We start from the raw sequence: 56,957 nt of genomic DNA, 5'->3' as shown, positions 1-56,957 counted from the left end.
GAGCCGTGTCGGAGACTGTCTTTACGATGAAGCCTGGGCGCATGCGTGGCGCGTCAACGTTCAGTCGCCGGCGGTCGACGACGGACAGGGCCTGACGCTGCGATATTTCCGCGTCGGGCAGAGCCGCGTCGGCGAGCGCCTGGTCGGCTTCGGCTCGCTCGACCTCGAGTGCATCATCCGCCGCGCCGCCCCGGCGCACAGCATCGTCATCTTCGCATACGACATCGCGCCTGACCCGATGGTCTGGTTCGACTTCACCGCACTATAGGAGGTTTTCCATGCATCGGATCGACGGCCCCGGCCACGTCCTCAATCACTTTTCCAGCGGCAATCCGGCGATCGGCCAGCAGGCGACGATGGTCACGGCCGAATGGAGCGACGACGTGCAGGAGAATCTCTGCCGTCTGATCGAAGAAGCAGGCATAGCGCTCGTCAAAGGTGACGGGATGCAGCTCTATGCTGCAGTCCTCGCGATCGCCGCGGGCGCCGCCGGCGCCGGGGGCGGCGCGGTGCCCACGACGCGCCAGGTCAACACCGCGGGTCTCGCCACCGGCGGCGGCGATCTCGCCGCCGATCGCACCATCACCGTGCCGAAGGCGAGCGCGGCCGACGTCGCCACCGGCACCGACGACACGAAGGCGGTGACCGCGCTCGCGCTGCAGGGCGGCATCGGCGGGGCGCTGCTCGCGGGCACCGGCTACAAGACGATCCTCGGGCTCGTCTTCGTGTGGGGCACCTATACGGTCAGCGCCAACAGCTCGGTCAACATCACCTTCCCGACGACCTTCCCGACGATGTGCACCCACTGTGACGTGACCGGCGGCCGCCTCGACTACGGCGCCCAGGACAACAACCCGTTCGTCAGCGGCAAGTCGGCGAGCGGCGCCACCGTCTTCAACGCGGGCGATACCGGCACGTCGGGCACCTATTTCGCCATCGGTTTCTAAAGGAGCGCGCGACATGGACCAATATTTCAGCCCCTCGACCGGCGGCTTCTACAACGAGACGATCCACGGCCCGCGCCAGATCGCCGAGCCGCTCAGCGAAAAGCAGATCAAGGCGGGCCGCACCCCGCGCTACGTCGCGAACTCTGAAACCAAGATCCCGCTCGATGCGGTCGCGGTTAGCCAGGCCGAGTGGGCGCGGCTGATGGAGGCGCAGGAAAAGGGACAGCAGATCGTCGTCGAGGCCGGCCGCGCCAAGGCGGTCGATCCCGATCCGCTCGCCCCGGCCGATCAGCTCGCGATCATCCGCACCCGCCGCAACCGCCTCCTCGCCGCGACCGACGTCATGCTCGCCGTGCCCGATTATCCGATCTCGGCCGAGCAGCGCGAGGAGCTCATCGCCTGGCGCGCCGCGCTGCGCGATCTCACCGCGACGATCGACCAGGCCGCGCCGCTCGACAGCGTCGAATGGCCGGCGCGGCCGAGCTGGCTGGGCGAGCGGGGCGAATTGCTGTGAGCCGCCGCAAGCAAGCCGCGCTGCCGGTCCCGGCTACCGACGAGGAGGCGATCGCGCTGCTCGCCAAATATGGCGAGGTCGAGCGCCTCCTCCGCGCCGACGCCGATCTGGCCGATCATTATATCGCCAAGATCAAGGCCGAGCACGACACGGCCGTCGCCGAGCACGCCCCCGCGCAGCGCGAGCGTTTCGCCGCGCTCAAGGCATGGTGGGAAGCCGGCGGCGCCCAGCGTCTCGCCGGCAAGAAACGATCGGCCGACCTCGCCGGCGCCAAGATCGGCATTCGTCTCGGCAATAAGTCGGTGCGCATCGCGAAGGGCAAGAAGCTCGACGACATCATCGCTTGGATTTCGTCGCTCCGCTGGTCGGGCAAGTCCCTGTTCCTGCGGCGCGGCAAGGTGACCCTCGACAAGGAAGCGATCATCACCGCCTGGCCGAAGGACGAGAGCGTCCGACGGACCTTCGAACGCGCCGGCGTCACCGTCGCCCAGGACGATGAATTCTTCATCGACGTCGGCCCGGCCGAGACCGCGAAGGAGGCCCGCTCTGATGGCTGAAATCGCTAGTCGGTTGCAGGGCTGGGCCGCGAAGGCGCGCGTGCGGGGTCGGGACAAAATCGAGCTCGACGTTTCAACGGTCGACGCGATCGTCGAGGCGCTTGGCGATGCAGCTAACCTGTCGGCTCAGAATGAACGCCTGGTCTCGACGATCGAGATTCACCACCGCAACTTTGATGAACTGCACGAACGCGCCGCGGCCGAAACGGGGACGTTCGCCGCATGGGTCGCCGGCATGACGCACTCCGATCCCACCAAACGTTAGAATCGCTCTTCCCCGAAAGGGGGAGGCAACGGGCGTTGGAGCGCCCGTCACCGCAGGGACTGGACCCCGCACCTCGCGATGCCGCGGCATCGCTCCGTTCCCCCACCGGCTGGCCGGCGGGGCTGCGAATAGGTAGCGAACGTGAAGAATGAATTGACGCATCTGGAGCCTGTCGCTCCGACCCTGCCCGTCGCGCCGTATGTAGGCGGAAAGCGCGCGCTAGCTCGAACCTTGGTGGAGCGCATCGATGCGATACCCCATTCGGTCTATGCCGAGCCCTTTGTCGGCATGGGGGGCATCTTCTTTCGTCGGGCGAAACGACCAAAAAAGGAGGTCATCAACGATATCTCTACCGACGTCGTGAACCTCTTTCGCCTTTTGCAGCGCCATTACCAACAACTGCTCGACGTCCTGAAATGGCAGATATGTAGTCGAGCGGAGTTTGATCGATTGGTGGCGCTGGATGCAGGCCTACTGACCGATCTCGAACGGGCGGTGCGCTTTCTCTATCTTCAGCGGGCAAGTTTTGGTGCGGTCGGCAGGCGCTATGGCGTGACGACAACTCAATCAGCCAGGTTTGATCTTACCAAGCTCGTTCCGATGCTGGAGGATGTGCATGAGCGACTCTGCGGGGTCGATATTGAACGACTGCCATATGAGGAATTGATTGGCCGCTATGACACACGCGGCACCCTCTTTTACCTCGACCCGCCTTATTTCGGCACCGAAGATTATTATGGCAAAGGCATATTTTCGCGGGTCGATTTCACCCGTCTGAGAGACCTCTTAGAGGCGATTGAGGGGCGCTTCATCCTGTCGATCAACGACCGCCCCGAGATCCGCGAGCTATTCGCCAGCAGCGAGATTGAGGAGATCAGTCTCAATTATCGGGTGAGCGGCAAGGTGACACCGGCGCGCGAGCTGATCATCACTGGCGGCAAGGGCGCGGTGTCGTGATAGTCTCGCGCCATGATCGAGTCGCCCGCCTTCGACGAAGAGATGCTTCTGCCGGCCGAGCGCGAGGCCGATCGCTTCCTGCGATCGATGCCGGAAGGCTGCACCCTCGAAACGACGACCCGGCTCACCGAAGCAGGGTGGGAGGCTACGGCTTGCCTCGAGCATGCCGACGACTCGCCGAAGCCCTGCTATGTCGGTCAGGGATCGACCGAGACGGCTGCCCTCATTCAAGCGCTGGACTATGCCCGGCGCTATTGGGCCGACCGTCAGGGAACGAGCGCCATCTATGCGAACGATGAGGCCTTCGCCCTCTTCCTCTCGGGCTCGGCGCGCGCTACGGGCTCGTCATGAACGGCGGTGCTAGTGCTCCAGAACCTCTTGTCCGAGACTCCAGATGCTTTCGGCGCGCTACAGGCGGCTACCCACCCCCAGCCCCTCCCTAGAAGGGAGGGGAGAGGTATGGCCGCAATCGGTCGAAAGCAAGCATCCCCCCTTCCCGGACCCCGCCGTTCGTCGATTGCCACTGGAAAGTTGCATTTGAAACATTAGCGTCCCCGCACCAGAAAATGGCCGGGGGAGGACCAAGCATGACCGCAGCCGAAGCGACGCCCGAAATCGATATCGATACCGTCGAACGCGCCGACCGCGCCTTTCTCGGCCATCCCAAGGGGCTCGGCTATCTCGCCTTCGTCGAGGGGTGCGAGCGTTTTTCCTATTATTCGATGCAGACCCTGCTCGTGCTCTACATGGTCAATTATCTGCTGCTGCCCCAGCATGCGGGCGGGGTGATCGGGCTCGACTGGGTCAAGAATTTCTACGGCCTCGACGGCCAGCCGCTCGCCTCGCGCATCTTCGGCGATTACACCGCGTTCGTCTATCTGACCCCGATCCTCGGCGGGCTGATCGCCGACCGCTGGCTCGGGCGCCGCGCGACGCTGATCGCAGGTGGGCTCGTCATGGCGCTCGGCCATTTCCTGATGGCGTTCGAGGGCAGCTTCCTTTTCGCGCTGCTCGCGCTGATCGTCGGCGTCGGGCTGTTCAAGGGCAATATCGCGAGCCAGGTCGGCGAGCTCTACAAGCCCGACGATATCCGCCGCGCGATGGCGTTCCAGCTCTTCTATATCGCGATCAACGTCAGCGTGATCATCGCGCCGTTGATCTCCAGCACGCTCGGCGAGAAGGTGAGCTGGCACTGGGGTTTCGGCACCGCCGGGATCGTGATGGTGATCGGCCTCATCCTCTACATCATGGCGGGACCGTGGCTGCCCAAGGATAACCGGCCGTCGAAGGCGGCGGCCGATGCAAAGCCGAGCGCACCGCTCAGCCGGCAGGACTGGCTTCGTGTCGCCGCGGTGATACTGCTCGTTCCCGCGATGGCGATCTCGCTCCTCACCAACCAGCAGATTTTCAACGCCTATCTCGTCTGGGCCGACCAGCATTTCCAGCTCAGCTTCTTCGGGACAACGATTCCGACGGGCTGGATGATCTCGATCGACGCGGCGATGAGCTTTTCGATGCTCGTCGCGGTCACTGCCTTCTACGCCTGGTACGGACGCAAATGGCGCGAGCCCGACGAGCTCGGCAAGATGATCATCGGAAGCGTTTTTTCGATCGTCGGCGGGCTCTGTCTCGTCATGGCGGCGGCAACGCAGGGCGACGGCAAGATCGGTCTGTTCTGGCCGCTGATGTTCCATCTCTTCAACAGCATCGGCTTCTCGCATACCCTGCCGGTCAGCCTCGCCCTGTTCAGCCGCCTCGCACCCGCGCGGCTCAACGCGACGATCATCGGTATCTATTATCTCGCCTTCTTCGCGGCGAACTACATCGTCGGCACGGTCGGCGGCTGGTATTCGTCGATGCCGACGACGAGCTTCTGGCTGTTCCATGTCGGCACCGCCGTCGTCGGCCTCGTGGCCTTCCTGCTGTTCAAGCTGTTCCTCGCGAAGCGGCTGATGGGGGCCGGCGCGCCCGGCTGAGTCAGAACAGCCGCGATCCGTTCGGCACCGCGCGGTCGGGCGCGAACAGGATCACCGCGCCCGCTTCATCGGCGAACCCCAGCGTCAGCACCTCCGACATATATTTTCCGATCTGGCGCGGTGGGAAATTGACGACGGCGGCGACCTGACGCCCCGGCAGATCGTCGATCGCATAGTGGTCGACGATCTGCGCGCTGCTTTTCCTCACTCCGATCGCCGGGCCGAAATCGATCTTCAGCTTGAACGCGGGCTTGCGCGCCTCGGGGAAAGGCTCGGCCTCGACGATCGTGCCGATGCGGATATCGACGCGAAGGAAGTCGTCGAAGGCGATGGCGTCTGCGGCCGGGTTCGCGGGGTCGTGGGCGACGTGCACATTTGCTCCTTTCAACTGGGGGAGAGCAGCTCGTCCACAGGCTGGAAATTCTTGCCACCTTCCCGCCGCTCATCTAGCCTGACAAGGCGTTCGGGGGGAGCGATATAAGATGAGCCGCTATCATTGTTTGTCCGGCGTCGTCGCCGCGCTCCTTCTGTCAACGCCCGCGACGTCGCAGACCGCGGCCGCTCCGACCGCGACGGCGAAAGCCGACTATGAGAGGGCCCTAGCCGCCGCCAGCAAAGGCGACAGGGCGAACGCCATCTTGCTTTTCGATCATGCCTGCACGGGCAATGTGATGGAAGCCTGCAACCTGCTGGGCGAAGCCTATTCCTCCGGCACCGCGGTACCGAAGGACGAAGCGCGGGCAGTGACTTTTCTGGCGAAATCCTGTCAGGCAAAAAACGGCCCGGGCTGCTGGCTGCTTGGTCAGGCCTATTACGAGGGCCGAGGCACCGCAAAGGACGTCGTCCGTGGCATCCATACCATCGGCGATGCGTGCGATTTCGGGAGTGGGCCGGCTTGCGTCACGATTGGCGGTTTTTTCGCGACCGGCCGTCATCTGCCCAAGGATCCCGTGAAGGCCGCGGCCTATTACAAGAATGCCTGCGACGCCGGCAATGCCTTGGGCTGCCAAAATCTGGCGGCGGCCTATTACAATGGCGACGGTGTGCCCAAGGATCCGAAGCGCTTCGTTAGCATCCATTCTGCGAGTTGCGATCGGGGCAACGCGGAGAGCTGCGAGGACGCGGGCATGGCCTATCAGAATGGCACGGGCATCCCCCAAGACCCGCGACGCGCTCTCGAATATTTCAAGCGCGCCTGCGACGGTGGAAGGCAAACGCGCTGCCCCCCGCGATAGCCCGATGATTCAGGCCGGGCCGCCCACCTTCCCCCGGGGAGAGGCGCGGATCGAACGCGATTCGGCGCCTACTCCATTTCCAAAATCACCGCGTCGACCGCCAGGCTGTCGCCCTGCGCGGCGTTGACCGTCTTCACCGTCCCCGATTTTTCGGCGCGGAGGATGTTTTCCATCTTCATGGCTTCGACCGTCGCAAGCGGCTGCCCCGCCTCGACCGCATCGCCCTCGCCCACGTGCAGCGCGACGAGCAGGCCGGGCATCGGGCAGATGAGGAATTTCGAGAGATCGGGCGGGATCTTCTCGATCATGTGCGCGGTCAGCGGCGCGACGTGCCACGGCAGGACGCGCACGTCGTGGATGCGCCCGCGCGCCGTCATGCGCCATCCCGTGCGCGTTTTGGCGACTTTTACGGCCAGTTCGCTGTCGTCGATCTCCGCGACGACGAGCTTGTCGCCCGGCGTATATTCGAGCGCGATGTCGACCTTCTCGCCGTCGACCTTGATATGCTTGTGCCCGAGCTTCACCTTGTGGCTCGCACCGCCGATCGTCACCTGCCATTTGGCGGGCGGGTCGAGCCGGTCGCCGAGCTGGCCGTCGGTGCGCCGCGCGCGGTCGGCCTCGGCGCTCGCCATGAAGCCCGCGATGGCCGCCAGCGCGCGCGTCACCGCCTCGTCGGCCGGCGCGCCGTGGAAGCCCTCGGGATATTCCTCGGCGATGAAGCCCGTCGTCAGCTCGCCCGAGCGGAAGCGCGGATGCTGCATGATCGCCGAGACGAAATCGATATTATGGCCGAGCCCCTCGAGCTCGAAGCGGTCGAGCGCCGCGACCTGCAGGTCCGCCGCCTCGTCGCGCGTCTTGCCCCAGGTGATCAGCTTGGCGATCATCGGGTCGTAGAAGATCGACACCTCGCCGCCGTCATAGACGCCGTCGTCGACGCGCACGCCATCGACCCCGCGCCGTCCGTTCTCCGCGCCGTCGTCGGTCCAGCCCGGCACCGGCGGCTTGTAGCGCGTCAGCCGCCCGGTCGAGGGCAGGAAGCCGCGATAGGGGTCCTCGGCATAGACGCGGTTCTCGATCGACCAGCCGTCGATCTTGACGTCGTCCTGCGTCAATTCGAGCTTCTCGCCCGCCGCGACGCGGATCATCTGCTCGACCAGATCGATGCCGGTGATCGCCTCGGTCACCGGATGCTCGACCTGAAGCCGCGTGTTCATTTCGAGGAAATAGAAGCTCTCGCCCGTCGGGTCGGCGCCGCTGACGATCAGTTCGACCGTGCCCGCGCTGTAATAGCCGACCGCCTTCGACAGCGCGACGCACTGTTCGCCCATCGCTTTCCGCATCTTTTCGGTGACGAAAGGCGACGGCGCTTCCTCGACCACCTTCTGGTGGCGGCGCTGGATCGAGCATTCGCGTTCGTTGAGGTAGAGCGTGTTGCCGTGCTGGTCGCCGAGAATCTGGATCTCGATATGGCGCGGGTTGAGGATGAATTTCTCGATGAACACGCGGTCGTCGCCGAAGCTGTTCAGCCCCTCGCGCTTGACGCTCTCGAAGCCTTCGCGGACGTCCTTCTCGTCATAAGCGAGGCGCATCCCCTTGCCGCCGCCGCCGGCGCTGGCCTTCATCATCACCGGATAGCCGATCTCGTTCGAAATCTCGACGGCATGCTCGGTGTCGCGGATCTCGCCGACGAAGCCGGGGACGACGTTGACGCCCGCTTCCTTGGCGAGCTTCTTCGACTCGATCTTGTCGCCCATCGCGGCGATCGCGTTCACCGGCGGGCCGATGAAGGCGATGTTTTCCTTGGCCAGCGCCTCGGCGAAGCTGGTGCGCTCCGACAGAAAGCCATAGCCCGGATGCACCGCCTCGGCGCCCGTTTGCTTGCACGCTTCGATGATCCTGTCGGCGATCAGATAGGATTCGGACGCGGGCGACGGGCCGATGTGCACCGCCTCGTCGGCCATCCGCACGAACGGCGCGCGCGCGTCGGCGTCCGAATAGACGGCGACGGTCGCAATGCCCATGCGGCGCGCGGTCTTGATGACGCGGCAAGCGATTTCGCCGCGGTTGGCGATCAGGATTTTCTTGAACACTCTTTACTCCCCTCCCGCTTGCGGGAGGGGCCGGGGGAGGGCCTGTCCCGTTTGCGAAATTCGATATGGTTTCAGAGGGAACAGGCCCTCCCCTAACCCCTCCCGCAAGCGGGAGGGGAAACTTTCACTCCGCCGCCTCCATCCGCATCGGCTCTTCGCTCACCATCGGCCGCAGCCCCAGCTTCGCGAACAGCGCCGCGTCGGCACTGTCGCCGCGGTTGCCGGTGGTGAGCAGCTTGTCGCCGGTGAAGATGCTGTTCGCGCCCGCCATAAAGCAGAGCGCCTGCGTCGCCTCGGACATGCTCTCGCGCCCCGCCGACAGGCGGACCATCGATTTCGGCATGGTGATGCGGGCGACCGCGACGGTGCGGACGAATTCGATGTCGTCGATCTCCGCAAGGGACGTGTCCGCCAGCATGTCGCCGAGCACCGTGCCCTTGATCGGGATCAGCGCGTTGACCGGCACGCTTTCGGGATGGCGTTCGAGCGTCGCGAGCGCGTGGATGAAGCCGACGCGGTCGGACCGCGTCTCGCCCATGCCGACGATGCCGCCCGAGCAGACGTTGATTCCCGCCGCGCGCACTTCCTCCAGCGTGTCGAGCCGGTCCTGGAAGGTGCGCGTCGAGATGATATTCTCGTAATTCTCCGGGCTCGTGTCGATATTATGATTATAATAGTCGAGCCCCGCGACCGCGAGCGTCTGCGCCTGCTCCTTGGTGAGCATCCCCAGCGTCATGCAGGTTTCCATGCCCATCTGCCGCACGCCCTCGATCATCTCGACGATCGCGGGCATGTCGCGGTCCTTGGGGTTGCGCCATGCCGCGCCCATGCAGAAGCGCTGCGAGCCCGCATCCTTCGCCTCGGCCGCGGCCTGCAGCACCGCGCGCACGTCCATCAGCTTGGTCGCCTTGAGCCCCGTGTCGGCATGCGCCGACTGCGAGCAATAGCCGCAATCCTCGGCGCAGCCGCCGGTCTTGATGCTGAGCAAGGTGCAAAGCTGCACCTCGCCGCGCGCGTGATGGCGGCGGTGGACGCCCTGCGCCTCCCACATCAGCTCGTCGAACGGCAGGTCGAACAGCTCGGCGATTTCCTCGCGGGTCCAGTCGTTGCGGGTCTCGGTCATGCGATGGCCTCCAATGCCTGCGCCAGGTCGGCGATGATGTCGTCGATATGCTCGATCCCCACCGACACGCGCACCACGTCGGGGCCCGCGCCGGTTTCGACGAGCTCGGCCTCAGACAATTGGCTGTGCGTGGTCGAGGCGGGATGGATGATGAGCGAGCGCGTGTCGCCGAGATTGGCGAGATGGCTGAACATCTTGACCGACGACACCAGCGCGACGCCGGCGTCATAGCCGCCCTTGAGCCCGAAGGTGAACACCGCCCCGCCCTTGCCGCCGAGATAGCGTTTCGCGAGCGGATGATAGGGATCGTCCTCCAGTCCGGCATAGGACACCCAATCAATCTTCGGATGCGCGCGCAGCCACTTGGCGAGCGCCAGCGCGTTGCTGCAATGCCGCTCCATCCGCAGCGCCAGCGTTTCCATGCCGGTGAGCGCCAGGAAGGCGTTCATCGGCGCGAGCGCCGGCCCCAGGTCGCGCAGCCCCAGCGTCCGCGCGGCGAGGATGAAGGCGAGCGGCCCGAAGGCCTCGGTGAACTTGATCCCGTGATAGGAGGCGTTGGGCTCGCTGAGCGTCGGATATTTGCCGCCCTTCGCCCAGTCGAACGACCCCGCATCGACGATCACGCCGCCGATCGCATTGCCATGGCCGTTGAGGAATTTGGTCGTCGAATGGACGACGATGTCGGCGCCATGCTCGATCGGGCGGCACAGCATCGGGGTCGCCATCGTGTTGTCGACGATCAGCGGCACCCCGGCATCGTGCGCGACCTTCGCGATCGCCTCGATATCCTGCACGACGCCGCCGGGGTTGGCGAGGCTTTCGATGAAGACCGCGCGCGTCCGCTCGTTGATCGCCGCGGCGACGTTGCCGGCATCGTCGGCGTCGACGAAATGCGTCGTCCACGCCATCTTGCGAAAGCTCTGGCCGAGCTGATTCTGCGACCCGCCATAGAGCTTGCGCGCCGCGACGATCTCGCAGCCCGGCTCCATCAGCGTGTGGAACGCCAGGAATTGCGCGGCGTGGCCCGATGCCACCGCGAGCGCCGCCTGCCCGCCTTCGAGCGCCGCGATCTTGCCCTCGAGCGCGCCGTTGGTCGGGTTCATGATCCGGGTGTAGATGTTCCCGAACTCTTCCAGATTGAACAGGCGCGAGGCATGCTCGACGCTGTCGAAGACATAGGAGGAGGTCTGATAGATCGGCGTGATCCGCGCCTTGGTCGTCGGGTCGGGCGCGGTCCCGGCGTGGACGGTCAGCGTTTCGGGTTTGTGTCCGGTCATGCGGCATCCTCCAGCGGCGGCATATTGTGGCCGAGCAGGCGCAGCACGTCGGCGGCGCATTCGACCACGTTGGAGCCGGGGCCATAGATGCCCTGCACCCCGGCGTCGCGCAGATAATCATAGTCCTGCGGCGGAATGACGCCGCCCGCGATGACCTTGATGTCGCCGCGCCCGGCTTCCTTCAGCCCCTTGATCAGTTCGGGGATCAGCGTCTTGTGCCCGGCGGCGAGGCTCGACGCGCCGACCGCGTCGACGCCGCTGTCGAGCGCGAGCACCACCGTCTCCTCCGGCGTCTGGAACAAGGGTCCCGACACCACGTCGAAGCCCATGTCGCTGAATGCCGAGGCGATGACGTTGGCGCCGCGGTCGTGGCCGTCCTGCCCCATCTTGGCGATCAGCAGCTTCGGCGCGCGGCCCAGCCGGCGCTCGACCGCCTTCACCCCGTCGACGACCTGCGCCCAGCGGCTGTCGTCCTGATAGGGCGCGGCATAGACGCCCTTCACCGGGGTCGGCACCGTCGCATAGCGGTCGAAGGCTTCCTCCATCGCCGAGGAAATCTCGCCGAGCGTCGCGCGCGCGCGCGCCGCCTCGACCGCATGCGCGAGCAGATTGGCTTCGATCGATTGCGGCGACGCGGCGGCCTTGCGCAGCGCGTCGAGCGCCGCGCGGCACGCCGCCTCGTCGCGGCTCGCTTTGATCCGATTGATCCGCGCGATCTGGCCTTCGCGCACCTTCGCGTTATCGACCTCGAGCGTTTCGAGCAGGTCCTCGTCCTTCAGACGGTATTTGTTGACCCCGACGATCACGTCGTCGCCGCGGTCGACCCGCGCCTGCCGCGCCGCGGCGGCCTCCTCGATCATCGCCTTGGGCCAGCCCGCCGCGACCGCCTTCGCCATGCCGCCCTCGGCCTCGACGCGGTCGATGATCGCCTGCGCCGCGTCGACCAGTTCCTGCGTCAGCGCCTCGACATAATAGCTGCCGCCCAGCGGATCGACGACATTGGTCATGCCGGTCTCTTCCTGGATGATGATCTGGGTGTTGCGCGCGATGCGCGCCGAGAAGTCGGTCGGCAGCGCGATTGCCTCGTCGAGCGCGTTGGTGTGAAGGCTCTGCGTCCCGCCGAGCATCGCCGCCATCGCTTCGATCGTCGTCCGGACGACATTGTTGTATGGGTCCTGCTCGGTCAGCGACACGCCGCTGGTCTGGCAATGGGTGCGCAGCATCTTCGAGCGTTCGGACTGCGCGCCGAGCTTCGTCATCGCACGGTGCCAAAGAACGCGCGCCGCGCGCAGCTTCGCCGCCTCCATGAAGAAATTCATGCCGATCGCGAAAAAGAAGGACAGCCGCCCGGCGAACTTGTCGATGTCGAGGCCCGAGGCGACGCCATATTTCACATATTCGATGCCGTCGGCGATGGTGAAGGCCAGCTCCTGCACCTGCGTCGCCCCCGCCTCCTGCATATGATAGCCGGAGATCGAGATGCTGTTGAACTTCGGCATCTCGCGCGACGTGTAGCCGAAGATGTCGCTGATGATCCGCATCGAGGGCTCGGGCGGGTAGATGTATGTGTTGCGGACCATGAACTCCTTCAAAATGTCGTTCTGGATGGTCCCGTCGAGCAGCGACCGCGCCACCCCCTGCTCCTCGCCCGCGACGATGAAGAAGGCGAGGATCGGAATCACCGCGCCGTTCATCGTCATGCTGACCGACATCTGGTCGAGCGGAATGCCGTCGAACAATATCTTCATGTCCTCGACGCTGTCGATCGCCACGCCCGCCTTGCCGACGTCGCCGACGACGCGCGGGTGGTCGCTGTCGTAGCCGCGGTGGGTCGCGAGGTCGAAGGCGACGCTGAGGCCCTTCTGCCCCGCGGCGAGGTTGCGGCGATAGAAGGCGTTCGATTCCTCGGCGGTCGAGAAGCCCGCATATTGCCGGATCGTCCACGGGCGTCCGGTGTACATCGACGCGCGCACGCCGCGGGTGAAGGGCGCGAAGCCGGGGAGGCCGGGGTCGACCGCCACGTCCTCGGCGGTGTAGAGCGGCTTGACCGCGATCCCCTCGGGCGTGTGCCAGGTCAGATCCTTGCCCTTCACCTCCTTGTCGGCGGCGGCGGACCATTGGTCGAGGGTGGGTTTGTCGGTCATATACAATCCTTACTCCCCTCTCCCCTTGCGGGAGAGGGTTGCGAAAACTTGGCAGCTTGCTGCCTAGTTGAAGCTGGGTGAGGGGTTGCGGTTCGCAGAACCGCGCGAGCTTCGCTCGCCACCCCTCATCCAAGTCCGGCTAGTTCGCTTCGCTCACAAGCCTCCCTATCCTTCTCCCGCAAGGGGAGAAGGTTCTTAGTGCGCGCCCTTCGGCGTCTCCATGATCTCGGTCAGCACCCCGCCCATGTCGCGCGGATGGACGAAGAAGATCAGCGTCCCGTGCGCCCCGATCCGCGGCTCCCCGAGCACGCGCTTGCCCAGCGCCTCGAACGCGGCCTTGGCGGCATGAATATCGGGAACTTCGTAACACATGTGATGCTGCCCGCCCGCCGGGTTCTTCTCGAGGAAACCCGCGATCGAGGTGTTGCCAGGCAGCGGCTCGACCAGTTCGATCTGCGTGCCATTGAGCGCCCCGTCGGCGCCCGGCGTGTCGACGAAGCACACTTTGACGCCCTGATCGGGCAGATCGAACGGCTCGTGGATCGTCGTCGCACCCATCACGTCGCGATAGAAGACGATGCTGTCGGCGATCGACGGCGTCGCGACACCGATGTGGTTGAGGCGGCCCAATTTAGTCATATGTCATACTCTTCCTGGAAATGCCGTACCTAGTGTAAACAACAGATCCGTTCTCAGCTTCGCAGAACTGTACGAATGCCCGCGTCCGTTTTGGGTTTTCTGGCAATTCCCATGCGCCGCATCCCACGCCTCTATTTTTCAACTCAAAGCCTGAGGCCCTCATCTCCTTGGCCATCAGCGCCCTATCGTGCGAAAGAAAATCGAGCCGGTCACCAAATGCTTCGAGAAGTTCGGGGTTTTGCGTATCGCTAGCGATAAGCTGCGAAATGGGAACCGTCTCCTTCTGGCCGCATCCAGCCAAAGCGGAAAGCGCGAGGAGCAGCAACCCTGCCATACTATAGCGGGATATTATCATGCTTCTTCCAAGGATTTTCGAGCTGCTTGTTCCGCAGCTTCCGCAGCCCCAGCGCAATCCGTTTCCGCGTATTGTGCGGGTGGATGACCTCGTCGATATAGCCGCGCGACGCCGCGACGAAGGGGTTGGCGAAGCGGTCCTCATATTCCTTCGTGCGCTGCGCGATCTTTTCGGGGTCGCCGATGTCGGCGCGGAAGATGATCTCAACCGCGCCCTTGGCGCCCATCACCGCGATCTCGGCGGTCGGCCAGGCATAGTTCAGGTCGCCGCGCAGATGCTTCGACGCCATCACGTCGTAGGCGCCGCCATAGGCCTTGCGCGTGATGACCGTGATCTTGGGCACCGTCGCCTCGGCATAGGCGAAGAGCAGCTTCGCGCCATGCTTGATGATGCCGTTATATTCCTGCGCGGTGCCGGGCAGGAAGCCGGGGACGTCGACGAAGGTGACAATCGGAATCTCGAACGCGTCGCAGAAGCGGACGAAGCGCGCCGCCTTCTTCGACGAATTGATGTCGAGCACCCCTGCGAGCACCAGCGGCTGGTTCGCGACGATACCGATCGTCCGCCCCTCAATGCGCCCGAAACCGCAGATGATGTTGCCCGCGTGCGCCGGCTGCACCTCGAAGAAATCGCCTTCGTCGACCGTCTTGCGGATCAGCTCGTGCATGTCATAGGGCTGGTTCGCCGACGGCGGGATCAGCGTATCGAGGCTTTCCTCGGCGCGGTCATAGGGATCGCTCGTCGGGCGCACCGGCACGCCGCTGCGGTTGTTTTCGGGCAGATAGTCGAAGAAGTCGCGTGCCGCGAGCAGCGCTTCGATGTCATTCTCGAACGCGAGATCGGCGACCGAGCTTTTGGTCGTGTGCGTGATCGCGCCGCCGAGTTCCTCCTGCGTCACCACCTCGTTGGTGACGGTTTTGACCACGTCAGGCCCGGTGACGAACATGTAGCTCGAATCCTTCACCATGAAGATGAAGTCGGTCATCGCGGGCGAGTAAACCGCGCCGCCGGCGCAGGGTCCCATGATCAGGCTGATCTGCGGCACCACGCCCGAGGCGAGCACGTTGCGCTGAAACACATCGGCATAGCCACCGAGCGACGCGACGCCCTCCTGGATACGCGCGCCACCGCTGTCGTTGAGGCCGATGACCGGCGCGCCGACGAGCAGCGCCTTGTCCATGACCTTGCAGATCTTCTCGGCATGGCGCTTCGACAGCGAGCCGCCGAAAACGGTGAAATCCTGGCTGAAGACATAGACGAGACGGCCGTTGATCGTGCCAGACCCGGTGACGACGCCGTCACCGGGCACCTTCTGATCCTCCATCCCGAAATCGACGCAATCATGCTCGACATAGGTGTCGAGCTCCTCGAACGAGCCTTCGTCGAGCAGCACCTCGAGCCGCTCGCGCGCGCTGAGCTTGCCCTTGGCGTGCTGCGCGTCGATGCGCTTTTGTCCGCCCCCCAGCGCGGCGGCGGCGCGGCGGCGTTCCATTTCGGCGATATTGGCGGACATGCGGCTCTCCGGTTGATCTTGAAATTGCCGTCTGCCCTCGCATCGGCAATCATGCAAATGTGAATTTGCAAAATTGCAAACTATGAATTTGCAAAGTAAGAGCCCTTCTATCCGTTCGCCCTGAGCTTGTCGAAGGGCCGTTCTTCCTTGCTCGAAGACAAGGACGGTGCTTCGACAAGCTCAGCACGAGCGGAATATGAGAGGGCGCTTGTGACCCGCCAACGCATCTTCGCCGGTAGCCGCCTCCGCCAGCTCCGCCACGACCGCAGCCTCAAGCAGGCCGAGTTCGCGGCGACGATCGGCATCTCCACCTCCTACCTCAGCCAGATCGAGCATGACGACCGCCCGCTGACCCCGGCGCTGCTCGACCGGCTGCAACGGCTCTTCCCGCTCGAATGGGAAGAGGTCGCCGCCGACGCGGGCGACCGGCGCGCCGGTGCGCTGCGCGAGGCGGCGGCCGATCCTCTGTTCGCCGCCGCCCCGATCGCGCCCGAGCAGCTCGAACGCGCCGCGCTCCAGCAGCCGCAGCTCGCCGACCAGTTCGTCGCGCTCCACGCCGCCTATCGCCGCGCCGGCCAGCGGCTCCAGATCATCGACGAGGCGCTGACCGGCGGCACCGCCGAGGGAAGCCGCCTGCCGTGGGAGGAGGTGCGCGACTGGTTCCACGACGCGGGCAATTACGTCGACAGTATCGACCGCGCGGCGGAAGAGCTGGCGAAAGGCCTGCGCGGCAGCGCCCCCTCCCCCGCCGTCGAGGCGATCGAGCGGCGGCTGCGCGAGGCGCTCGGCATCTCGATCGTCTATCAGCAGTCGCAGACCTTGCGCGATTTCGACGCGACGATGCGCCATCTGGTGATCGACCCGTCGCAGCCGCCCGAAAGCCGCCGATTCCAGCTCGCGCACCAGCTTGCCGCGCTGGCATTGGCAAACGAGATCGCGGCGGTGGTCGAGGCCTCGCCGCTCCGCACCGCCGCGGCGCGCCAGCTTCTCCACGTCGGGCTCGCCAACTATGCCGCTGGCGCGGTGCTGATGCCCTACGCGCCCTTCCGCGCCAGCGCGCGCGCGGTGCGCCACGACATCGACCGGCTGCGCCTCGACTATGGGGTCAGCTTCGAACAGGCGTGCCATCGCCTCTCGACGCTCCAGCGTCCCGGAGCGCGCGGCATCCCGATGTTCTTCTGCCGCGTCGACATGGCGGGCAACATCACCAAGCGCCACAGCGCGACGCGGCTGCAATTCGCGCGCTTCGGCGGCGCCTGTCCGCTGTGGATCGTCCACGAAGCCGCGGCGATCCCCGACCGCATCCTGTTCCAGCTTGCCGAGACCCCCGACGGCCTGCGCTATGTGTCGATGGCGAAAGGGCTGGTGAAGCCGTCGGGAAGCTATGCGCGAAGCCCACGGCGCTACGCCGTCGCGCTGGGATGCGAGGCGCAATATGCGGGCGATTTCGTCTATGCCGACGGGGTCGACATCGACGCCCCGCAAGCGGCGGCGCGCATCGGCCCATCGTGCCGCATCTGCCCGCGCGACGATTGCGACCAGCGCGCCTTTCCGCCGAGCGATCGGCCGATATTGGTGGACCCGGATCGGCGCGATGTGGTGCCGTATCGAATTGGATAAAAAAACCGTCGCCCCCGCGAAGGCGGGGGCGACGAAGGGCTATTTCAGCAACACCAGCTCTTCGGCCATGCTGGGATGCAGCGCGACCGTCGCGTCGAAATCGGCCTTGGTCAGCCCCGCCTTCACCGCAACTGCAGCCGCCTGCAAGATTTCGGGCGCATCGGGGCCGATCATGTGAAGGCCGACGACCTGGTCGGTCGCCTCGTTGACCACCATCTTGTAGAGCGCGCGCTCGTTGCGGCCCGCGAGGACATTCTTCATCGCGCGGAAATCGCTCGTGTAGACGCGGATCGTCCCCAGCTTGTTGCGCGCCTCGGCCTCGGTCATCCCGACCGCGCCAATCGGCGGATGGCTGAACACCGCGCTCGGCACGTTGACATAATCGACGACAGTCGGCTTGCCGCCGAACACCGAGTCCGCGAACGCCTGCCCCTCACGGATCGCGACGGGGGTGAGCTGGATGCGATTGGTGACGTCGCCGACCGCGTAGATGCTCAGCACCGACGACTGGTTGGTCTCGTCGACCTTCACCGCGCCGTGCGCGTCGAGCTCCACCCCGACCTCCTCGAGCCCCAGCCCCCCGGTGTTGGGCACCCGGCCGGTCGCCACCAGCACCGCGTCGGCGGGGATCGGCTCGCAATTGCCCAAGTGGACGAGCAGCGAGCCGTCGTCCTGCTTCTCGATCGACTGGAAGGGCGCGTTGAAGCGGAATTCGATGCCCTTGGTCATCGAAATCTGGAGCAGCCGGTCGCGGATCTGCTCGTCATAGCCGCGCAATATCGCGTCGCCGCGGTTGACGATCGTGACCTTGCTGCCGAATTCGTTGAAAATGCCGGCGAATTCGTTGGCGATATAGCCGCCGCCCGCGATGACAACGCGCTTCGGCAGCGCGTCGAGGTGGAAAACCTCGTTCGAGGTGATCGCATGCTCGCTGCCCGGAAAGTCCGGCACGAAGGGCCAGCCGCCGGTCGCGATCAGGATGCGCTCTGCGGTCAGTTCCTTCCCGTCGGCGAGGCGGACCTTCTGCGGGCCGATCACCGTCGCGCGCGTCTTGAAGACGGTGACCTTGTGATTGTCGAGCGTCTGGCCGTAGAGGCCTTCGAGCCGCGTCACCTCCGCCAGGACATTGTCGCGCAGCCGCGCCCAGTCGAAGCGGCAGTCGGGCACGTCCCAGCCGAACTGGCGGGCATCGTGCAGATCCTCGGCGAAATGCGCGCCATAGACGAGAAGTTTCTTGGGAACGCAGCCGCGGATGACGCAGGTGCCGCCGACCCGATGCTCCTCCGCCACCGCGACGCGCGCGCCGTGCGAGGCGGCGACGCGGCTGGCGCGCACGCCGCCCGAGCCGGCGCCGATGACGAACAGATCATAGTCGAACTTGGACATGAGAGACCCCTGCAGCATGGCGGGCTGTCGTTCGCAGCCGCGGCCTATGTGGTTACGCGGGGACGCGATGCCAATCGATTTTTGCGGTCAGAGCGAATGGAGGAGCCTCAATCCCCCAGCGCCGCCGCCATCAGCGCCTGCGTCGCGGCGTCGAACTCCACCGTTCCTTCGGCGAGGCCCTTCGCCATTTCCTTGCCCAGTTCGACCCCGAACTGATCGAACGGATTGATCCCGAGGAGCACGGCGTTGGCGAAGACGCGATGCTCGTAGAAGGCGATCAGCGCGCCGAGGCTGCGCGGGTTGACCTGGTCGAGCAGGATCGTCGTCGAGGGACGATTGCCCGGATAATGGCGCGCGCCGTCCTCGCTCGCCCGTCCCGCCATCAGCGCCGCGCCCTGCGCGATGCAATTGGCGACCAGTGTTTCGTGATGCGCGTCGTCGAGCAGATGGTCGGGCTCGCGCGCGACGACAAACTCGACCGGGGTCAGGTGGGTGCCCTGATGGAGAAGCTGGAATACCGCGTGCTGCGCGTCGGTGCCGACCCCGCCCCAGGTGATCGGCGCGCTCTCGCGGCCGAGCGGGGCACCGTCCAGCGTCACCGACTTGCCGTTCGATTCCATTTCGAGCTGCTGGAGATAATCGGGGAGCAGCCGCAGCCGCTCATCATAGGCGAAGACCGCGCGCGTCTGGCAATCGAGCCGGTTCGCGTAAAGCTGATCAACGAAGGCCGCGAGCAGGCCGATATTGTCGGCGCCTTCGGCGAGTCGGAAATGGCGGTCCATCTCGGCCGCGCCCTCCAGCAGGTCGGCGAAGGCGTCCCAGCCGAGCGCGAGCGCGGCGGGAAAGCCGATCGACGACCAGAGCGAATAGCGCCCGCCGACGGTCTCGCTGAACGGCAGGATACGCGTCTCGTCGATCCCCCATTCGATCGCGCGCTCGGGCATCGCGGTCAACGCGATGAAGCGGCCGAGCGCATCCTCGACACCGCCCTCTTCGAGCCATTGCAGCGCCGAGGCGGCGTTGAGCAGGGTCTCGGTCGTCGTGAAGGTCTTCGACGCGACAGCGACGAGCGTATGCTCGGGGCTGAACCTGGCGAAGGCCTCGCTCAGCGCCGCGCCGTCGACGTTCGACACCACCGCGACGTCATAGCGGCTGCCGTGGCGGCCGAGCGCGTCGACGAGCAGGTCGGGGCCGAGCGCCGACCCGCCGATGCCGATATGGAGCAGGTGGCGGATCTCTCCGAACGCACCCGCCTCGATCGCGTCGACGAGCATCCGCATCCGCTGGTGCAGCATCTGCGCGCGGTGCACCGGGTCCGGCGCGCCCTCGCCGCGCTCGGCGCTATGCTCGGCGGCGCGGTCTTCGGTCGGGTTGGCGATGCCGCCCGAAAAGAGCGTCTTGCGCCGGCCCGCGAAATCCTGTGCCTGGGCGAGGTCGGAGAGGATGGCGATCGCCGCCTCGTCGAGGTGGGTCTTGGCGAAATCGAAGCGGATATCGGCGACATTGCGCACCAGCGCCTGAAGCCGGATTTCGGGGTCGGCCGCGACCAGATCGGTGAGGGTTTGCGGTTGCCAGTCGGCAAGCGCCTGCCAGGCATTAGCGGCGGTGGTCATCGGATTTCCTCTGATTTCCGTTCGTGTCGAGCGAAGTCGAGATACCCATCGGGATGGCGCAAGGCCGATGGGTGTCTCGACTTCGCTCGATGCGAACGGGGTTGAAATGCGGGCTCCTCCATAAGCCAGCCGCCAAGCCCATGCCAGCGTCATCCGCCGATATTCGCTTGACGTGCAGACCTATTCGTCGCCAATGCGCGGCATGACCGACGCCAGCGTTACCGCCGATAACTCGCCCGCCACCGACCCCAAAGCGACGCCGCCGATGTCGGCGAAGGAAGAGGCCGTCGACACCGTCCGCTTTCTCGCGCTGCTCGCGGTCGCGGTGCTGATCTTCCGCAGCTTTTTCCTGTCGCCCTTCAACATTCCCTCGGAATCGATGCAGCCGCGGCTGCTGATCGGCGACTATCTGCTCGTCAACAAGATGGCCTATGGCTATTCGAAATACAGCCTGCCGTTCAGCGTGCCGCTGATCCCCGGCCATATCCTTGCGCGCATGCCCGAGCGCGGCGACGTCGTCGTGTTCAAGGCGCCGCCGCAGAACAAGGACGACTGGATCAAGCGCGTGATCGGCCTGCCCGGCGACACCATCCAGGTGCGCGACGGCATCGTCTGGATCAACGGCAAGCCGCTGAAGCGCGAGCCGATGGCCGATTTCGTCATCCCCGTGACCCCCAACATGATCGAGGCGGCGCGCGCGAACAATTCGCTGCCCTGCTACGAGGTGCAGTTCGAGGAGATCGGCGCCAACGGTCAGCGCCAGTGCCGCTACAAAAGGTTCAAGGAAACCATGCCGAACGGCAAGAGCTATGCGGTGCTCGACATCGTCGACTTGCCGGTCGACAACACCACGCCCTACACGGTGCCCGAAGGAAGCGTCTTCCTGATGGGCGACAACCGCGATCGCAGCGCCGACAGCCGCGTGCCGATGGAGGAAGGCGGGCTCGGCGGCGCGGTTCCCCAGAAGAATCTCGTCGGCCATGCCCTCGTCGGCATGTTCTCGACCGACGGGTCGGCGAGCTGGATCAACCCGATCAGCTGGTTCACCGCGGCGCGCTGGGACCGGATTGGGGACGGCTTTTGAGCGGCGGCGCATCCGCCGAGACGATCGCCACCCTTACCGGCGCCACCCCCCGCGACCTCGCCCTCTATCACGAGGCGCTGACCCACGGCAGCAGCGGCGCGGGCGACTATCAGCGGCTCGAATTCCTCGGCGACCGCGTGCTCGGCCTCGTCATCGCGTCCGAGCTCTTCCGCCGCTTCCCCAAGGCGGCAGAGGGCGAGCTGTCGTCGCGCCTCCACGCGCTCGCGTCGGGCGAGGCCTGCGCGCGCATCGCGCAGGGGCTCGACCTCAACGCCCATGTCCGCTTCGGCGCCCAGGCGATCGGCGATGGCGGGCGGCAGAGCGACAATATCGCCGCCGACGTGGTCGAGGCGCTCATCGGCGCGCTGTGGCTCGACCTGGGCGAAGAGGCGGCGCGCGCCTTCATCATCCGCCACTGGGGCGACATGATCGAGGGACAGGCCGCGGCGCCCAAGCACCCGAAGGCGGCGCTTCAGGAATGGGCGCTCGCCCGCAAGCGACGCCCGCCCGAATATCGCCTCGTCCGCCGCGAGGGCCCCGACCATGCGCCGCGCTTCCGCGTCGCGGTGAGCCTCGGCAAGCTCGCCGAGGCCGAGGGCGAAGGCGCCTCGAAACAGGCGGCCGAAAAGGACGCCGCCGCGGCGCTGCTCGCCCGGCTGACGGAGGAAGACACGAAATGACCCAGCGCTGCGGTTTCGTCGCGGTCGTCGGCGCGCCCAACGCGGGCAAGTCGACCCTCGTCAACGCGCTCGTCGGCCAGAAGGTCGCGATCGTCAGCCCCAAGGCGCAGACCACGCGCACGCGGCTGATGGGCGTCGCGATGGCAGGCGACGCGCAGATCATCCTGATCGACACGCCAGGCATCTTCGCGCCGACCCGCCGGCTCGACCGCGCGATGGTGGCGGCCGCCTGGGGCAGCCTCGAGGAGGCCGAGGCGATCCTCGTCATGGTCGACGCCGCCGCCAAGCTGACGGGCCGCGTCGAGCGCGTGCTCGAAGGCGTCGCGAACCGGCCCGAGAAGAAATATCTGATCCTGAACAAGGTCGACCTGACCAAGAAGGACAAGCTCCTGACCATCGCGACCGAGCTCAACGCCAAGGTCGCGTTCGACGAGACCTTCTTCATCGCCGCGAGCAGCGGCGACGGCGTACCCGAACTCAAGGCCCACCTCGCCGCGCTGATGCCCGAGGGGCCGTGGCATTTCCCCGAGGACGAGGTCAGCGACGCGCCCGAGCGCATGCTCGCGGCCGAGATCACCCGCGAACAGCTTTACCGCCAGCTCCACGAGGAGCTGCCCTACCAGTCGACGGTCGAGACCGAGCTGTTCAAGACGCGCCCCGACGGCAGCGCCGAAATCCACCAGCAGATCTTCGTCGCGCGCGACAACCAGCGCGCGATCGTGCTCGGCAAGGGCGGCAGCCGCATCAAGGAAATCGGCGCCCGCGCCCGCGCCGAGCTCGCCGAACTGATGGGCCGAAAGGTCCACCTGTTCCTGTACGTCAAGGTCAAGGAAAATTGGGACGAGGATCGCGGCGTCTATCGCGACATGGGGCTCGACTGGGTCGATTGATCGAAGCCATGACGCGCGACCCCTTCGACAGCCCCGCCGATCGCATTGGCGCTGCCCTACGGCAATGGGGAGTCTATCTTGTCGTTGGAACCGCGCTTTTGCTGTTCGTTCTCGGAGGACTGTTTGCGACGGCAGGCAAGGATCATTTGATCAGCGGAACGGTGGTTCGCATCGAACAGACCGGCACGAAGCAATTGACTGCCCGGGCAATCGTGCGCCTCGATGATGGTCAGGTCACAGTCGACTTGCCGTCGAAGACCAACTGCCGCACCGGCTCGACGATCAAGCTGATACGCCGAGACAATATGGTGGGCAGGAGCTTCCGCGCGGCTCTTGCGGCCTGCGCAAACTAAATCCGCCGGCAGTCGTTCGGCGGCGGGTCGCCGTCGAAGCGGGCGGTGATCCAGCCGATCGTCTCGGCGGCGCTGTCGCGGGCGCTCGTGCCATGGTCGCCGGTCATGTCGATCCAGCGCAGCGGCGTCCCGCGTTTGCAGACCGCTTTCGCGAACTTGCGCGTCACCGCGGGCGCGACGATCGTGTCCTTGCCGCTCTGCGCGATCAGCAGCGGGCCGGGCACGCGCGCCGGATCGACGCTGTTGGTGCGCGCGAAAGCGCCGAAGGGCTCGATCTTCGCGATATCCTTGCTGCGCGTCGCACGGGCGATCGTCAGGATGCCGAGGATCGTGCCGAGCTTGGGCTTCTTGTTGAAGCTGACGCAGTTGTTTTCGGCGAGGCGGTGGATGATGCCCTGATTGGTGCGGTTGGCGACGCCATCGAGCGAGAAGCCGTAGAGCGTCGACCAGCTATGGAGCGCGAAGGAGAGCAGCAGCGCGCGCGCATTCTTGTCGCTGCCTTCGCGTAGATTGGCGGCGAGGTCGGTCGGCGGCGCGGCGGCGGCGGTGCCGACGAGCGTCAGGTCGGGGGCATAGGAGCGCGCGGCTGTCGCGGTCCACAGCGCCGCATGACCGCCCTGCGATTCGCCCCAGACGGCAAAGCGGCTGCCCGCCGCCGCGCCCGGGATCTCGCGCGCCGCGCGCACCGCGTCGAGCACCGATTGCGCGGTGTCCGGCCCGACCAGAAAGGGGTGCATCGTCGGGCTGGCGAGACCGATATAGTCGGGGGCGACCACGACATAGCCCGCGCGAACCGCCTCCATTCCCGCCGTATAATCGAAGAAATGGGGGCTGAGCGACGGCGCGCACTTTTCCGCGACGCCCCAGGCGCCGTGCGTCCAGGCGATCACCCGGCGCGGGCGCGGCGGGATCGCCTCCATCGGCGCCGCGACGATGCCCGTGACCGCGAAGCGCGTGCCGGCGCCATTGGTCGTCCAATATTGCACCCGCCACGCCTGCACGCCCGGCGGCGCGTCGGTCATGGGCGCGGCGGAGATCAGGTAACGCGATGGCTGCGCGGCGGCGGGCAACGCGAATGCGGACAGGATGGCAAGCAGGACGGCGGCAAGCAAGCGGTGCATGGGCATGTCTCCCCGATGCGTCGAGGCTAACATGTTTATATACCAGCGTCATCCCGGCTATCGCCGGGATGACGCCATGCCTGCGCCACTATTCCTTGGGCGCTGCCTTCTTCTTCGCCGGCGCCTTCTTCGCAGCGGCTTTTTTCTTCGGCGCCGCCTTCTTCTTGCCCTTGGCCGGTCCCTTGGCGGCGCGGGCGTCGATCAGCGCGACGGCTTCCTCGGCGGTCAGCGTCGCCGGGTCGGCCGTCTTGGGCAGCGTCGCGTTGGTCGTACCGTCGGTCACGTAAGGACCGAAGCGCCCTTCCATCAGCTTCATCTCGCCGCCGCTCGTGGGGTGCGGACCGAAGGTCTGGAGCGGCTCGACCTTGGCGCGCCCGCGGCCGCCGCCATTGGCGGCGTCGGCGATCCGCGCGACCGCGGCATTCATGCCGATCTCGAAGATTTCGGCGGTGCCGGTCAGCTTCGCATATTTGCCGTCGTGGAGCAGATAGGGGCCATAGCGCCCCAGCCCCGCGACGATCGGCTTGCCGCTTTCGGGATGTGCCCCGACGTCGCGCGGCAGGCTGAGGAGCCGCAACGCGTAATCGAGGTCGAAATCCTCGGCCGGGATGTCCTTGGGGATCGACGAGCGCTTCGCCTCCTTCCCCTCGCCGAGCTGGATATAGGGGCCGAAGCGCCCACTGCGCTTCGTCACCTCAAGCCCGCTTCCGGGGTCGGTGCCGAGCGTCTCGGGGCCGCTGTCGCCGCCATTCTCCGCCCCGCCCGGCTGCGCGAACTTGCGCGTATATTTGCAGTCGGGATAATTGCTGCACGCGATGAACGGCCCGAAACGCCCGCCGCGCAGCGCGAGCCGTCCGGTGCCGCAATTGGGGCAGAGCCGGGGATCGCTGCCGTCGCCCTTGTCGGGGAAGAGATAGGGGCCGAGGAACTCGTCGAGCGCCGCGGTGATCTCCGACGGCTTCTGCTCCATCACTTCGCCGGTGCGCGGCTTGAAGTCGCGCCAGAAGCGGTCGAGCACCGCCTGCCATTGCGCGCGGCCGCCCGACACGTCGTCGAGCTCCTCCTCGAGCTCGGCGGTGAAGTCATAGCCGACGTAGCGGGTGAAGAAGCGTTCGAGGAAGGCGGTGAGCAGCCGCCCGCTCTCCTCCGGAATGAAGCGGTTCTTTTCAACCGTCACATAGGCGCGGTCCTTGAGCACCTGGAGGATCGAGGCATAGGTCGACGGGCGTCCGATGCCGAGTTCCTCCATCTTCTTGACGAGGCTCGCCTCCGAATAGCGCGGCGGCGGCTGTGTCTCGTGCTTCTCGACCTCGACCCCGGTCTTGGCGGGCGCGTCGCCCTTCGCCATCGCGGGGAGCAGGCGCGCGTCGTCATCGTCGCCCCCCTCCCGGGAGGGAGAAGCGCCCTCGTCGCGGCCTTCGTCGTAGAGCGCGAGGAAGCCGGGGAATTTCACCACCTGTCCGGTCGCGCGCAGCATCGTCTTGCCGGTGCCGTCGCTAAGGTCGACGCTGGTGCGTTCGAGCCGCGCCGAGGCCATCTGGCTCGCGAGCGCGCGCTTCCAGACCAGATCGTAGAGGCGGGCATGGTCGCCGCTGCCGGCCTTGTCCTTCGAAAAATCGGTGGGGCGAATCGCCTCGTGCGCTTCCTGCGCATTTTTCGCCTTGGTCTGATATTGGCGCGGCTTGTCGGGGACGTAGCCGCCGTCGTAGCGGTCGGCGATCGCGCGGCGCGCGGCGCTGATCGCGCTGCCGTCCATCTGGACGCCGTCGGTTCGCATATAGGTGATCGCGCCGTCCTCGTAGAGATTTTGCGCGATCCGCATCGTGTGGCTTGCCGAGAAGCCCAATTTGCGCGCCGCCTCCTGCTGCAGGGTCGAGGTCGTGAAGGGCGGCGGCGGGTTGCGGGTCAGCGGCTTAGTCTCGACCGCGTCGACGGTGAAATGGCCCGCCTTCACATCGGCTTCGGCGGCGCGCGCGTCGGCTTCGGTGCCGATCGACAGCCGTTCGATCTTGTCGCCGCGCCAGCGCGCGAGGCGCGCCTTGAAGGGCGTCCCCGCCATCTCGAACAAGCCCGTGACCGACCAATATTGCTGCGCGACGAAGGCTTCGATCTCGCGCTCGCGCTCGACCACCAGGCGCAGCGCGACCGACTGGACGCGGCCCGCCGACTTGGCGCCCGGCAGCTTGCGCCACAGCACCGGCGACAGGGTGAAACCGACCAGATAGTCGAGCGCGCGGCGAGCGCGATACGCATCGATCAGATCGTCGTCGAGCCCGCGCGGATGCGCCATCGCGTCGGTGACCGCCTGCTTGGTGATCGCGTTGAAGGTGACGCGCTCGACCGAGGCCGGCAGCGCCTTCTTGCTGCGCAGCAATTCCTGCACATGCCAGCTGATCGCCTCGCCCTCGCGATCGGGGTCGGTCGCGAGAATCAGGCGGTCGGCCTGCTTCGCGGCGTCCGAAATCTCCTTCAGCCGCTTCGCCTTGTCGGGGTAGAGCTGCCACTGCATCGCGAAGCCGTCGTCGGGGTCGACCGAGCCGTCCTTGGGCGGCAGGTCGCGGACGTGGCCATAGGACGCCAGCACCTTGAAATCGCGACCCAGATACTTCTCGATCGTCTTCGCCTTGGCGGGCGATTCCACAATCACCAATTGCATTGAAAATTCGTTCCCCGATTACTCTCACGTACACGCGCGAGGGTGGCGGGCGCTCCGGCCCTCCGTCAAGCGGATTTAGGGAGCACCCACGCCGGGGTCAACGGAGCGCGCTCAACCTCCCGACCAGCATCTGGTTTGCCAGGCTCGCGGCCTTCGCGGCGCCCTCCTCGTAATTGCCGGGCTTGGCGGTGAAGGCGAACTTGCGCGTCTTGCCGAAGCGCAGCCCGCCGAATCCCATCACCGCGGCTACCCCGCCCGCAACGTTCGCACCCGATTGCAGCACCTTGTCGGTTCCACTCGTCGCATCGCTCTTTTCGATGAACTCGCCCTCGACCGCGACCGGCGCCTTCACCGTGATCACCGACTGCTTGCCGTTCTGCGCGATCAGCGTGACGCGCGAATAATCGGCGCTGACCGACAGCGCGCTGTTCACCTGAAGTCCGCCGAAGCTGAAGGCGCCGGGACGCTTCTGCTGCGAAAAGTCGATCAGATAGACCACGTCGATCACGCCGACCCCTGACGCCTTCGCATAGTTGGTGAAGGCCATGCTCGCCTGCCCCGCCGCCATGTTGATGCCGATGCTGCTCATCCCCGAACCCTGGAAATCACCCGGCACCATCAGCAGCGAAGGCAGCGCGCCCGGCTTGAAATAGGTCGCCTTGCCCTTGCTCCCCTTTTCGAGCGCGATGTTGATGTCGAGCGGCGCTTCCTGCGACTTGGTCTTGGCAAGCGCGGTGTGGCCGAACAGGTCGGCGGCGGGATGCACCGCGTAGCCCCCCGCGCTGAGCTGGTTGACGAAATCGGTGTAGGCGGCGTCGGTGATCGCCTGCATCATCGCGGGCGTGACGCCGACGAGCTCGCTTTTCGCCTTGGTCGTGCCGCCGAACGCGCCCATCAACCCGCCGCTCGCCGCGGTGCGGTCGATCGATTCAAAGATGAAGCCGACATTGAACGCGCCGATGGTGACGGCGGTGACGCCCTTCGCATTCGCCGGCCCCGATATCTTGACCGGTTCCTGGTCCTTGGCAAAGGCGGCGACAGGCTGGATCAGCAGCGCCGCGAACGCGGCCGCCGACAGTAATTTCTTCATGGGTCTTACCTCCGACCCCTCACCCCGCCAGTCGACCCCACCGACCGAAGAGAGAGGCTAATCGAAGCAACCCACGGCCCTCGCATCGGTCAGATGCGCGGGCGAGTCAATCCTTACTGACCGTCCCAGCGAAAGCCCGAGGGCAGGATACATTTGCCCGCGTCATATTGGCCGACGCGGCGGATGACCTCCTGATCCTCGGGCTCGATGCGGCGGCCGCTGATCTGGCTGTCGATCACGCGGCGGACGAGCGCGTCGAGCCTTGTGACGAGGTAGCAGTCGATCGCCGGCGGCGCGTGGGGATTGCCGACGCCGCTGTCGTCGGTCAGGAACAGGTAGCGCGACTGGGTCGCCGCCGCCATCGCGCGCATCGCATATTCGGCTTCGTCGGCGACGCCCGACGCCGCGACCGGGGTGATGTGGATGCGCTTGGCGCGCGCCGCCTCGGCCGCGGCCCAGGTCCGCCCGAACAGGTCGTCATGCGGCGGCGCGTCGGCGACGAGCAGCAGCGACTTGACCGCATCGGGGCGCCAGTCCTGCCCGACCGCGCGGATCAGCGCCTGATCCATCGCCTCGGGATAGTCGCCGCCGCCGTTCGCGTCCTGCCGCGCGAGCGCGCCCTGCGCGCGACCGATGTCGCGGTCGAAGGCGACGGTCCGCGTGACGTAATCGTCGCCGAGGTCACGGTAGAAGACGAAGCCGACACGGATGTCGAGGTCGCGGTGCTTCTCGGTGATCGCGGCGATGATCGAGCGCAGTTCGGCCTGCAGATAGGCGATCTCGTCGCCCATGCTGCCCGTGGTGTCGACGACCAGCATCAGGTCGAGCTTCATCGCGCGCGTCGCCATCTGGTTCGCGGTCAGCCCGACGAGCTGCGCGCCCGGCGCATCGGCGACGAGCACGGGCCGCGCGTCGGCGATCGCGCGCCCGGCCTTGCGCGCCGACACGGTGATCCGCTCGCTCAGCCGGTCGAGGCCGGGAAAGAAGACGACGCTCCCGTCGGTTTGCGTCGCGAGGGTGATGCTGTTGCCGTCGCTGCACGTCACGGTCACGTCGGCGAAGGGGATCGGCTGGCCGTTGCGGTCGTTCACCTTCACGGTCACCACCCGCATCGTGTCGACGCGCGGCAGGGCGCGGATTTTCTGGCCGAGGTCGCTGCGGTTGACATAGGCGGCGTAGAGTTCGGGGTTGAGCAGATCGTCATGCTCGCCCGCGGTCAGGATGCCCGACTGCGGTTGCGGCTGGGGCCGCGGGCGCGGCGGATAGGGTCGCATGGTCGGGCTGGTGCGCCCGGCATCGTCCGCCGACGATCCCGCATCGGCGGAAGGCGGGGCGGCCGGCGTGGCCTCCGCCGAGGATTCGGCGACGCGCGATCCCGTGACCACGACATCCTTCGCGCTCTCGGCAGGCGCGGCGAGAACGGGGGGTGGAGGCGGCGGTGGGGCCGGTGGAGGAGGAGGTGCAGATTCATACACGACATCGCGATCGCGTCCGCCACCCCCGCGCTCCTGTTGCTGCGGACGCGCTTCGGGCCCGAGCCCGGGCAAGGGGTCGGCGGTGCGGCAGAAGCCCTGGTGCGTCCCGGCGGGTTGCGTTTGCGCCATCGCGACGGGGATCGGCGCGGGGGCGGAGGCGAGCAGCGCCGCCATCGTCACGCCCGTCAGAAACCGGCTTCGCATCGAACATCTCCCCGCATGTGATACAATATCATCAGCCTGTCGACCAGCCGCTGAACCGTGGCTGAACCGCGACGAACGCTTCGATTGTCATGGCTGGCGCGCGGCGATCAAGCCAAAGAAACCTTGGCCCCCGCGTGGCGCTCGACGCGGCCCGCCAGTTCGAGCTCGAGCAGGATGAGCTGGATGGTCGCCGACGGCTGCCCCGACTGGCGGACCAGCTCGTCGACCGCGATCGGGGTGGGGCCGAGCAGTTCGGCGACAGCGCGTCGGTCGCCGTCGCCGGCATCGAGCACCGGCGACGCCGCGCCATAGGAGCGCACCGGCTCGCGGACCATACGCCGGTCGATCGGGCCGATCGCCTCCAGAACGTCTTCGACCGTCTGGATCAGCGTCGCGCCCTCGCGGATCAGCAGGTTGCAGCCCTGCGCGCGCGGGTCGATCGGCGACCCCGGCACCGCCATCACCTCGCGCCCATAGTCGCCGGCGCGGCGCGCGGTGATCAGCGAGCCCGACCGCGGCGCCGCCTCGATCACCACCGTTCCCTGCGCGAGCCCGGCGATGATCCGGTTGCGCGTCGGGAAATGCCGCGCGAGCGGCTCGGTTCCCGGCGGCTGTTCGGCGATCAGCAGTTGGTCGGTCGCGATCTTTTCCTGCAGCGCGGCGTTCCCGGTCGGAAAGGCGACGTCGATCCCGCTCGCGATCACCGCCGCGGTGCTCCCGCCGAGCGCGCCGACATGCGCGGCGGTGTCGACCCCGCGCGCGAGGCCGCTGACGACCGTGACGCCGTTCGCCGCCAGGTCCGCGGCGAGCTGCCGCGCGAAGCGGCAGGCTGCGGCCGACGCGTTGCGCGCGCCGACGATCGCGGCGCAGGGGCGGTGCAGCATCGCGGCATCGCCGCGTACGATGAGGACCGGCGGCGCGCCCTCGACCTCGCGCAGCAGCGGTGAATAGTCGGACTCGTCGCAGAAGACATGCCGCGCGCCGAGGTCGGACACGCGCGCGAATTCGCGTTCGGCGACCTCGGCGGAAGCGAGCCGCACCTTGCCCCCGCCGCCGCGCAGCGCGAGGTCGGGCAAGGCGTCGAGCGCCGCCTCGCCCGAACCGAAACGCTGCATCAGTTGGTGCCAGCTCACCGGCCCGACGTGCGGCGTGCGGATCAGGCGCAGCCGCGCCAGCCGCTCGGCAGGCGTCATGCGGCGTCCTTCTTGCGCCCGACGCGCGGTTCGGTCCCGGCGCGCAGGCGGGCGATATTCTCGCGGTGGCGCCACAGCACGACGATGGCGAGCCCCGCCAGCCCGATCGCATAGACCGGATAGCCGAGCGCCAGCGCCGCGATCGGCGCCGAGACCGCGCCCGCCATGCCGCCGAGCGACGAGATGCGTATGAGCGCGACGACGTCGATCCACAGGAGCGCGAAGATGGCGCCGATCGGCCATGCCAGCGCGAGCGACAGGCCGAGCATGGTCGCCACGCCCTTGCCCCCGCGGAACTTGAGCCAGACGGGGTAGCAATGGCCGATCATCGCCGCCGCGCCGGCGATCATCGCGCCCTGATCGCCCAGTTCGGGCAGAAAATGCCGCGCGAGCAGCACCGCGACCGCGCCCTTGGCGCCGTCGAGGACCAGCGTCGCCGCCGCCAGGCTCTTGCGCCCGGTGCGCAGCACGTTGGTCGCGCCGATGTTGCCCGACCCGATCTGCCGCAGGTCGCCTGCCCCGAAGGCGCGCGTCAGCAGGATGCCGAAAGGGATCGAACCGAGCAGGTAGCTCGCGGCGATCAGCAAAAATATCGTCATGAAACCCCCTGCTCCGTTCGGCTGCAATGTGACGATGTTGGGCGATGCAATCAACGGATTCGAGACGGATGATCACCAGAATGGATAAATGGACCAAAAGTCGCCCCCGCGCGAGCGGGGGCCGTTTGCGGTTTATCCGACATCGCTGCGCAAGGCCGAAAGCGGCCCCCGCCTTCGCGGGGGCGACGGGAGTGGATTGAGCGCTGCCCCGCCGCCTGCTAACCGGCGCGGATGACCACGCCCTCCCCCGACGCCCCGATCCTCTTCTTCGACAGCGGCCTCGGCGGACTGACCGTATTGGGGCCGACGCGCGCGCTGCTGCCGACCGCGCCGATCGTTTATGCCGCCGACTATGCCGGCCTGCCCTATGGCAAGAAGAGCGACGAGGAACTCGCCGCGCGCGTCCCGGCGCTGCTCGGGCGGCTGGTCGAGCGCTATCAGCCGCGGCTTGCGGTGATCGCCTGCAACACCGCCTCGACGATCGCGCTTCCGCACGTCCGCGCCGCGCTCGACCTGCCGATCGTCGGCACGGTGCCCGCGATCAAGCCCGCGGCGGAAAGGACGAAAACCGGGGTCATCGGCGTGCTCGGCACCGAAGCGACGGTGCGCCAGCCCTATGTCGACGATCTGAGCGCGCGCTTCGCCGCCGGCAAGACGGTGCTGCGCCATGGCAGCCCCGGCCTCGTCACCGCAGCGGAAGCGAAATTGCACGGCCAGTCCGTCGATCCGGACGCCGTCCGGAACGCCATCGCGGGGCTGCGCGACCAGCCCGGGGGCGACGCGATCGACGTCATCGTCCTCGCCTGCACCCACTTCCCGCTGCTGCAGGAGGAGTTGCAGGCGGTCGTCGGCCCGCACGTCGCGCTGATCGACGGCGCGGCGGGCATCGCGCGGCGCATCGCGCATCTGACCGAAGGCCAGCCCTGGCCCGCCGAGGCGCGGCCCGGCATCGCCGCCTTCACGCACAGCGACGTCCATCCGCTGCCGCCGCTCGCGGCGCTCGCGCCCTATGGCATCGGGCGCATTGAGACAATTTGACCCACCCATTGCGAATCGTTCGCACTGGATTTCGGCGGATTTTGGCGTTATCGCCCCGCCAAACATCGTCGCCGGAGGGGGCGGCGCACGCCGACCAACCCGCGGGGCTGCATAGTGAACTACAACGATATTTTCGCCCGGGCCATCGACCGCCTTCACGAGGAAGGCCGGTATCGCGTCTTCATCGACATCCTGCGCAACAAGGGCGCCTTCCCCAATGCGCGCTGCTTTGCGGGGCATAACGGGCCGAAGCCGATCACCGTCTGGTGCTCGAACGACTATCTGTCGATGGGCCAGCACCCGAAGGTCGTCGCGGCGATGGAAGAGGCGCTGCACGACGTCGGCGCGGGCGCCGGCGGCACGCGCAACATTGCGGGCAACACCCATTATCACATCGATCTTGAGGCCGAGCTTGCCGACCTGCACGGCAAGGAAGGCGCGCTGCTCTTCACCTCGGGCTATATCTCGAACGAGGCGACGCTCGGCACGCTGGGCAAGCTGCTGCCGAACTGCATCATCTATTCGGACGAGCTCAACCACGCCTCGATGATCGCGGGCATCCGCAATTCGGGCTGCGAAAAGCGCGTGTGGCGGCACAATGACCTCGACCATCTCGAGGAACTGCTCGCCGCCGACGATCCCGAGGCCGCGAAGCTGATCGCCTTCGAAAGCGTCTATTCGATGGATGGCGACATCGCGCCGATCCACCCGATCTGCGACCTCGCCGAGAAGTATAACGCGCTGACCTATTGCGACGAGGTTCATGCCGTCGGCATGTACGGCCCGCGCGGCGGCGGCATCACCGACCGCGACGAAGCGGCGCACCGCGTCGACATCATCGAGGGAACGCTGGGCAAGGCGTTCGGCGTGATGGGCGGCTATATCGCCGCGGACAAGAATATCATCGACGTGATCCGCTCCTACGCGCCCGGCTTCATCTTCACCACCAGCCTGTCGCCGGTGCTCGTCGCGGGCGTGCTCGCGAGCGTGCGCCACCTCAAGCAGTCGAGCGTCGAGCGCGACGCGCAGCAGGCTGCCGCCGCCTATCTCAAGCAGAGCTTCCGCGACGCGGGGCTGCCGGTGATGAACTCGACGACGCATATCGTCCCGCTGATGGTCGGCGACCCGGTGCGTGCGAAGAAGATCAGCGACATCCTGCTCGCCGAATATGGCGTCTATGTGCAGCCGATCAATTTCCCGACCGTCCCGCGCGGCACCGAACGCCTGCGCTTCACGCCGGGACCGACGCACGACGAAGCGATGATGCGCGACCTCACCGCGGCGCTGGTCGAGATCTGGGACCGGCTGGAGCTGGAACTTCAGAAAGCGGCGTGAGGGCCGGCGCCTATTCGCCGGTCTCGTTCCACTTCGCCTTGTCCATCGCCGCGAGAATTGTCTCGGGCGCCGCCTTTTCGTCGAGCAGCTTGGTGATTTCCGAAACCGATTCGTCCGTCGTGCCATGGGCGCTGAACAGGACGGGCGCTAGCACCTTGCGCGCGAGCGCGAGGTCGTTTTCCACCACCAGCTGGCGGCCGACACGCAGCCGAATCTCGGGAGCCTGCGGCACGAGCACGATGGCGCGCATGATCGCGGTCACCGCCCCCTTGCTCGGCTTTTCACCGGCGCGCGCGAAACTGTCGTAATACAGCACCAGCGGCAGCGCGAAATTGGGATCGGCATGGTTCGCCTTGATGAACCACGAGCGCGCGTCGGCCCAGTCCTCGGCCTTCTTGCTTTCGGTCGCCCGGCGCGCGATCACGCGCCCCTTGTAAACCATCGCCACCGCCAGATTGGGATCGATCGCGAGCGCGCGGTCGGCCGCCGCCTCGGATTCGGCGTTATTCTTCGCATCGAACTCGATCTCCGCCATCGTCCGCTGGACGAAAGCGTCGTTCGGGTAGCGCGCGGCGACGGGCCGGGCGTCGGCCACGAGTTCGACCGCCATCTTCGGGTCGACGCCGCGCGCCGACCGGATACGATAGGGCATGATCGCCGCCGCGCCGGGGGCGAGCGCGCTCACCTCGATCTTTCCGGTCGACAGCTCGTCGGCGGGGACGGTGAACACCTTCATCCCGCGCGTACGGCGGTAACGTTCCAGATCCTGGTCGAGCTTGCCGAGATCGCCAAAGGCCTCCTCGGCCGCCTTTTCCCAAGGCTTGCCGTTGTTGAGAAGGCTGACATAGCGGACGAGCTGGCCCGGCCGGTCGCCGCCGAGCAGCAGATAGTGCGTCAGCAGCCAGCCCGAAGCATAGAGTTGGCCGACATCGTAACGCGACAGCTTGTTCATGTCGGAGGCGAGCAGTTCGGAGGCCCGCATCCGGCTGAACGCCGTCAGCGCATAGGAGCGGTCGTTGTTGGGTAGACCCACGGTGACGCTGCCGTCGTTGTTGAGACGCGTGACCATGAAGAATTCGGCCATGCCTTCGGACAGCCAGCGCGGATAGAATTCGGTGCTGCTGCTCAGCAGCATATGGTGCGCATATTCGTGGAACATGATCGTCTGCGCCGACAGGTCGCTATCGACCATCTTTTCGGGCATGAAGGCGCGCGAGCCCTCGAACGAAGGGACATAGAAGCCCGCGACATCCTTTGCCCCCGGCCCCGCGAGTTTCCGGAGTTCGCTGAGTCCGGGAAGGAGATAGACGGTGACGCGATTGTGGTTCGCGCCCTCGATCTCCTTCTGCCCCGTGATCAGGCGCAGCGCGCTGTCATAGCGTTCGAGCCGCTGCGAATAGGTGCGAATCTGGCTTTCGCCGATATCGCCATAGACCAGAAAATGGGCGCTGCTCGCCTGATGCCATTCGGCGCGCGCGGGCGTGGCGGCCAGGCAGAGGACGGAAAGCAGGAACAGAAAGATATGGTGATAACGCGGCATGATTCCCCCCGGTAATCGATGGAGGTGATCCTAGCGTCCACCGGGTCGATTTCCACCCCCCAGATTGCACGCCTCGCCGCGCAGTCATCCTCGCGAGGGTTCGCGCATCATCCCCCAGAAATGCGGGCCGCCGCCCGCGACGTCCCATTCCATGGCGATGGAAAAGCCGAGCCGTTCGTAGAGCGGCACGTTGCCCGCCGTCGCGGTTTCCAGCCAGCACGGCAATCCTTCGGCATCGGCTATCGCTGTCTGCGCGCGGATGATCCGCCCGCCGTGTCCCTTGCCCTGATGCCCGGGGCGCACGCCGACATAGTGGAGATACCAGAAACGCCCCTTCGGTCGGTGCGCGTCGATACTCGCCTGCACCTTCAATCCACGCGGCAAGGCGGTGCCGAAGGTCGCAACGAGCGGGATGACGGTGCGCAGGAATTCGAGACCGCCGCTATGCGCCCGCCCCGGTGCGCGCCACAGCGCCGCCGCCTCGTCATCAGCGGCGCGCAGCGCGGTGCCGGCGCGGGCATCGGCGGGAACGAGCACGCGGAACAGGCCGCGCAGCGCCCTGGCGCGATGCTCAGGGTCGGGAAGAATCCACGACAGCGCCGGGTCGGTCTGGAACGCCTGCGCCAGCGTTTCGATCAGCGCCGGATGGTCCGGCCGCGCGGCCGCAACGATCTCTGTCATTCCCCCTTCCCCCAAGACGCCGCCGTCAATCGCGGCAATAACCCTCGCCTTCCTTGACGATCAGGCATTCCTTCTTGCCGGCGAGATATTTGAGCCCGGTATCCTCGCCATTGCCGCGATGGAGCGACAAGCGCTCGCCGCTGCGTTCGAACTGGATCCCATGCTCGCTGTCGCGCCCGACATAGGTGCCCTTGGTGTCGAGATCGGACTGCATCTCCAGCGAATAGCGCTCGGGTTCGGTCGGGGTGATGGTGACATACATGCCCTCGACCCCGGTCCATTTGCCCGCCCAACTCGCGAAGCGGTGCGGCGCGGTCGCCGGATCAGCCTCGGGGTCGGCCGCCGTCTCGTCGGGCACCGATTCGACCGGCACTTCGGTCGTCGTGGTCGTGGTTTCGGACGGCGCGGGGGCTTCCGCCTTCTCGCAGCCGGCCAGCAGCACCAGCGCCGTCGAGGCCGCAAGGATCATGCTCGTTTTCATCATGCGTCTCCTTCCATCGTCCAGAACGCGTGCGCCGGGATAAGTTTCCCTATCCCGCCAGTATCTCCGCATAATGCCGCGGATCGACATTGCCCCCCGAAAGCGTGACGAGCGTCGCGCGGCCCGGCGCCACCTTGCCCGCGAGCAGCGCCGCGAGCGCCGCAGCGCCGCCGGGCTCGACGACGAGGTGCAGTTTCTCGAACGCGACGCGCATCGCGTGGCGCACCTCGTCGCGCGTCACCGCGACCCCGCGCACCCCGCGCGCCTGCAGCACCGCGAAGTTGATCGGCCAGGTCTGCGGCGTCTGCAGCGCGTCGCATTCGGTCGGATAGGCGAGATCCTCGACCGTCAGGATCGTCCCGGCTTCGAGGCTGCGGGTGACATCGTCCCACCCCTCGGGCTCGATCGCGACGACTTCGGCATCGGGGCACGCGAGCGCGAGCCCTGCCGACAGGCCGCCGCCGCCGCAACAGGCGACGACTGTGTCGGGTCCGTCGACCCCGCGCGCCTCCATCTGCGCGCGCGCCTCGATCCCCGCCGTCCCCTGCCCCTCGATGATCCAGGGATCGCCATAGGCGTGCACGAGGGTGCCGCCGCGCTCTTCGAGCAGCTTCGCTGCGACCGCGTCGCGCGATTCATTGACGCGGTCGTAAAGCACGACCTCGGCCCCGAGCGCGCGGGTCGCGTCGAGCTTCATCCGCGGCGCGTTGCTCGGCATCACGATCGTCGCCCTGATCCCGAGCCGCCTTGCCGCCCAGGCGACGCCCTGCGCATGGTTGCCGCTCGACACGCCGATGACGCCCGCAGCCGCCTGTTCGGGCGTCAGGTCGGTCAGCCGGTGCCACGCGCCGCGGATCTTGAACGCGCCGACCGGCTGCAGGCACTCGGCCTTGCACCAGATGGTGGTGCCGTCGATCTCGAGCGGCAGCAGCGGCGTCGGCGGGAGCAATGCAGCGACTTTCGCCGCGGCGCGTTCGACCCCCGCGAGGGTCGGCGCGCGCGCCGGATCGCGCAGGGGATCGGGGCTTTGCTGTGTCATGGCTTCGTCCTATAGGGCGGCGCATACAAGGCAAGCCGCATAGGTTCGCGGACAGGAGATTTTCACGATGAGCAAGGTTCTGGTGATCGGCGCAGGCGGCGTCGGTTCGGTCGCGGTGCACAAGATGGCGATGAACCCCGACATCTTTCCCGACATCACGCTCGCGAGCCGCCGCAAGTTCAAGTGCGACGCGATCGCCGAATCGGTGAAGGAACGTACCGGCGTCACGATCCAGACCGCCGAGGTCGACGCCGACCATATCGACGCGACCGCGGCGCTGATCCGCTCGATCGGCGCGACGCATGTCGTCAACCTTGCGCTGCCCTATCAGGACCTGACGATCATGGAGGCGTGCCTGTCGACCGGCGCGCATTATATCGACACCGCGAATTACGAGCCGCGCGACGAGGCGAAGTTCGAATATCACTGGCAGTGGGCCTATCACGATCGCTTCAAGGAGGCGGGGTTGATGGCGCTGCTCGGATCGGGCTTTGACCCCGGCGTGACGAGCGTGTTCGCGACCTGGCTGAAGAAGCATCATTTCGATCGCATCGACACGCTCGACATTCTCGACTGCAACGGCGGCGATCACGGCCAGCATTTCGCGACCAACTTCAACCCCGAAATCAACATCCGCGAGGTCACCGCGGTCGCGCGTCACTGGGAGAATGGCGACTGGGTCGAGACCCCCGCCATGTCGGTGAAGCAGAGCTTCGACTTCGAGGAGGTCGGCCCGAAGAACATGTACCTCATGTATCATGAGGAGATCGAAAGCCTGAAGACGCACCTGCCCGAGATCAAGCGCATCCGGTTCTGGATGACCTTCGGCGACGCCTATATCCAGCACCTCACCGTGCTCCAGAACGTCGGCATGACGCGGATCGACCCCGTCATCTACGAAGGCCGCGAGATCATCCCGCTCCAGTTCCTGAAGGCCGTGCTCCCCGAACCGTCGAGCCTCGGCGAGACGACCAAGGGCAAGACCAACATCGGCGTCATCGCCACCGGCCTCGGCAAGGACGGCAAGGAAAAGACGCTCTATCTCTACAATATCTGCGATCACGAGGACGCCTATGCCGAGACCGGCAACCAGGCCGTCAGCTATACGACCGGCGTCCCCGCGATGATCGGCACCGCGATGATGGTGACCGGCGCCTGGAACGGCAAGGGCGTGTTCAACATCGAGCAGATGGACCCCGACCCCTTCATGGACATGCTGATGAGGCATGGCCTGCCGTGGCAGGTGAAGGAGCTCGACGCACCGCTGGATTTCTAAGTCAAACTGTGCGTGGTGTGTGTTCCGGCGAAAGCCGGAACCCGGGGATGGGAGGCGCAAGCCTTGCGTTCTGACGCGCTGGACTCCGGCTTTCGCCGGAGAACATGGATGGCGAGGGACTATCGATGACCGCCTATCTCCTGCCGATCGGCCTGCTTTTCGTCTCGAACATCTTCATGACCTTCGCCTGGTACGGCCATCTCGGCGATCTCTCGCGGCCGATGTGGCTGGCGATCGTCATGGCGTGGGGCATCGCCTTCTTCGAATATTGCCTCGCGGTGCCCGCGAACCGCATCGGCCACGCCGTCTATTCGACCGCCGAATTGAAGACGATGCAGGAAGTGATTACCTTGCTCGTTTTCGCGGGCTTCGCGGTCTTCTGGCTCGGCGAAAAGCTGACGGTGAATCATCTGATCGGCTTCGCCTTGATCGCGGCGGGCGCCTTCTTCATCTTCAAGGGGCCGATCGCGGCCTGACAGGATTACGAGATCATGGAAACCAGAGCCGGCGACCCCGGAGCCTTCGCCCGCTTCGACCTGAGCCGCGTCCCCTCCCCCGCCTTCGTCGTCGACGCGGCCAAGGTCCGCGCTAACCTGTCGGTGCTGCGCGGAATCGGCGATGCGTCGGGTGCGCGCGTGCTCGCGGCGCTCAAGGCTTTTTCGATGTGGTCGCTCGGGCCGACAGTAACGGACTATCTCGACGGCGTCTGCGCTTCGGGTCTCTATGAGGCGAAGCTTGGCCGCGAGGAATATGGCGGCCCGAACGGCGACAAGGAAGTCGCGACCTATTGCGCGGGCTACAAGGAAGCCGACCTGCCCGAGATCGCGGGGCTCTCCGACCATCTAATCTTCAATTCGCCCGGCCAGATCGCCCGCTTCCGCCCGCTGCTCGACGACCTCCGCGCGCAGAGCGAGACGTTCGATATCGGCCTGCGCATCAACCCGATGCACAGCGAGGGCGAAACCCCGAAATACGACCCCGCGGCGCCGTGCAGCCGCCTCGGCTTTCCCGTCACCCAATTGCTGCCCGAGCATATGGAGGGCGTCGACGGCATTCATATGCACAGCCTGTGCGAGCAGGACTTCCCGCCGCTCGCGCGCACCTGGGCGGCCGTGCAGCCGATGCTGCGCCCCTTCTTCGGCCAGCTCAAGTGGATCAACTTCGGCGGCGGCCACCATGTCACCCGCGCCGATTATCAGGTCGCCGATCTGATCGCCTTCCTGAAGCAGGTGCGCGCCGCGACCGGCTGCGAGGTGATGATCGAGCCCGGCGAGGCCGCGGCGCTCGACGCGGGCATCCTCGTCGGCGAGATCCTCGACCTGTTCGACAACGGCATGCCCATCGGCATCACCGACATCAGCGCGACCTGCCACATGCCCGACGTGATCGAGGCGCCCTATCGCCCCGCGATGCTGGGCGAGGAGGACAGCGGCGCCGCGACCCGCCTCGGCGGCCCCTCCTGCCTCGCGGGCGACGTGATCGGCGACTATCGCCTGCCCGGCGGCGCCCGCGTCGGCCAGCGCTTCGCCTTCCTCGACCAGGCGCATTATTCGATGGTCAAGACCAACACCTTCAACGGCGTCCCGCTGCCGTCGATCTGGCTGTGGGACAGCGAGAGCGACGAGCTGAAAGAAATTCGCCGTTTCGGTTACGAAGACTTCAAAATGCGATTGAGTTGATCGCCCGCTTTCCCCCATAGCTGACGGTGGGGGAGACAGGGGGATGAGCGAGAGCCGTTTGACGAAATGGTGGCTGAATTCGGTCGACTGGTATCGGCGTCAGCCAATAGCGTTGAAGATCCTGCTGCTGGTCATGCCGTTACTGATCGGCAAGATCGTCGACCAACTGCTGAAATGGCTTGGCGCCGCGGCGTCCTTGCCCGATTGGGCCGTGGCGGCGCTGGTCGTTGCCTTTCTGGCGGTCGCAGCGCTGGCCTCGCGATCGCTCCATCACCCCGAAGAGACGGATTGCTTCCCGCCGCTCGATTTCGGCGACCTCGAGGTGCACAACAGCTTTTCCATCGAACAGCTCGAGCGATTGCGAACCGGCCTGCACGAGGAAATCTACGGCGGCGCGGCGCCGCTGGGCGATGAAATCACCCGCATGTATCTGGCCAACCCCGTAATGGGCGTGGGGCTCTATGACCCGGCCCAGCGCGATTATGTCGCCTTCGCAACGGCCTGGCCGCTGACCGACGCAGCGGGGGAGAAGCTGATCCGGGGCGAAATAACCGAGAATGACCTGGTCGCGGCGGACATTCTTCCCGCCGAGCGCAACGGCAAGGCGAACTTCGTCATCGTGCCCGCTTTCGGAGCGACCAAGCGCCACGGCCTGCGTGACCGGACGGCTTTGGGGTTCAAGCTGTCCAACGAATTGCGCCGGGCGATGCGACGGAACTTCTTTCCCAATCGCCGGCGTGCGATCACGCTGATCGCGACCGGCTTTTCCGAGGATGGCTGCAAATGGTGCCGCGGCAACCAGATGCAGGAGCGCACCCGCATCCGGTTCGTCGACTCGCCCAAAAGCTACCCGGTCTTTTCGCGCCGGCTGACGTGGGACGATATCGACTGAACGGCGGCAAATTCGGCGCAAAGCGCGGCAAAGGCCCCTTCCTGACGGCCGAAAGCGATGCGAGGAAGGCGCGCAAAGGGTCTTTACAGGGGGGACCCCCCACCATATATGCGCCCCTCGCTGCCCCAGGGGGACTTCCAATAACCGCAAGGCAGCCTTTGTGTTTAACGTTATTTTTGGGGGTCCCTTGAGTTGCACCAGCATCATAGCGCCCACGGGCTGATTCAGGCACTTTCGCCGATCGAACCTGTTACGCTTGTCCGCCCGCACGCCGCGCGGCGCGCAGCGCGTTTCTTCATCGAGCGATTTCCCGGCACGACCATGTATGCGGTCAAGGCGAATCCGTCGCCCGACCTGCTGCGCGTGCTGTGGGATTCGGGTGTCACCCATTATGACGTCGCCTCGATCGCCGAGGTGCGGCTGGTGGCGCGCACCCTGCCGGGGGCGACACTCTGCTTCATGCATCCGGTGAAGGCCGAGGAAGCGATTTCCGAAGCCTATTGGAAGCATGGGGTCCGCACCTTCTCGCTCGACACGATGGACGAACTTCAGAAGATCGTCCGCGCGACCGAGGGCGCGCAGGATCTGAATCTGCTCGTGCGCCTGCGCGTTTCGTCCGACCATTCGAAGCTCAGCCTCGCCGCCAAGTTCGGCGCCGAGCCCGACGAGGTCGCCGAACTGCTGATGGCGACCCGCCAGGCGGCCGATGCGCTCGGCATCTGCTTCCACGTCGGCAGCCAGGCGATGACCCCGCACGCCTATGCGCAGGCGATGGAACGCGTCCGCGCCGCGATCGTCGCGGCGTCGGTGACGGTCGACATCGTCGATGTCGGCGGCGGTTTCCCATCGTCCTATCCCGGCATGGAGCCCCCGCCGCTCGACGCCTATTTCGACACGATCCACCGCAGCTTCGAAAGCCTGCCGATCAGCTATTCGGCCGAACTGTGGTGCGAGCCCGGTCGCGCGCTGTCCGCCGAATACAGCTCGCTGATCGTCCGCGTCGAAAAGCGCCGCGGCGAGGAACTCTATATCAACGACGGCGCTTACGGGGCGCTGTTCGACGCCGCGCATGTCGGCTGGCGCTTCCCCGTCACGCTGCTGCGCGACGGAGAGAGCGACGCCGAGATGCTGCCGTTCAGCTTCTATGGCCCGACCTGCGACGATCTCGACCATATGGCGGGCCCCTTCTTCCTTCCCGCCGACATCAAGGCGGGCGATTTCATCGAAATCGGGATGCTGGGCGCCTATGGCTGCGCGATGCGCACCAAGTTCAACGGCTTCGGCGCGGACGAAATCCACGTCGTCAGCGACGAGCCGATGGCGAGCCTCTACACCGGCGAGATCGAAGAAGAACGCCGCACGGCGACGGTGACCAAGCTCTTCTGAGCTTTCCACACCGCTGATCCTTCCAAAGGCCGGTCCGCACCCCGCGGGCCGGCCTTTTTCTTGGCCCATTCGATTTTCTGCGACCGATCGCCTTGCGGCCGCGCGCCGCATGGTTCACAGGCCCGTTCGATTCATACAGTCAGGAGGTCCTTTTGAGCAAGATTGATGAAAAGTTGCAGCCGGTTCTTGATGAAGTATTGCGCAGAAACGCCGGGGAAGCCGAATTCCACCAGGCTGTCCACGAAGTGCTCGAAAGCCTCGGGCGCGTCGTCGCGAAACACCCCGATTATGCCAGCCATGCGCTGATCGAACGGATTTGCGAACCGGAGCGACAGATCATCTTTCGCGTTCCCTGGGTCGACGACAGCGGCCAGGTCCAGATTAACCGCGGCTTTCGCGTCCAGTTCAACTCGGCGCTCGGCCCCTACAAGGGCGGCATCCGTTTCCACCCGTCGGTCAATCTCGGCATCATCAAATTCCTGGGGTTCGAGCAGATCTTCAAGAATGCGCTGACCGGCATGCCGATCGGCGGCGGCAAAGGCGGGTCCGACTTCAACCCGCGCGGCCGCTCGGACGGCGAGATCATGCGCTTCTGCCAGGCCTTCATGACCGAGCTTCAGCGCCACCTCGGCGAGTATACCGACGTTCCCGCGGGCGATATCGGCGTGGGCGGGCGCGAGATCGGCTATATGTTCGGCCAGTACAAGCGCCTGACCAACCGCTACGAAGCGGGCGTGCTCACCGGCAAGGGGCTCGTCTACGGCGGGTCGCGCGCGCGCACCGAGGCGACCGGCTTCGGGCTCGTTTATTTCGTTCAGCAGATGCTGGCGACCAAGGGACAGTCGCTCGACGGCAAACGCGTCGTCGTTTCGGGGTCGGGCAATGTCGCCATCTATGCGATCGAAAAGATCCGGCAGTTTGGCGGCAAGGTGCTCGCCTGCTCCGATTCCAACGGCTATGTCCTCGACGAGAACGGCATCGACCTGGACCTTCTGAAGGAAATCAAGGAAGTGCGCCGCGAGCGCCTGTCCGAATATGTGCGGGCGAAGGGCGCGGGCGCGCATTATATCGAGGGCGGGTCGATCTGGGACGTGGCATGCGACATCGCGCTTCCCTGCGCCACCCAGAACGAGCTGACCGGCAAGGATGCGGCGACGCTAGTCCGGAACGGGGTCCAGGTCGTCGGCGAAGGCGCCAACATGCCGTCGACCCCCGACGCGGTCGACCTGTTCCACCAGAATGGGGTGATGTTCGCGCCGGGCAAGGCGGCCAACGCCGGCGGGGTCGCGACCTCGGCGCTCGAAATGCAGCAGAACGCCTCGCGCGACAGCTGGACTTTCGACCAGACCGAAGAGCGGCTGGCGCGTATCATGCGGAGCATCCACGACAATTGCGCCGCGACCGCCGACGAATATAGCGCCCCCGGCAACTATGTGCTGGGCGCCAATATCGCCGGCTTCGTGCGCGTTGCCGAGGCGATGCGGTCGCTCGGCGTGATCTGAGGTTCCTCGCCGGCGGGAGGGGAGAAAAGTGTCCGATCTCTAGGCGGTTGACCCAGCGGGTCGCCGCCCTTAGCCTTTGCCGCAATGCACAAAAGCATCGACCTCCCCTCGCCCCCGGCGTTCGCCGGGCTCGCGGCCGGGCGTCCGCTCGCGCTGTTCCTCGATTTCGACGGGACGCTGGTCGAGATCGCCGATACCCCCGACGGCATTCATGTGCCCGATGGGGTGCCGGCGCAGCTCGCGGCGCTTCACCGTGCGCTGGGTGGCCGCATCGCCATCGTCAGCGGCCGCGCAATCGCCGATATCCAGTCGCACCTCGGCCCGCTCCATCTGCTGATGGTCGGCTCGCACGGCGCCGAGATCGGCGAGGCCGCCAAGGGCACAAAGCCCTTGTCCGACGCGAGCCGCGCCGAACTCGCCGCGCTGACCGCCGCCTGGCCCCGCCTGCTCGTCGAAACCAAGCCACATGGCATGGCGGTGCATTATCGGCAGGAACCCGAAGCCGCCCCAGCCGTCTTTACCGTCATGGACGACATGGCAGCCCGCGAAGGCCTTGCCGCTCGGCGCGGCAAGATGGTGGTCGAGCTGGGCCCGAAAAGCGCCAACAAGGGCGCCGCGGTGACCCGGCTGATGGCGGCGGTGCCCTTTGCGGGCGCGCTGCCGGTCTTCATCGGCGACGATACAACCGACGAGGACGGTTTTGCCGCCGTTACCGCGGCGGGCGGATACGGCATCCTCGTCGGCGCGCCGCGCCCGACCGCCGCCCATTATCGCCTCGCCGACCCCGAAGCGGTGCATCGATGGCTGACCCTCTGAGCTCGCTCGCCCTCTGGCCGGTCGGCAATTGCCAGGTCAGCGCGCTGGTCGACGGCGAAGCGGGCTTCGTCTGGGGCTGCGTGCCGCGCGTCGACGGCGATCCCGTCTTCTGCGCGCTGCTCGGCGGCGACAAACAGCATCAAGGCGTCTGGCGTTTCCGCCTCGCAGGGCAGGTCAAGGCCACCCCGCGTTATCGCCGCAACACCCCGATCCTCGTCACCCGGCTCGAGGCCGAGGACGGGAGCGCGGTCGACGTCATCGATTTCTGCCCGCGCTTCGAGAGGTCGGGGCGCATGTTCCGCCCCGTCGCCTTCGTCCGCATCGTCCGCCCCGTCGCGGGCAGCCCGCGGATCGAGATGGAGCTGGCACCGATGCGCGACTATGGCGCCGAGGTCGCGGCGACGACGCGCGGCACCAACCATATCCGCTATCTGGTCGGCACCCAGCCGCTGCGCCTGACCACCGACGCGCCGGTCGGCTATGTCATGGAAAGCCGCTCGTTCCGCGTCGAGCAGGACCTGCATTTCTTCCTCGGCCCCGACGAGCCCTTCACCGGCAACGTGTCGCAGGCGCTGCGCGGCATGGAGGAGGCAACCGATCTTTACTGGCGAAGCTGGGTGCGCGGGCTCGCGACGCCGATGGACTGGCAGGATGCCGTCATTCGCGCCGCGATCACGCTCAAGCTCTGCCAGCATGAGGAAACCGGCGCGATCGTGGCCGCGCTGACCACCTCGATCCCCGAGGCGCCGGACAGCGGGCGCAACTGGGACTATCGCTTCTGCTGGATCCGCGATGCCTATTACACGGTGCAGGCGCTCAACCGCCTCGGCGCGCTCGACGTGCTCGAAAAATATCTCGCCTATCTGCGCAACATCGTCGATCGCGCCGCCGGCGGCCATATCCAGCCGCTCTATTCGGTGATGGGGGTGACCGAACTCGACGAAAGCGTCGCATCGGACCTTGCCGGCTATCGCGGCATGGGGCCGGTGCGCATCGGCAACGCCGCCTGGACGCAAGTCCAGCACGACGCCTATGGCCAGATCGTGCTGCCGACCGTGCAGGGCTTCTTCGACCAGCGCCTGTTCCGCGTCGCCGACGCGCGCGATTTCGAAAGCCTCGAAAGCGTCGGCGAGGTCGCGTGGAAGATGCACGACCAGCCCGACGCGGGCCTCTGGGAATTTCGCACCCGCCAGCTCGTCCACACCTATTCGGCGGTGATGAGCTGGGCGGCGTGCGACCGGCTCGCCAATGTCGCCGCGCGCATCGGGCGGCCCGAGCGCGAAACCTTCTGGAACGAACGCGCCGCGACGATCCGGGCGACGATCGAACGCGAGGCGTGGAGCGAGGCCAAGGGCCATTATGGCGCCGCCTTCGGCCATGCCCATATGGACGCGAGCCTGCTCCAGATGGTCGAGCTGCGCTTCATCCGCGCCGACGACCCGCGTTTCCAGGCGACCTTCGCCGCGATCGAAAAGGCGCTGCGGCGCGGTCGCAACATGCTGCGCTACGACAGCGAAGATGATTTCGGCCAGCCCGAGACCGCGTTCAACATCTGCACCTTCTGGCTGATCGAGGCGCTGCACCTGTGCGGACGGACAGACGAGGCGCGCGAGCTGTTCGAGGTGATGCTCGCGCACCGCACGCCGTCGGGCCTGCTGTCCGAGGACATGGATTTCGAGAATGGCGAGCTGTGGGGGAATTTCCCCCAAACCTATTCGCTTGTCGGGATCATCAATTGCGCGGGTCTGTTGTCGCGCAGCTGGGACACGGTGCGATGAGCCGGCTGATCGTCGTCTCGAACCGCGTGTCGGTCGACAAGGGTCGCGGCGCGACCGGCGCGCAGGGCGGCCTTGCCGTCGCGATGAACGGCGCGCTGCGCCAGCATGGCGGCATCTGGTTCGGCTGGTCGGGCGAGGAGGTCGAGCATTTCACCGGCCAGCTCACCCTCGCGCGCGCCGACGGCTTCACCACCGCGACGATCGACCTCGAGCCGCAGGACGTCGAGGAATATTACAACGGCTACGCCAACCGCACGCTCTGGCCGCTCTTCCACTATCGCATCGACCTTGCCGAATATGAGAATGAGTTCGGCCGCGGCTACGAGCGCGTCAACGAGCAGTTCGCGAACAGCCTGATCCCGCTTGTCGAGGCGGACGATCTGGTCTGGGTGCAGGATTATCATTTCCTGCCGCTGGGCGAGCGGCTGCGCGCGCATGGCCTGACGAACCGCATCGGCCTGTTCCTCCATATCCCCTGGCCGCCGACCCGCCTGCTCGTTTCGCTTCCCTTCCACGAGCGGCTGGTGGAGGCGATGCTCCATTATGACGTGATCGGCTTCCAATCGGTCGAGTGGCTCGAAAGCTTCCTCCACTATTGCCGCAAGGAGCTGAACGCCGAAGTCGACGAAGACAGCGGCACGGTGCGGCTCGGCGACCGCACCGCGACCGCGCGCGCCTTTCCGATCGGCATCGACCACAAGGAGTTCATGGCGCTCGGCGAGACCGGGACGGCGCGCCGAGCGCAGGAGCGCGTCACTGGGAGCGCTCGCAACCGCACGGTGGTGATCGGCGTCGACCGGCTCGACTACAGCAAGGGGCTGCCCGAGCGGATCGACGCGCTGGAACGGCTGTTCGCCACGCAGGACGACATGGTCAACCGGCTGCTCTACGTCCAGATCGCGCCCCCCTCGCGCGAGGATGTCCGCTCCTATCAGGAAATCCGCGCGACGCTGGAGCAGAAGACCGGGCAGTTCAACGGCGCGCATTCGGACGTCGACCTTGTCCCCATCCGCTACGTCAACCGCGGCTTCGGCCGCGCCGAACTGTTCGGCTTCTACCGCGCCGCGAAGATCGGGCTGGTGACCCCGATCCGCGACGGCATGAATTTGGTCGCCAAGGAATATGTCGCGGCGCAGGACCCCGAGGATCCGGGCGTCCTCATCCTCTCGCGCTTCGCGGGCGCCGCCGAGCAGTTGACCGACGCGCTGCTCGTCAATCCGCTCAATCACGAAGAGGTCACCCGCGCGCTGTGGACCGCGCTTCACATGCCGCTCGAAGAGCGCAAGGCGCGCTGGAGCGCGCTCAACGCCGTCGTGCGCGACCGCGACGTCATCGGCTGGGCCGAGGATTTCATCGCGACGCTGAGGGGCTGAATCGCCGCCTTGCATTGTCGCCGTTCGGCCCTAGCATCCGGCTCCACGCGGCTTGGGGTCGTCAAAGCGCCGCGGTGAAAGGGGAAAATATGTCCAACAGCATTCTGGCACCCGGCGCGGTGCTCGCCTTGTGGACGCTGATCATGCTCATCTGGGTTGCGGTCACGCGTTTTTCGGCGATGTCGAAGGCGGGGGTCGACCTCAAAGTCGCGCCACCGGGCGGCCGCGGCGCCGACCTCGAAGGCGTGCTGCCGCCCAGCGTCAACTGGAAGTCGCACAATTATACGCATTTGCTCGAACAGCCGACGCTCTTCTATGCGGTGATCGTCTTCCTGCACCTGTCGGGCGGCGACGTCGGCTACACGCGCTGGATCGCCTGGGCCTATGTGATCCTGCGCATCGTCCATAGCCTGTGGCAAGCGACGGTGAACCGCATCCCTGTGCGCTTCGCCATCTTCTCGCTCTATACGCTGTGCCTGTTCGCGCTGTCGGTCCTCGCCGTCATCGCCACCTTGGGTTGAGGGGGAATATCATGGATACCAACGCCATATTGGGACCGGTTGCGACGCTCGCGCTCTGGTCGATGATCATGTGGGTATGGATGTACGCGACGCGCATCCCCGCGATGAACCGCGCCAAGATCGACGCGGCGAAGATGGTCGGCGGCACGGGAAAGAATCTCGACGATGTGCTGCCCGCCGAAGTGCAGTGGAAGGCGCACAACTACAATCATCTGATGGAGCAGCCGACGGTCTTCTATGCCGTCGCCATCGCGCTCGCGGTCGGGGGCATGGGCGGCGGGCTCAACGCCCAGATCGCTTGGGCCTATGTGGGCCTGCGCATCCTCCACAGCCTGATCCAGGCAACGGTGAACCGGGTGATGTGGCGCTTCGGCATCTTCGCGCTCGCCAGCCTCGCGCTCATCGCGCTGTGCCTGCACGCGTTCATGGGGTTCGTGCTGCATTGACCCAAATTCGCCCTCCCCTGAAGGGGAGGGGCTTTGATTACCGGCTGAACCGCCCCGCCAGTTCCACATGGGTCGACCAGCGGAACTGGCCCACCGGTTGCACCCAGTCGAGGCGATAGCCGCCCGCGAGCAGCAGCTTCGCGTCGCGCGCGAAGCTCGCGGGGTTGCAGCTGACATAGGCGATCGCCGGCACCGCCGAGGCCGCGAGCTGCTTGACCTGTTCCTCAGCCCCCGCGCGCGGCGGATCGAGGATCACCGCGCCGAAACGGTCGAGCTCGGCGGAAACCAGCGGCCGCCGGAACAGGTCGCGATGCTCGGTCGCGACCAGCGCCCGCGCGCGGTTGGCCGCGCCGGTCAGCGCCAGAATCGCATCGCGCGCACCCTCGGCCGCATAGACCTTCCGCCCCGCCTGCACCGACAGCGCGAAGGTCCCGGCGCCGGCGAACAGGTCGGCGACCGCGGGCGCATCGCCGATCGCCTCGCGCACCGCCTCGATCAGCGCCGCCTGTCCCGCCGCGGTCGCCTGCAGAAAGGCGAAGGGCGGCACCTCGACCGCGATATCGCCGAAGCGCACCGTCGGCGGCTCGGGCTGCCAGATCGTCTCCAGCCCGTCGCCCTGATCGATCGCGAGCCGCGCGAGGCCGTGTGCCCCCGCGAAGTCCTGCAACGCCATCGCAGCGTCGAGCCCCTCCGCGCGCACGTCCTCCAGCACCACTTCTGCGCCTTGGTCGAGCATCTGCAGCTTGACCTTCACCGGCCGCCGCTGCGGCGCGATGGTGCCCAGCAGGGCCCGAATCGGGCCGATCAGCGCGAACAGTTCAGGAATCAGCAGCGGACATTCGCGCATGTCGACGATCTGGTTGCTCTGCGCGGCGTTGAAGCCGACGGCGGTCTGCTTGCCCGCCCTGAGCGCGCTGAGCGCCGCGCGGCGCCGGCTTTGCGGCGGCGACAAAAGCGCCGGGCGCACCTCGCCCGCCGCGACCTGTTGTCCCGCCAGCGCCCCCGCGACCCGGTCGCGCACGAAATCGGCGAGTGCGCCCTCGGCGACATGCTGGAGCTGGCAGCCGCCGCATTTGCCGAAATGACGGCAGACGGGCTCGGCGCGGTTGGGACCGGGCACCAGCGTCCCGTTGGCTGCGACCCGGTCACCCGGAACACCGCCCGCGACGTGGCGTCCGTCCGCCGTCACGCCGTCACCGCGCGCGGCGATGCGTTCGATCAAATCTTCATCGGTCATGCTTTTACCAGATCATCCGCTACAAGGCCGGGGCCGATAGCCCGTGCGCGCGCGATATGCCAGCCCACCGCCGCGACGGCGGCGTCGAAGGCATCGCCGCCGCGCGCGAGCATCGCGCCGCACGCGCCCGCCAGCACGTCGCCGGTCCCCGCGGTGGCGAGCCAAGAGCATCCCGGCCACGCCGCCACGGCGCGCCCGTCGGGCGCCGCGATGACGGTATCGGCGCCCTTGTAGATCACCACCGCGCCGCTCTGCTGCGCTGCCGCCCGCGCCCGGTCGACCTTGCTTCCCGCAAGGCCGGGAAAGGCGCGCGCGAACTCGCCCGCGTGCGGCGTCAGGATCGCGCGGACCTCGCCGAGCCTCGGTAGCGCCGACGCGATCGCGGCCGCGTCGAGGACGAGCGGCTTGCCGCTGCCCAGCGCCGCCGCCACGTCACGGTCGAGCGCGTCGCCCGCCGGGTAGCCCGGCCCGATCACCACGGCGCCGAGGCGCGGATCGGCGAGCCGCTCGGAAAAACCATCGCCGCTCTCAGCAATGACCGCCGAGAAGGGCGCGGCAGAAGCCCCGCTCAAGATCGCATAGCCCGCCCCGGCGCGCAGCACCGCGGCGGCCGCCAGCCCCGCCGCCCCCGGCATCGGCCCGGCGCGGACGAGCGTCATGCCGCGGCTGAACTTGTGCGCCGACGCATCGGGATCGTCGGTTTCGAAGCGAGGGAGCGTACGCAATGTCGGCGCAGCGTCGATCCCGATCGTGGCCAGCAGGGTCCGTCCGCAGGTGGGCGCGGCAGGCAACAGCACATGCGCCGGTTTGAGAGCGCCCAGCGCGACCGTGACGTTGGCGGGCAATGGCGGAACCCAATCCTGCACCCCGTCGGCATCGACTCCGCTCGGCACATCGACCGCGAGCACGCGGCGTCCCGCAAAGCGAATCAAGTGCGCCGCAAGATCGTCAGCCAGCGGCCGCGACAGCCCCACGCCGAACAGCGCATCGATGATCAGCGGCGCGGGCGCCAGATCGTCGCCCAGCGCCTCGACAGGCCCTGCCCACCCCAGCCGCGCCGCGCGCGCTAGGTCGGTAGCCGGCTCCGCCAAGGCCGCCACGCGTACGCGCACCCCGCGTTCGGCGAGCAGCCGCGCCGCGACATAGCCGTCGCCGCCATTATTGCCGGGACCGCAGAGGATCAGGACCGGCGCACCCGCCACCATCCGCCACGCGGTATCGGCGACCGCGGCGCCGGCACGCTCCATCAGTTCGGCCAGCGAGGGTCCCGACGCGGCGCACGCCGCCTCGGCCGCGCGCATCGCGTCGCTGGTCAGGATGGGAGCGTCGGCGGGAACGGACATGGGACTGCCCTATCACATCCAGAGCCGACGCCCATGCCCGTTCGGAAAGAAAGAGGGGCAGCCCTATGTCCCGCCGCTGGTATTCGCCGGCAGCCGGTAGCGGTCGCCGCCGATCGCGACCTCGATCATCCCGTCGCCGACGATCGTCACCTTCGCGGGCTCCGACCCGTCGGCGGACACGACGCCGCGCCCGTCGGTCGCGATCGCCAGGCGGCGATAGCCGGTGTCGGCGCGACCGACGACAAGGATGGTCCCCTCTGCACCGCTCATTTCCTCGATCGTGCAGGTGCGGTCGAACAGCTTAGCGCCTTCGAGCGCGCAGTCGATACGGCCATTCAGCGCGGCTTCCTTTGCCTGCCGCGCCTCGGCTTCGGCGAGCGCGCCATTGTCGGGGGCGGCGTTGCAGCCCCCGAGCAGCAACAGCGGCAGCATCGCCCCGCCCCGTTTCGATGGCGTCATCCCCCGGCCTTCCTCAGCTGCGACAGGTCGCGCACCGCGCCGCGCGCGGCGCTCGTCGTCATCGCAGCATAGGCCTGAAGTGCTACCGAAACCTTGCGCGGACGCGGTTTGGCGGGCTGCCACGCCGCCTCGCCCTTCGCGTCCATCGCCGCCCGGCGCGCCGCCAGCTCCGCGTCCGAAAGGAGCAGGTCGATCGTGCGCTTCGGAATGTCGATCTTGATCAGGTCGCCGTCCTCGACCAGCCCGATCGCCCCGCCCTCGGCCGCTTCGGGCGAGACATGGCCGATCGACAAGCCCGAGGTGCCACCCGAAAAGCGGCCGTCGGTGATCAGCGCGCAGGCGGCGCCCAGCCCCTTCGATTTGAGGTAGCTGGTCGGATAGAGCATTTCCTGCATCCCCGGCCCACCCTTCGGCCCTTCGTAGCGGATCACGACCACGTCGCCCGCCTCGACCTGCCCGGTCAGGATCCCCGCGACCGCCGCGTCCTGGCTTTCGAACACCTTGGCGGGGCCGGTGAACTCGAGGATCGATTCGTCGACCCCCGCGGTCTTCACGATGCAGCCGTCGCGCGCGATATTGCCCGAGAGCACCGCAAGCCCGCCATCCTTGCTGAACGCATGGCTTGCCGAGCGGATCACCCCGCTCTCGCGGTCGAGGTCGAGGCTGTCCCAGCGCCGGTCCTGGCTGAACGCGGTCTGCGTCGGAACTCCGCCGGGCGCCGCCATGAAGAATTTTTGCACCGCCGGGTCGTTGGTGCGTCCGATGTCCCATTTGTTCAGCGCATCGCCCAGCGTCGCGCTGTGCACCGTCGGCAGATGCGCGTGGATCAGCCCGGCGCGCTCGAGCTCGCCGAGGATCGCCATGATTCCCCCGGCGCGGTGGACATCCTCCATATGGACGTCGCTCTTCGCCGGCGCGACCTTCGACAGGCACGGCACGCGGCGCGACAGCCGGTCGATGTCCTCCATGGTGAAATCGACGCCGGCCTCGTGCGCGGCGGCGAGCAGGTGGAGCACGGTGTTGGTCGATCCGCCCATCGCGATGTCGAGACTCATCGCATTTTCGAACGCCTCGAAGGTCGCGATATTGCGCGGCAGCACGCTGTCGTCGCCCTCTTCATAATGGCGCTTGCACATTTCGACGGCGATCCGCCCGGCACGCAGGAACAGCGCCTTGCGGTCGGCGTGGGTCGCGAGGGTCGATCCATTGCCGGGCAACGACAGCCCCAGCGCCTCGGTCAGGCAGTTCATCGAATTGGCGGTGAACATGCCCGAGCAGCTTCCGCAGGTCGGGCACGCCGAGCGTTCGACCGCCGCGACCTCTTCATCCGTATAATGTTCGTCGGCTGCGGCGACCATCGCATCCACGAGATCGAGGGCGACTTCCTTGCCCTTGAGCACGACCTTGCCCGCCTCCATCGGCCCGCCCGAGACGAAGATGACGGGAATGTTGATGCGCAGCGCTGCCATCAGCATGCCGGGCGTGATCTTGTCGCAGTTGGAAATGCACACCATCGCGTCGGCGCAATGCGCGTTGACCATATATTCGACGCTGTCGGCGATCAGGTCGCGGCTCGGCAGGCTGTAGAGCATGCCGTCGTGGCCCATCGCGATGCCGTCGTCGACCGCGATCGTGTTGAATTCCTTGGCGACTCCGCCCGCCGCCTCGATCTCGCGCGCGACCATCTGGCCCAGGTCCTTCAGGTGGACGTGGCCGGGCACGAATTGCGTGAAGCTGTTGACCACCGCGACGATCGGCTTGCCGAAGTCGCTGTCCTTCATCCCCGTCGCGCGCCACAGCCCGCGCGCGCCCGCCATGTTGCGGCCGTGGGTAGTCGTGCGTGAACGATAAGAAGGCATTTGGAGAGTTCCTGATAATATTATTTCACAAAACGGCGATTCAAAGCGCCTCTACACGCCTATGCCGGCAGTTTCAATGCCGCTTTCCTCAGCATGTGCGCCAGCAGTCCGGCGAAGCGCGCGTGCCCGGCCGCGTCGCCGACCAGGTCCTGCCGCATCTCGATCCCGACATAGGGTATCCCATTCGCTTCGGCATGACGGTCCATCGTCGCGTTGAGCAGCTTGCCCGAATAGGGCTGCTGGTCGCCGACGATCAGCCCTTCGGCTTCGAGCGCCGCGATCGCCGGCCCCGCGAGACGGTCGTCGCCATTATAGAGCACCCCGACATGCCACGGCCGCGCCTGATCGGGATGACTGGCCAGCGAGGGCGTAAAGCTGTGCAGCGACAGGATCATCGCCGGGCGCTGCGCCGCAATCACCGCTGCGATATGGTCGTGATAGGGCCGGAAAAACCGCGCCAATCGCGCTTCGCGCGCCGCGTCGTCGAGCGCATTGCCCGGAACCGCGTGCCCGTCACTCGCGATCGGCAGCACCCCCGGCGCTTCCTCGTCGCGGTTGCAGTCGACGACGAGCCGCGACACGCCGCCCAGGATCGCCGCATCGACCGCGCCATCCTCGACCAGCAGCGCCGCGACTTCGGCGACCCCGATGTCGATCGCGATATGATTTCCGAGCAAGGCGGGGTCGATGCCGAGGTCGATGTCGGCGGGGACATGGTTCGACGCATGATCGCCGATCAGCAGCACCCCGCCCGCGCGCGGCGTTCCGAGATCGCGCCAGGCTTCACTCATCGCAGCGCCCCCGTCATCTGCCACCATTCGGGCCGTCGCCCTTTCAGATAGAGCGCCGCCGCATCGCGCTCGGCGAGCGCATCGAACAGCGCGAAGCAGGTCGCGCCCGACCCCGACATGCGCGCCAGCCACGGCCGGAGCCCGCCGAGTTCGGTCAGCACCTCGGCGATCGCCGGGCACTGCGCGATCGCCGGACGCTGGAGATCGTTGCGCGCCGCGAAAAGCTGGGCGCGAAGGTCCGCGGCGGTGAACAGCGGGCCGCGATCGGTGCCGTCCCATGCAGCGAACACCGGCCCGGTCGCGACGGGCTGCCGCGGGTTGACGAGGAGGACGGGCGTCCCACCGAGCGCCAGTTCGGGCGCGGGACTGAGTTCCGCGCCGGTGCCGACGCCGAGGCATGTCTCGCTTGTAACACAGGCGGCGATATCCGCGCCAAGCGGTGTCATCAGCCGCACCAGCGCCGCGTCGCCCAGTTCGGGCAGGAAATGCCGCCGCACGAGCCGCGCCATTGCCGCCGCATCGGCCGATCCGCCGCCGATCCCCGCCGCGACCGGCAGAGCCTTGGTCAGCCGTATGGCGAGCGGCGGCACGCGATCGGCGCCATAGCGGCCGCGGAGCAAGGCGAGCGTACCCAGCACCAGATTGTCTGCGCCCGCGCTCAGTCCCTCCGCGAACGCACCATCGATGGTCAGCGTGTCGGTATCGGCAACCACGGCCTCCAGCGTGTCGCCACCGTCGACGAAGGCGAACAGCGTCTCGATTGCATGATAGCCGTCCGCGCGCCTTGCCCGCACATGCAGCGCCAGATTGATCTTCGCCCAGCCGGTTTCGGTGAAGACCGTCACGGTGCCACGGTCGCGGGGGTCAGCCCGTCGCGCAGCTTCGCGGTGATCCGCGTCGCCATGTCGGCCTCGGCGCCCAGCGCCGCCGCGCGCCAGACGTAACGCGCCGAAAAGCGACGCCCCGCCTTCCAATAGGCATCGCCCAGATGCTCGACGATCACGGAATTTTCGGGATCGCCGCGCTGTGCCTTCTCGAGCAGCGGCACCGCGTCGTCGATCCGCCCGCTCAGGAAATAGGCCCAGCCAAGCGAATCGGTGATGCTCGGGTCCTGCGGCTCCTTCCGCCACGCCGCTTCGATCCGCTCCAGCGACTGCTCGACATTCTTGCGCCGTTCGATCGCCGAATATCCGGCGAAATTCAGCACCGCCGCATCGCCCGGCCGCAGCGCGACCGCCTGTTCGATCAGCGGCGCCGCACCATCCCAGTCGCCGGCCTTGAGCAACAGGTCTGCGCGCGAGATCAGCAGCAGCGCGCGCAGCGCCGCATCCTCCTCGCCATCGGTCAGGCTCGCTTCCAATCGCGCATAGGCCCGCATCGCGGCGTCGCTATCGTCCGATCGGCGCGCAAGATCGGCAAGCCGAAGCAGCAGGCTGCGCGGCGGCGTCTCGCCGGCCACCGCAGCTTCGGCCGTCGCCAGCGCCCCCTTCATGTCGCCGCCATCCGCGATCAGTTCGGCGCGACGCATCGCGAGTACCGGAGGCAGCGCCGCGCCATCTTCGGTCAGTAGCGCCATCGCATCGTCGCGCTGCCCGTTGCGGTCGAGCGCCTCGACCAGCGTCGTGCGAACCTGCTGATCCCCCTCGTTCAGCCAATAGGCCGTACGCGCGAAGAGCAGCGGCACCGTCGGGCTGCCGTGCGGGGTGCGCGAAAGCCCGTCGGCGAGCAGCCCCAGCCAATGCGCGACACCGGCGCGCGGGGTCGCAACCGGCTGGTCGGGAAGCAGCAGCAGCGGATCGTCGCGTTCGCCGGCCGCGAGCGCGATGCGCCCGCGCAGCCGTTCGGCCGCCGCGGCCTCGCCCGCCTTGTCGAGCGACGCCGCGACACGCAGCGCGACGAGCTGGCTCGACCGGTCGCTCAGCGTGATCG

53 protein-coding genes (2 of these 53 running past the window's edge) are annotated in these 56,957 nt (G+C 66.8%); 27 read left to right on the top strand and 26 right to left on the bottom strand.

Features of this window, described 5'->3' with window-relative positions; genetic code table 11:
* From CD928_RS03050 to CD928_RS03015, 8 genes are all read left to right on the top strand, one after another.
* On the top strand, nt 1-268 hold the final stretch of the coding sequence (locus CD928_RS03050) for a YmfQ family protein (RefSeq protein WP_217983707.1). The gene continues 422 nt to the left of window position 1, outside the view; 268 of the gene's 690 nt are visible here — the last part of the coding sequence; its start codon lies beyond the left edge, outside the window; its stop codon occupies nt 266-268.
* Nucleotides 269-278: 10 nt separating this feature from the next.
* The gene (locus tag CD928_RS03045; RefSeq protein WP_095384628.1) at nt 279-947 is read left to right on the top strand and encodes a hypothetical protein; all 669 of its coding nucleotides are present in this window, start codon (nt 279-281) and stop codon (nt 945-947) included.
* 13 nt (nt 948-960) lie between these two features.
* Nucleotides 961-1,461: a phage tail assembly chaperone gene (locus CD928_RS03040; RefSeq protein WP_095384625.1), complete on the top strand. Its 501-nt coding sequence runs from the start codon at nt 961-963 to the stop codon at nt 1,459-1,461.
* The gene (locus CD928_RS03035; protein ID WP_176473420.1) at nt 1,458-2,018 is read left to right on the top strand and encodes a host-nuclease inhibitor Gam family protein; all 561 of its coding nucleotides are present in this window, start codon (nt 1,458-1,460) and stop codon (nt 2,016-2,018) included. The genes CD928_RS03040 and CD928_RS03035 overlap by 4 nt, the downstream gene beginning before the upstream one ends.
* Nucleotides 2,011-2,283, top strand: a complete 273-nt coding sequence (locus tag CD928_RS03030) for a hypothetical protein (RefSeq protein ID WP_141237067.1) — start codon at nt 2,011-2,013, stop codon at nt 2,281-2,283. Before CD928_RS03035 ends, CD928_RS03030 begins: the two co-directional genes overlap by 8 nt.
* Before the next feature lie 141 nt (nt 2,284-2,424).
* Nucleotides 2,425-3,240, top strand: a complete 816-nt coding sequence (locus CD928_RS03025) for a DNA adenine methylase (protein ID WP_255247023.1) — start codon at nt 2,425-2,427, stop codon at nt 3,238-3,240.
* Nucleotides 3,241-3,252: 12 nt separating this feature from the next.
* Nucleotides 3,253-3,591: a hypothetical protein gene (locus CD928_RS03020; RefSeq protein ID WP_095384616.1), complete on the top strand. Its 339-nt coding sequence runs from the start codon at nt 3,253-3,255 to the stop codon at nt 3,589-3,591.
* A gap of 236 nt (nt 3,592-3,827) precedes the next feature.
* Nucleotides 3,828-5,216, top strand: coding sequence for a peptide MFS transporter (locus CD928_RS03015; RefSeq protein ID WP_095384613.1), 1,389 nt, complete (start codon nt 3,828-3,830; stop codon nt 5,214-5,216).
* Between the two features lies 1 nt (nt 5,217).
* Here the strand turns inward: CD928_RS03015 and CD928_RS03010 are convergent, their stop codons facing one another.
* On the bottom strand, nt 5,218-5,589 hold the full coding sequence (locus CD928_RS03010; RefSeq protein ID WP_095384610.1) for a tRNA-binding protein: 372 nt from the start codon (nt 5,587-5,589) through the stop codon (nt 5,218-5,220).
* A gap of 127 nt (nt 5,590-5,716) precedes the next feature.
* Here CD928_RS03010 and CD928_RS03005 point away from each other — a divergent pair, with 127 nt between their 5' ends.
* Complete coding sequence (locus tag CD928_RS03005) at nt 5,717-6,451, top strand: tetratricopeptide repeat protein (protein ID WP_217983706.1); 735 nt, start codon at nt 5,717-5,719, stop codon at nt 6,449-6,451.
* A 68-nt stretch (nt 6,452-6,519) separates the two neighbouring features.
* On the opposite strand, the gene CD928_RS03000 is transcribed toward CD928_RS03005, so the two are convergent.
* From CD928_RS03000 to CD928_RS02970, 6 genes are all read right to left on the bottom strand, one after another.
* Nucleotides 6,520-8,541 (bottom strand): acetyl/propionyl/methylcrotonyl-CoA carboxylase subunit alpha, encoded by a 2,022-nt coding sequence (locus tag CD928_RS03000; protein WP_095384604.1) that lies wholly within the window; start codon nt 8,539-8,541, stop codon nt 6,520-6,522.
* Between the two features lie 124 nt (nt 8,542-8,665).
* On the bottom strand, nt 8,666-9,664 hold the full coding sequence (gene bioB, locus CD928_RS02995) for a biotin synthase BioB (protein ID WP_095384601.1): 999 nt from the start codon (nt 9,662-9,664) through the stop codon (nt 8,666-8,668).
* A complete protein-coding gene (locus CD928_RS02990) occupies nt 9,661-10,941 on the bottom strand; it encodes an O-acetylhomoserine aminocarboxypropyltransferase (RefSeq protein ID WP_095384598.1) in 1,281 nt (426 codons plus the stop codon). Before CD928_RS02990 ends, bioB begins: the two co-directional genes overlap by 4 nt.
* Complete coding sequence (gene scpA / locus CD928_RS02985; RefSeq protein ID WP_095385231.1) at nt 10,938-13,085, bottom strand: methylmalonyl-CoA mutase; 2,148 nt, start codon at nt 13,083-13,085, stop codon at nt 10,938-10,940. The genes CD928_RS02990 and scpA overlap by 4 nt, the downstream gene beginning before the upstream one ends.
* Nucleotides 13,086-13,280: 195 nt before the next feature.
* Entirely contained in the window at nt 13,281-13,724 is a 444-nt protein-coding gene (mce, locus tag CD928_RS02980; RefSeq protein ID WP_095384595.1) for a methylmalonyl-CoA epimerase, read from the bottom strand.
* 335 nt (nt 13,725-14,059) lie between these two features.
* Entirely contained in the window at nt 14,060-15,592 is a 1,533-nt protein-coding gene (locus tag CD928_RS02970) for an acyl-CoA carboxylase subunit beta (protein ID WP_095384590.1), read from the bottom strand.
* Between the two features lie 210 nt (nt 15,593-15,802).
* On the opposite strand from CD928_RS02970, the gene CD928_RS02965 reads away from it, so the two are divergent.
* Entirely contained in the window at nt 15,803-17,212 is a 1,410-nt protein-coding gene (locus CD928_RS02965) for a short-chain fatty acyl-CoA regulator family protein (RefSeq protein WP_095384587.1), read from the top strand.
* Nucleotides 17,213-17,251: 39 nt separating this feature from the next.
* On the opposite strand, the gene gor is transcribed toward CD928_RS02965, so the two are convergent.
* Nucleotides 17,252-18,598, bottom strand: coding sequence for a glutathione-disulfide reductase (gor, locus tag CD928_RS02960; protein WP_095385229.1), 1,347 nt, complete (start codon nt 18,596-18,598; stop codon nt 17,252-17,254).
* 107 nt (nt 18,599-18,705) lie between these two features.
* Entirely contained in the window at nt 18,706-20,211 is a 1,506-nt protein-coding gene (gene pgi / locus CD928_RS02955) for a glucose-6-phosphate isomerase (protein WP_095384585.1), read from the bottom strand.
* A 265-nt stretch (nt 20,212-20,476) separates the two neighbouring features.
* Here pgi and lepB point away from each other — a divergent pair, with 265 nt between their 5' ends.
* From lepB to CD928_RS02935, 4 genes are read left to right on the top strand one after another with little or no spacing between them, the layout of a single operon-like run.
* Entirely contained in the window at nt 20,477-21,295 is an 819-nt protein-coding gene (gene lepB / locus CD928_RS02950) for a signal peptidase I (RefSeq protein ID WP_095385226.1), read from the top strand.
* Nucleotides 21,292-21,975 (top strand): ribonuclease III, encoded by a 684-nt coding sequence (gene rnc, locus CD928_RS02945; RefSeq protein ID WP_095384582.1) that lies wholly within the window; start codon nt 21,292-21,294, stop codon nt 21,973-21,975. Before lepB ends, rnc begins: the two co-directional genes overlap by 4 nt.
* Complete coding sequence (gene era, locus CD928_RS02940; protein WP_095384579.1) at nt 21,972-22,865, top strand: GTPase Era; 894 nt, start codon at nt 21,972-21,974, stop codon at nt 22,863-22,865. The genes rnc and era overlap by 4 nt, the downstream gene beginning before the upstream one ends.
* Nucleotides 22,866-22,873: 8 nt before the next feature.
* A complete protein-coding gene (locus tag CD928_RS02935) occupies nt 22,874-23,218 on the top strand; it encodes a hypothetical protein (protein WP_141237066.1) in 345 nt (114 codons plus the stop codon).
* On the opposite strand, the gene CD928_RS02930 is transcribed toward CD928_RS02935, so the two are convergent.
* From CD928_RS02930 to plsY, 6 genes are all read right to left on the bottom strand, one after another.
* Entirely contained in the window at nt 23,215-24,339 is a 1,125-nt protein-coding gene (locus tag CD928_RS02930) for an alpha/beta hydrolase (RefSeq protein WP_176473419.1), read from the bottom strand. The two genes, CD928_RS02935 and CD928_RS02930, sit on opposite strands and share 4 nt — an antisense overlap.
* A gap of 88 nt (nt 24,340-24,427) precedes the next feature.
* Nucleotides 24,428-26,995, bottom strand: a complete 2,568-nt coding sequence (topA, locus tag CD928_RS02925) for a type I DNA topoisomerase (protein WP_095384570.1) — start codon at nt 26,993-26,995, stop codon at nt 24,428-24,430.
* Between the two features lie 97 nt (nt 26,996-27,092).
* On the bottom strand, nt 27,093-28,085 hold the full coding sequence (locus CD928_RS02920) for a hypothetical protein (RefSeq protein ID WP_095384567.1): 993 nt from the start codon (nt 28,083-28,085) through the stop codon (nt 27,093-27,095).
* A gap of 113 nt (nt 28,086-28,198) precedes the next feature.
* On the bottom strand, nt 28,199-29,764 hold the full coding sequence (locus tag CD928_RS02915) for a vWA domain-containing protein (protein ID WP_255247022.1): 1,566 nt from the start codon (nt 29,762-29,764) through the stop codon (nt 28,199-28,201).
* Between the two features lie 107 nt (nt 29,765-29,871).
* A complete protein-coding gene (gene dprA / locus CD928_RS02910; RefSeq protein WP_095384564.1) occupies nt 29,872-30,957 on the bottom strand; it encodes a DNA-processing protein DprA in 1,086 nt (361 codons plus the stop codon).
* A complete protein-coding gene (gene plsY / locus CD928_RS02905; RefSeq protein WP_095384561.1) occupies nt 30,954-31,556 on the bottom strand; it encodes a glycerol-3-phosphate 1-O-acyltransferase PlsY in 603 nt (200 codons plus the stop codon). The genes dprA and plsY overlap by 4 nt, the downstream gene beginning before the upstream one ends.
* Nucleotides 31,557-31,787: 231 nt before the next feature.
* Here plsY and murI point away from each other — a divergent pair, with 231 nt between their 5' ends.
* On the top strand, nt 31,788-32,594 hold the full coding sequence (gene murI / locus CD928_RS02900; RefSeq protein WP_095384558.1) for a glutamate racemase: 807 nt from the start codon (nt 31,788-31,790) through the stop codon (nt 32,592-32,594).
* Between the two features lie 114 nt (nt 32,595-32,708).
* Complete coding sequence (gene hemA / locus CD928_RS02895) at nt 32,709-33,929, top strand: 5-aminolevulinate synthase (RefSeq protein WP_095384555.1); 1,221 nt, start codon at nt 32,709-32,711, stop codon at nt 33,927-33,929.
* Between the two features lie 10 nt (nt 33,930-33,939).
* Here hemA and CD928_RS02890 read toward each other — a convergent pair whose 3' ends face one another.
* From CD928_RS02890 to CD928_RS02875, 4 genes are all read right to left on the bottom strand, one after another.
* Nucleotides 33,940-35,469, bottom strand: coding sequence for a DUF1570 domain-containing protein (locus CD928_RS02890; RefSeq protein ID WP_095384552.1), 1,530 nt, complete (start codon nt 35,467-35,469; stop codon nt 33,940-33,942).
* An 84-nt stretch (nt 35,470-35,553) separates the two neighbouring features.
* Complete coding sequence (locus CD928_RS02885) at nt 35,554-36,150, bottom strand: GNAT family N-acetyltransferase (protein WP_095384550.1); 597 nt, start codon at nt 36,148-36,150, stop codon at nt 35,554-35,556.
* 25 nt (nt 36,151-36,175) lie between these two features.
* Nucleotides 36,176-36,631: a hypothetical protein gene (locus CD928_RS02880; RefSeq protein ID WP_095385220.1), complete on the bottom strand. Its 456-nt coding sequence runs from the start codon at nt 36,629-36,631 to the stop codon at nt 36,176-36,178.
* 49 nt (nt 36,632-36,680) lie between these two features.
* Nucleotides 36,681-37,670 carry a threonine/serine dehydratase gene (locus tag CD928_RS02875; protein WP_095384547.1) on the bottom strand — a complete coding sequence of 330 codons (990 nt, stop codon included), beginning with the start codon at nt 37,668-37,670 and terminating at the stop codon, nt 36,681-36,683.
* Nucleotides 37,671-37,737: 67 nt separating this feature from the next.
* Between CD928_RS02875 and CD928_RS02870 the strand changes: the two genes are divergently transcribed.
* The 11 genes from CD928_RS02870 (at nt 37,738) to CD928_RS02820 (ending at nt 49,339) form a co-directional block, all read left to right on the top strand.
* Nucleotides 37,738-38,946 carry a saccharopine dehydrogenase family protein gene (locus CD928_RS02870; RefSeq protein WP_095384545.1) on the top strand — a complete coding sequence of 403 codons (1,209 nt, stop codon included), beginning with the start codon at nt 37,738-37,740 and terminating at the stop codon, nt 38,944-38,946.
* A 125-nt stretch (nt 38,947-39,071) separates the two neighbouring features.
* A complete protein-coding gene (locus CD928_RS02865; RefSeq protein WP_095385218.1) occupies nt 39,072-39,422 on the top strand; it encodes a DMT family protein in 351 nt (116 codons plus the stop codon).
* Nucleotides 39,423-39,437: 15 nt separating this feature from the next.
* On the top strand, nt 39,438-40,625 hold the full coding sequence (locus CD928_RS02860) for a carboxynorspermidine decarboxylase (RefSeq protein ID WP_095384542.1): 1,188 nt from the start codon (nt 39,438-39,440) through the stop codon (nt 40,623-40,625).
* Between the two features lie 43 nt (nt 40,626-40,668).
* Entirely contained in the window at nt 40,669-41,517 is an 849-nt protein-coding gene (locus tag CD928_RS02855) for a hypothetical protein (protein WP_095384540.1), read from the top strand.
* A 192-nt stretch (nt 41,518-41,709) separates the two neighbouring features.
* Nucleotides 41,710-42,903 carry a type III PLP-dependent enzyme gene (locus tag CD928_RS02850; RefSeq protein ID WP_095384537.1) on the top strand — a complete coding sequence of 398 codons (1,194 nt, stop codon included), beginning with the start codon at nt 41,710-41,712 and terminating at the stop codon, nt 42,901-42,903.
* Nucleotides 42,904-43,055: 152 nt separating this feature from the next.
* Nucleotides 43,056-44,405: an NADP-specific glutamate dehydrogenase gene (gene gdhA, locus CD928_RS02845; protein WP_095384534.1), complete on the top strand. Its 1,350-nt coding sequence runs from the start codon at nt 43,056-43,058 to the stop codon at nt 44,403-44,405.
* Between the two features lie 84 nt (nt 44,406-44,489).
* On the top strand, nt 44,490-45,221 hold the full coding sequence (gene otsB / locus CD928_RS02840; RefSeq protein ID WP_095384531.1) for a trehalose-phosphatase: 732 nt from the start codon (nt 44,490-44,492) through the stop codon (nt 45,219-45,221).
* Nucleotides 45,206-46,999: a glycoside hydrolase family 15 protein gene (locus CD928_RS02835; RefSeq protein WP_176473417.1), complete on the top strand. Its 1,794-nt coding sequence runs from the start codon at nt 45,206-45,208 to the stop codon at nt 46,997-46,999. Before otsB ends, CD928_RS02835 begins: the two co-directional genes overlap by 16 nt.
* Complete coding sequence (locus CD928_RS02830; protein ID WP_095384530.1) at nt 46,996-48,372, top strand: trehalose-6-phosphate synthase; 1,377 nt, start codon at nt 46,996-46,998, stop codon at nt 48,370-48,372. Before CD928_RS02835 ends, CD928_RS02830 begins: the two co-directional genes overlap by 4 nt.
* Before the next feature lie 89 nt (nt 48,373-48,461).
* The gene (locus CD928_RS02825; RefSeq protein ID WP_095384529.1) at nt 48,462-48,893 is read left to right on the top strand and encodes an MAPEG family protein; all 432 of its coding nucleotides are present in this window, start codon (nt 48,462-48,464) and stop codon (nt 48,891-48,893) included.
* Nucleotides 48,894-48,904: 11 nt separating this feature from the next.
* Nucleotides 48,905-49,339: an MAPEG family protein gene (locus CD928_RS02820; protein WP_095384528.1), complete on the top strand. Its 435-nt coding sequence runs from the start codon at nt 48,905-48,907 to the stop codon at nt 49,337-49,339.
* A gap of 37 nt (nt 49,340-49,376) precedes the next feature.
* Here CD928_RS02820 and CD928_RS02815 read toward each other — a convergent pair whose 3' ends face one another.
* The 7 genes from CD928_RS02815 to CD928_RS02785 form a co-directional block, all read right to left on the bottom strand.
* Nucleotides 49,377-50,576: a class I SAM-dependent RNA methyltransferase gene (locus tag CD928_RS02815; protein WP_095384527.1), complete on the bottom strand. Its 1,200-nt coding sequence runs from the start codon at nt 50,574-50,576 to the stop codon at nt 49,377-49,379.
* The gene (locus tag CD928_RS02810) at nt 50,573-51,919 is read right to left on the bottom strand and encodes an NAD(P)H-hydrate epimerase (RefSeq protein ID WP_095384526.1); all 1,347 of its coding nucleotides are present in this window, start codon (nt 51,917-51,919) and stop codon (nt 50,573-50,575) included. Before CD928_RS02810 ends, CD928_RS02815 begins: the two co-directional genes overlap by 4 nt.
* A 63-nt stretch (nt 51,920-51,982) precedes the next feature.
* A complete protein-coding gene (locus CD928_RS02805) occupies nt 51,983-52,378 on the bottom strand; it encodes a hypothetical protein (protein ID WP_095384525.1) in 396 nt (131 codons plus the stop codon).
* Nucleotides 52,375-54,237 (bottom strand): dihydroxy-acid dehydratase, encoded by a 1,863-nt coding sequence (gene ilvD / locus CD928_RS02800; RefSeq protein ID WP_095384524.1) that lies wholly within the window; start codon nt 54,235-54,237, stop codon nt 52,375-52,377. The genes CD928_RS02805 and ilvD overlap by 4 nt, the downstream gene beginning before the upstream one ends.
* Nucleotides 54,238-54,296: 59 nt before the next feature.
* On the bottom strand, nt 54,297-55,028 hold the full coding sequence (locus tag CD928_RS02795; RefSeq protein ID WP_095385209.1) for an N-formylglutamate amidohydrolase: 732 nt from the start codon (nt 55,026-55,028) through the stop codon (nt 54,297-54,299).
* Entirely contained in the window at nt 55,025-55,873 is an 849-nt protein-coding gene (locus CD928_RS02790; protein ID WP_095384523.1) for a 4-(cytidine 5'-diphospho)-2-C-methyl-D-erythritol kinase, read from the bottom strand. Before CD928_RS02790 ends, CD928_RS02795 begins: the two co-directional genes overlap by 4 nt.
* On the bottom strand, nt 55,870-56,957 hold the 3' portion of the coding sequence (locus CD928_RS02785) for a tetratricopeptide repeat protein (RefSeq protein ID WP_255247021.1). 541 nt of this gene lie beyond the right edge of the window; only the last 1,088 of its 1,629 coding nucleotides appear in the window; its start codon lies beyond the right edge, outside the window; it ends in the stop codon at nt 55,870-55,872. Before CD928_RS02785 ends, CD928_RS02790 begins: the two co-directional genes overlap by 4 nt.

Source organism: Sphingopyxis sp. GW247-27LB (assembly GCF_002277025.1).
GTDB lineage: Bacteria > Pseudomonadota > Alphaproteobacteria > Sphingomonadales > Sphingomonadaceae > Sphingopyxis.
Note: the sequence above shows the minus strand (reverse complement) of the source record. Positions and strands in the feature narration are given on the sequence as shown.

What these genes read in the sequence shown, in the direction of transcription:
- CD928_RS02935 (WP_141237066.1), top strand. Translation starts at nt 22,874, where the DNA reads ATGACGCGCGACCCCTTCGACAGCCCCGCCGATCGCATTGGCGCTGCC.
- bioB (WP_095384601.1), bottom strand. Translation starts at nt 9,664, where the DNA reads ATGACCGAGACCCGCAACGACTGGACCCGCGAGGAAATCGCCGAGCTG.
- CD928_RS03040 (WP_095384625.1), top strand. Translation starts at nt 961, where the DNA reads ATGGACCAATATTTCAGCCCCTCGACCGGCGGCTTCTACAACGAGACG.
- CD928_RS02830 (WP_095384530.1), top strand. Translation starts at nt 46,996, where the DNA reads ATGAGCCGGCTGATCGTCGTCTCGAACCGCGTGTCGGTCGACAAGGGT.
- CD928_RS02805 (WP_095384525.1), bottom strand. Translation starts at nt 52,378, where the DNA reads ATGACGCCATCGAAACGGGGCGGGGCGATGCTGCCGCTGTTGCTGCTC.
- CD928_RS02885 (WP_095384550.1), bottom strand. Translation starts at nt 36,150, where the DNA reads ATGACAGAGATCGTTGCGGCCGCGCGGCCGGACCATCCGGCGCTGATC.
- CD928_RS03045 (WP_095384628.1), top strand. Translation starts at nt 279, where the DNA reads ATGCATCGGATCGACGGCCCCGGCCACGTCCTCAATCACTTTTCCAGC.
- CD928_RS02795 (WP_095385209.1), bottom strand. Translation starts at nt 55,028, where the DNA reads ATGAGTGAAGCCTGGCGCGATCTCGGAACGCCGCGCGCGGGCGGGGTG.
- otsB (WP_095384531.1), top strand. Translation starts at nt 44,490, where the DNA reads ATGCACAAAAGCATCGACCTCCCCTCGCCCCCGGCGTTCGCCGGGCTC.
- scpA (WP_095385231.1), bottom strand. Translation starts at nt 13,085, where the DNA reads ATGACCGACAAACCCACCCTCGACCAATGGTCCGCCGCCGCCGACAAG.
- CD928_RS03030 (WP_141237067.1), top strand. Translation starts at nt 2,011, where the DNA reads ATGGCTGAAATCGCTAGTCGGTTGCAGGGCTGGGCCGCGAAGGCGCGC.
- dprA (WP_095384564.1), bottom strand. Translation starts at nt 30,957, where the DNA reads ATGACGCCTGCCGAGCGGCTGGCGCGGCTGCGCCTGATCCGCACGCCG.
- ilvD (WP_095384524.1), bottom strand. Translation starts at nt 54,237, where the DNA reads ATGCCTTCTTATCGTTCACGCACGACTACCCACGGCCGCAACATGGCG.
- CD928_RS02875 (WP_095384547.1), bottom strand. Translation starts at nt 37,670, where the DNA reads ATGACACAGCAAAGCCCCGATCCCCTGCGCGATCCGGCGCGCGCGCCG.
- CD928_RS02870 (WP_095384545.1), top strand. Translation starts at nt 37,738, where the DNA reads ATGAGCAAGGTTCTGGTGATCGGCGCAGGCGGCGTCGGTTCGGTCGCG.
- CD928_RS02825 (WP_095384529.1), top strand. Translation starts at nt 48,462, where the DNA reads ATGTCCAACAGCATTCTGGCACCCGGCGCGGTGCTCGCCTTGTGGACG.
- CD928_RS02970 (WP_095384590.1), bottom strand. Translation starts at nt 15,592, where the DNA reads ATGTCCGCCAATATCGCCGAAATGGAACGCCGCCGCGCCGCCGCCGCG.
- pgi (WP_095384585.1), bottom strand. Translation starts at nt 20,211, where the DNA reads ATGACCACCGCCGCTAATGCCTGGCAGGCGCTTGCCGACTGGCAACCG.
- plsY (WP_095384561.1), bottom strand. Translation starts at nt 31,556, where the DNA reads ATGACGATATTTTTGCTGATCGCCGCGAGCTACCTGCTCGGTTCGATC.
- CD928_RS02810 (WP_095384526.1), bottom strand. Translation starts at nt 51,919, where the DNA reads ATGTCCGTTCCCGCCGACGCTCCCATCCTGACCAGCGACGCGATGCGC.
- murI (WP_095384558.1), top strand. Translation starts at nt 31,788, where the DNA reads ATGACCACGCCCTCCCCCGACGCCCCGATCCTCTTCTTCGACAGCGGC.
- CD928_RS02915 (WP_255247022.1), bottom strand. Translation starts at nt 29,764, where the DNA reads ATGCGAAGCCGGTTTCTGACGGGCGTGACGATGGCGGCGCTGCTCGCC.
- CD928_RS02990 (WP_095384598.1), bottom strand. Translation starts at nt 10,941, where the DNA reads ATGACCGGACACAAACCCGAAACGCTGACCGTCCACGCCGGGACCGCG.
- CD928_RS02860 (WP_095384542.1), top strand. Translation starts at nt 39,438, where the DNA reads ATGGAAACCAGAGCCGGCGACCCCGGAGCCTTCGCCCGCTTCGACCTG.
- topA (WP_095384570.1), bottom strand. Translation starts at nt 26,995, where the DNA reads ATGCAATTGGTGATTGTGGAATCGCCCGCCAAGGCGAAGACGATCGAG.
- CD928_RS02880 (WP_095385220.1), bottom strand. Translation starts at nt 36,631, where the DNA reads ATGAAAACGAGCATGATCCTTGCGGCCTCGACGGCGCTGGTGCTGCTG.
- CD928_RS02855 (WP_095384540.1), top strand. Translation starts at nt 40,669, where the DNA reads ATGAGCGAGAGCCGTTTGACGAAATGGTGGCTGAATTCGGTCGACTGG.
- CD928_RS02920 (WP_095384567.1), bottom strand. Translation starts at nt 28,085, where the DNA reads ATGAAGAAATTACTGTCGGCGGCCGCGTTCGCGGCGCTGCTGATCCAG.
- CD928_RS02835 (WP_176473417.1), top strand. Translation starts at nt 45,206, where the DNA reads ATGGCTGACCCTCTGAGCTCGCTCGCCCTCTGGCCGGTCGGCAATTGC.
- CD928_RS02890 (WP_095384552.1), bottom strand. Translation starts at nt 35,469, where the DNA reads ATGCCGCGTTATCACCATATCTTTCTGTTCCTGCTTTCCGTCCTCTGC.
- era (WP_095384579.1), top strand. Translation starts at nt 21,972, where the DNA reads ATGACCCAGCGCTGCGGTTTCGTCGCGGTCGTCGGCGCGCCCAACGCG.
- CD928_RS02820 (WP_095384528.1), top strand. Translation starts at nt 48,905, where the DNA reads ATGGATACCAACGCCATATTGGGACCGGTTGCGACGCTCGCGCTCTGG.
- gor (WP_095385229.1), bottom strand. Translation starts at nt 18,598, where the DNA reads ATGTCCAAGTTCGACTATGATCTGTTCGTCATCGGCGCCGGCTCGGGC.
- CD928_RS03020 (WP_095384616.1), top strand. Translation starts at nt 3,253, where the DNA reads ATGATCGAGTCGCCCGCCTTCGACGAAGAGATGCTTCTGCCGGCCGAG.
- lepB (WP_095385226.1), top strand. Translation starts at nt 20,477, where the DNA reads ATGTCGGCGAAGGAAGAGGCCGTCGACACCGTCCGCTTTCTCGCGCTG.
- CD928_RS03015 (WP_095384613.1), top strand. Translation starts at nt 3,828, where the DNA reads ATGACCGCAGCCGAAGCGACGCCCGAAATCGATATCGATACCGTCGAA.
- CD928_RS02865 (WP_095385218.1), top strand. Translation starts at nt 39,072, where the DNA reads ATGACCGCCTATCTCCTGCCGATCGGCCTGCTTTTCGTCTCGAACATC.
- CD928_RS02815 (WP_095384527.1), bottom strand. Translation starts at nt 50,576, where the DNA reads ATGACCGATGAAGATTTGATCGAACGCATCGCCGCGCGCGGTGACGGC.
- mce (WP_095384595.1), bottom strand. Translation starts at nt 13,724, where the DNA reads ATGACTAAATTGGGCCGCCTCAACCACATCGGTGTCGCGACGCCGTCG.
- CD928_RS02930 (WP_176473419.1), bottom strand. Translation starts at nt 24,339, where the DNA reads ATGCACCGCTTGCTTGCCGCCGTCCTGCTTGCCATCCTGTCCGCATTC.